At 40.1% G+C, this 57,671-nt stretch carries 40 protein-coding genes and 1 riboswitch (2 of these 41 running past the window's edge); of the genes, 19 read left to right on the top strand and 21 right to left on the bottom strand.

Annotated features, from left to right (window positions below):
* A riboswitch (SAM riboswitch) is annotated at positions 1 to 63 on the bottom strand (it extends 44 nt beyond the left edge of the window).
* 136 nt (positions 64 to 199) lie between these two features.
* Positions 200 to 1,468, top strand: coding sequence for a peroxiredoxin family protein (locus AC07VK_RS03735; protein WP_492958421.1), 1,269 nt, complete (start codon positions 200 to 202; stop codon positions 1,466 to 1,468).
* A 581-nt stretch (positions 1,469 to 2,049) separates the two neighbouring features.
* On the opposite strand, the gene AC07VK_RS03730 is transcribed toward AC07VK_RS03735, so the two are convergent.
* The 12 genes from AC07VK_RS03730 to AC07VK_RS03675 all read right to left on the bottom strand — a co-directional run bounded on the left by AC07VK_RS03730 (position 2,050) and on the right by AC07VK_RS03675 (position 18,051).
* On the bottom strand, positions 2,050 to 3,726 hold the full coding sequence (locus AC07VK_RS03730; protein ID WP_492958419.1) for a trypsin-like peptidase domain-containing protein: 1,677 nt from the start codon (positions 3,724 to 3,726) through the stop codon (positions 2,050 to 2,052).
* A gap of 3 nt (positions 3,727 to 3,729) precedes the next feature.
* Positions 3,730 to 4,314 carry a TlpA family protein disulfide reductase gene (locus AC07VK_RS03725; protein ID WP_492958417.1) on the bottom strand — a complete coding sequence of 195 codons (585 nt, stop codon included), beginning with the start codon at positions 4,312 to 4,314 and terminating at the stop codon, positions 3,730 to 3,732.
* A gap of 66 nt (positions 4,315 to 4,380) precedes the next feature.
* Positions 4,381 to 6,249: a protein-disulfide reductase DsbD domain-containing protein gene (locus tag AC07VK_RS03720; protein WP_492958415.1), complete on the bottom strand. Its 1,869-nt coding sequence runs from the start codon at positions 6,247 to 6,249 to the stop codon at positions 4,381 to 4,383.
* Positions 6,250 to 6,272: 23 nt separating this feature from the next.
* Positions 6,273 to 7,406 (bottom strand): redoxin domain-containing protein, encoded by a 1,134-nt coding sequence (locus tag AC07VK_RS03715; RefSeq protein ID WP_492958413.1) that lies wholly within the window; start codon positions 7,404 to 7,406, stop codon positions 6,273 to 6,275.
* Between the two features lie 64 nt (positions 7,407 to 7,470).
* Entirely contained in the window at positions 7,471 to 8,892 is a 1,422-nt protein-coding gene (locus AC07VK_RS03710; protein ID WP_492958411.1) for a PKD-like family lipoprotein, read from the bottom strand.
* 10 nt (positions 8,893 to 8,902) lie between these two features.
* Positions 8,903 to 9,712 carry a DUF4843 domain-containing protein gene (locus tag AC07VK_RS03705; RefSeq protein ID WP_492958409.1) on the bottom strand — a complete coding sequence of 270 codons (810 nt, stop codon included), beginning with the start codon at positions 9,710 to 9,712 and terminating at the stop codon, positions 8,903 to 8,905.
* Between the two features lie 30 nt (positions 9,713 to 9,742).
* Positions 9,743 to 11,233 (bottom strand): RagB/SusD family nutrient uptake outer membrane protein, encoded by a 1,491-nt coding sequence (locus tag AC07VK_RS03700; protein WP_492958407.1) that lies wholly within the window; start codon positions 11,231 to 11,233, stop codon positions 9,743 to 9,745.
* A 32-nt stretch (positions 11,234 to 11,265) separates the two neighbouring features.
* Positions 11,266 to 14,598 carry a SusC/RagA family TonB-linked outer membrane protein gene (locus AC07VK_RS03695; RefSeq protein ID WP_492958405.1) on the bottom strand — a complete coding sequence of 1,111 codons (3,333 nt, stop codon included), beginning with the start codon at positions 14,596 to 14,598 and terminating at the stop codon, positions 11,266 to 11,268.
* 276 nt (positions 14,599 to 14,874) lie between these two features.
* Positions 14,875 to 15,993, bottom strand: coding sequence for a FecR family protein (locus AC07VK_RS03690; RefSeq protein WP_492953320.1), 1,119 nt, complete (start codon positions 15,991 to 15,993; stop codon positions 14,875 to 14,877).
* A gap of 145 nt (positions 15,994 to 16,138) precedes the next feature.
* On the bottom strand, positions 16,139 to 16,762 hold the full coding sequence (locus tag AC07VK_RS03685) for an RNA polymerase sigma factor (protein ID WP_492953319.1): 624 nt from the start codon (positions 16,760 to 16,762) through the stop codon (positions 16,139 to 16,141).
* 264 nt (positions 16,763 to 17,026) lie between these two features.
* Positions 17,027 to 17,518, bottom strand: a complete 492-nt coding sequence (locus tag AC07VK_RS03680) for an anthrone oxygenase family protein (protein ID WP_492958403.1) — start codon at positions 17,516 to 17,518, stop codon at positions 17,027 to 17,029.
* A gap of 311 nt (positions 17,519 to 17,829) precedes the next feature.
* Complete coding sequence (locus AC07VK_RS03675; protein WP_492953317.1) at positions 17,830 to 18,051, bottom strand: cold-shock protein; 222 nt, start codon at positions 18,049 to 18,051, stop codon at positions 17,830 to 17,832.
* Between the two features lie 122 nt (positions 18,052 to 18,173).
* Here AC07VK_RS03675 and AC07VK_RS03670 point away from each other — a divergent pair, with 122 nt between their 5' ends.
* A complete protein-coding gene (locus tag AC07VK_RS03670; RefSeq protein ID WP_492953316.1) occupies positions 18,174 to 18,896 on the top strand; it encodes a LytR/AlgR family response regulator transcription factor in 723 nt (240 codons plus the stop codon).
* A 96-nt stretch (positions 18,897 to 18,992) separates the two neighbouring features.
* Here the strand turns inward: AC07VK_RS03670 and AC07VK_RS03665 are convergent, their stop codons facing one another.
* Entirely contained in the window at positions 18,993 to 19,172 is a 180-nt protein-coding gene (locus tag AC07VK_RS03665; protein WP_057933955.1) for a BF3379 family histone-like protein, read from the bottom strand.
* Positions 19,173 to 19,526: 354 nt separating this feature from the next.
* On the opposite strand from AC07VK_RS03665, the gene AC07VK_RS03660 reads away from it, so the two are divergent.
* The 3 genes from AC07VK_RS03660 (at position 19,527) to map (ending at position 22,383) form a co-directional block, all read left to right on the top strand.
* Positions 19,527 to 20,681, top strand: coding sequence for a helix-turn-helix domain-containing protein (locus tag AC07VK_RS03660; RefSeq protein WP_492958401.1), 1,155 nt, complete (start codon positions 19,527 to 19,529; stop codon positions 20,679 to 20,681).
* Positions 20,682 to 20,838: 157 nt separating this feature from the next.
* Positions 20,839 to 21,450 carry a Crp/Fnr family transcriptional regulator gene (locus AC07VK_RS03655; RefSeq protein WP_492958399.1) on the top strand — a complete coding sequence of 204 codons (612 nt, stop codon included), beginning with the start codon at positions 20,839 to 20,841 and terminating at the stop codon, positions 21,448 to 21,450.
* Positions 21,451 to 21,582: 132 nt separating this feature from the next.
* Positions 21,583 to 22,383: a type I methionyl aminopeptidase gene (gene map, locus AC07VK_RS03650; protein ID WP_492958397.1), complete on the top strand. Its 801-nt coding sequence runs from the start codon at positions 21,583 to 21,585 to the stop codon at positions 22,381 to 22,383.
* A 78-nt stretch (positions 22,384 to 22,461) separates the two neighbouring features.
* Here map and AC07VK_RS03645 read toward each other — a convergent pair whose 3' ends face one another.
* Both AC07VK_RS03645 and AC07VK_RS03640 read right to left on the bottom strand, forming a co-directional pair.
* A complete protein-coding gene (locus tag AC07VK_RS03645; RefSeq protein ID WP_492958395.1) occupies positions 22,462 to 23,466 on the bottom strand; it encodes a 2-hydroxyacid dehydrogenase in 1,005 nt (334 codons plus the stop codon).
* A gap of 63 nt (positions 23,467 to 23,529) precedes the next feature.
* The gene (locus tag AC07VK_RS03640) at positions 23,530 to 26,283 is read right to left on the bottom strand and encodes a glycoside hydrolase family 2 protein (RefSeq protein WP_492958393.1); all 2,754 of its coding nucleotides are present in this window, start codon (positions 26,281 to 26,283) and stop codon (positions 23,530 to 23,532) included.
* A 268-nt stretch (positions 26,284 to 26,551) separates the two neighbouring features.
* Between AC07VK_RS03640 and AC07VK_RS03635 the strand changes: the two genes are divergently transcribed.
* On the top strand, positions 26,552 to 26,737 hold the full coding sequence (locus tag AC07VK_RS03635; RefSeq protein WP_492958391.1) for a KOW motif-containing protein: 186 nt from the start codon (positions 26,552 to 26,554) through the stop codon (positions 26,735 to 26,737).
* Between the two features lie 607 nt (positions 26,738 to 27,344).
* The gene (locus tag AC07VK_RS03630) at positions 27,345 to 30,053 is read left to right on the top strand and encodes an outer membrane beta-barrel protein (protein ID WP_492958389.1); all 2,709 of its coding nucleotides are present in this window, start codon (positions 27,345 to 27,347) and stop codon (positions 30,051 to 30,053) included.
* A gap of 151 nt (positions 30,054 to 30,204) precedes the next feature.
* On the opposite strand, the gene AC07VK_RS03625 is transcribed toward AC07VK_RS03630, so the two are convergent.
* Positions 30,205 to 31,329: an AI-2E family transporter gene (locus AC07VK_RS03625; protein ID WP_492958387.1), complete on the bottom strand. Its 1,125-nt coding sequence runs from the start codon at positions 31,327 to 31,329 to the stop codon at positions 30,205 to 30,207.
* A 312-nt stretch (positions 31,330 to 31,641) separates the two neighbouring features.
* Between AC07VK_RS03625 and mnmE the strand changes: the two genes are divergently transcribed.
* From mnmE to AC07VK_RS03605, 4 genes are all read left to right on the top strand, one after another.
* On the top strand, positions 31,642 to 33,000 hold the full coding sequence (mnmE, locus tag AC07VK_RS03620) for a tRNA uridine-5-carboxymethylaminomethyl(34) synthesis GTPase MnmE (RefSeq protein ID WP_492953308.1): 1,359 nt from the start codon (positions 31,642 to 31,644) through the stop codon (positions 32,998 to 33,000).
* 305 nt (positions 33,001 to 33,305) lie between these two features.
* Entirely contained in the window at positions 33,306 to 33,488 is a 183-nt protein-coding gene (locus AC07VK_RS03615; protein WP_492953307.1) for a hypothetical protein, read from the top strand.
* 513 nt (positions 33,489 to 34,001) lie between these two features.
* Positions 34,002 to 34,748 (top strand): hypothetical protein, encoded by a 747-nt coding sequence (locus tag AC07VK_RS03610; RefSeq protein ID WP_492958385.1) that lies wholly within the window; start codon positions 34,002 to 34,004, stop codon positions 34,746 to 34,748.
* A 423-nt stretch (positions 34,749 to 35,171) separates the two neighbouring features.
* The gene (locus tag AC07VK_RS03605) at positions 35,172 to 36,728 is read left to right on the top strand and encodes a sensor histidine kinase (protein WP_492958383.1); all 1,557 of its coding nucleotides are present in this window, start codon (positions 35,172 to 35,174) and stop codon (positions 36,726 to 36,728) included.
* 9 nt (positions 36,729 to 36,737) lie between these two features.
* Here the strand turns inward: AC07VK_RS03605 and AC07VK_RS03600 are convergent, their stop codons facing one another.
* The gene (locus AC07VK_RS03600; RefSeq protein ID WP_492958381.1) at positions 36,738 to 37,100 is read right to left on the bottom strand and encodes a response regulator transcription factor; all 363 of its coding nucleotides are present in this window, start codon (positions 37,098 to 37,100) and stop codon (positions 36,738 to 36,740) included.
* 516 nt (positions 37,101 to 37,616) lie between these two features.
* Between AC07VK_RS03600 and AC07VK_RS03595 the strand changes: the two genes are divergently transcribed.
* The 6 genes from AC07VK_RS03595 to AC07VK_RS03570 all read left to right on the top strand — a co-directional run bounded on the left by AC07VK_RS03595 (position 37,617) and on the right by AC07VK_RS03570 (position 46,000).
* Entirely contained in the window at positions 37,617 to 38,210 is a 594-nt protein-coding gene (locus AC07VK_RS03595; RefSeq protein ID WP_492953304.1) for an RNA polymerase sigma factor, read from the top strand.
* Positions 38,211 to 38,299: 89 nt separating this feature from the next.
* Positions 38,300 to 39,454 carry a FecR family protein gene (locus tag AC07VK_RS03590; RefSeq protein WP_492958379.1) on the top strand — a complete coding sequence of 385 codons (1,155 nt, stop codon included), beginning with the start codon at positions 38,300 to 38,302 and terminating at the stop codon, positions 39,452 to 39,454.
* Positions 39,455 to 39,474: 20 nt separating this feature from the next.
* On the top strand, positions 39,475 to 39,609 hold the full coding sequence (locus AC07VK_RS03585) for a hypothetical protein (RefSeq protein ID WP_492953302.1): 135 nt from the start codon (positions 39,475 to 39,477) through the stop codon (positions 39,607 to 39,609).
* A gap of 132 nt (positions 39,610 to 39,741) precedes the next feature.
* The gene (locus tag AC07VK_RS03580; RefSeq protein ID WP_492958377.1) at positions 39,742 to 43,035 is read left to right on the top strand and encodes a SusC/RagA family TonB-linked outer membrane protein; all 3,294 of its coding nucleotides are present in this window, start codon (positions 39,742 to 39,744) and stop codon (positions 43,033 to 43,035) included.
* An 11-nt stretch (positions 43,036 to 43,046) separates the two neighbouring features.
* Entirely contained in the window at positions 43,047 to 44,435 is a 1,389-nt protein-coding gene (locus tag AC07VK_RS03575) for a RagB/SusD family nutrient uptake outer membrane protein (RefSeq protein ID WP_492958375.1), read from the top strand.
* Between the two features lie 74 nt (positions 44,436 to 44,509).
* Positions 44,510 to 46,000, top strand: a complete 1,491-nt coding sequence (locus tag AC07VK_RS03570) for a redoxin domain-containing protein (protein ID WP_492958373.1) — start codon at positions 44,510 to 44,512, stop codon at positions 45,998 to 46,000.
* A gap of 409 nt (positions 46,001 to 46,409) precedes the next feature.
* Here the strand turns inward: AC07VK_RS03570 and AC07VK_RS03565 are convergent, their stop codons facing one another.
* Both AC07VK_RS03565 and AC07VK_RS03560 read right to left on the bottom strand, forming a co-directional pair.
* Entirely contained in the window at positions 46,410 to 47,798 is a 1,389-nt protein-coding gene (locus AC07VK_RS03565) for a sigma-54-dependent transcriptional regulator (protein ID WP_492953298.1), read from the bottom strand.
* A 128-nt stretch (positions 47,799 to 47,926) separates the two neighbouring features.
* Positions 47,927 to 50,053, bottom strand: a complete 2,127-nt coding sequence (locus tag AC07VK_RS03560; RefSeq protein ID WP_492953297.1) for a sigma 54-interacting transcriptional regulator — start codon at positions 50,051 to 50,053, stop codon at positions 47,927 to 47,929.
* A gap of 485 nt (positions 50,054 to 50,538) precedes the next feature.
* On the opposite strand from AC07VK_RS03560, the gene AC07VK_RS03555 reads away from it, so the two are divergent.
* Positions 50,539 to 51,396 carry an alpha/beta fold hydrolase gene (locus tag AC07VK_RS03555; protein ID WP_492958371.1) on the top strand — a complete coding sequence of 286 codons (858 nt, stop codon included), beginning with the start codon at positions 50,539 to 50,541 and terminating at the stop codon, positions 51,394 to 51,396.
* Between the two features lie 54 nt (positions 51,397 to 51,450).
* Here AC07VK_RS03555 and AC07VK_RS03550 read toward each other — a convergent pair whose 3' ends face one another.
* Complete coding sequence (locus AC07VK_RS03550; RefSeq protein WP_492958369.1) at positions 51,451 to 52,506, bottom strand: aldo/keto reductase; 1,056 nt, start codon at positions 52,504 to 52,506, stop codon at positions 51,451 to 51,453.
* A gap of 135 nt (positions 52,507 to 52,641) precedes the next feature.
* Positions 52,642 to 55,206: a BamA/TamA family outer membrane protein gene (locus tag AC07VK_RS03545; RefSeq protein ID WP_492958367.1), complete on the bottom strand. Its 2,565-nt coding sequence runs from the start codon at positions 55,204 to 55,206 to the stop codon at positions 52,642 to 52,644.
* 535 nt (positions 55,207 to 55,741) lie between these two features.
* On the opposite strand from AC07VK_RS03545, the gene AC07VK_RS03540 reads away from it, so the two are divergent.
* Positions 55,742 to 57,671: the 5' portion of a tetratricopeptide repeat-containing sensor histidine kinase gene (locus AC07VK_RS03540; RefSeq protein ID WP_492958365.1), read on the top strand. Its footprint extends 1,004 nt past the window's final position; 1,930 of the gene's 2,934 nt are visible here — the first part of the coding sequence; it begins with the start codon at positions 55,742 to 55,744; the stop codon falls past the right edge of the window.

The raw sequence follows: 57,671 nt of genomic DNA, 5'->3' as shown, positions 1-57,671 counted from the left end.
TCTAAAAATTAGATGGTTGCTAAGGCTTCATAGGGCCATTCCCTCCGCCTTTCTTGATAAGTATTTTAAAATAACTGCTGCAAAGGTATAATTAATTCCATTTATCCTATAGTTTTTATAGATTTTTATTGAAAAATTTTTTCTTTCCCAATTACATCCATATCTTTGTCTACTAATTTAGTCGTCAATACACATCCCAATGAAACTTAAATCCCTTTCAATAGCCATATTGGCTATATCAACAACTTTTATCTATGCCCAGGAACATAATACTTTACCCAATCAGGTAGTAAAACTCAACAAAATAAAATCTAAAGCCTTTGTTGCCCTCGGCAATTGGCGTGGAATAGCCAAGGTAAAGGAAGGTCTGGAAATTCCTTTTAATTTCGAGATCAATGAAAAAAGCGGTCAGCAGAAATTATATTTCCGCAATGCTGAAGAAAGTTTCGAAGGTGGCCTTGTAAAACAAACGGCCGATTCGCTTTTTGTAAAACTTGATCAGTTTGATAATGAATTCGCATTTGCGATAGATGGAGACCAATTAACAGGTACATTAAGGAAACAGGATAAAGCTGGCAAACCTTTGGTAATTGTTGCTGAAAGGAAAAATTACCGTTTTAAAACAACAGGTAAACCTGCAACGGCAGATTATTCTGGCAGTTATGATGTAGTTTTTAAATCGCCAAATGGTAAGGAAGAAAAAACAGTAGGTTTATTTAAGCAAAGCGGAAACAAACTTACCGGCACTTTTCTACGTGTAACAGGCGATTCGCGTTATCTGGAAGGTGTAGTGGAAGGAAATGAATTTCAACTTTCGAGCTTTATTGGCTCCTCTCCTGCCTATTACAAAGGAACTTTTCAGTCAGATGGCTCATTAACAGGCGAAATTTTAGGTGCAAGGGGAAGCCAGCCTCTTACCGGAACTAAAAATAAAGATGCTGCCCTGCCCGATCCTTACAAACTTACCTACCTGAAAAAAGGATACAAAACGCTTGATTTTAGTTTTCCTGATGTAAACGGCAAAAAGATTTCGTTAAAGGATGAAAAATATAAAAACAAGGTGGTGATTTTAACCATAACCGGAAGCTGGTGCCCAAATTGTGTTGACGAAGCTACTTTTATTGCACCCTGGTATAAAGAAAACAAGAAACGTGGTGTAGAAATTATTGCTTTGCATTATGAGCGCTCAACCGAACCCGAATATGCAAAAAAGGTGATGACACGTTTCCGCGAACGTTTTGGCATTGAATACGATCAGGTTATTGCAGGTACTGCCGATAAGCAGGTGGTATCTGAATCGTTGCCTGCACTCGATTCTTTTTTATCATTCCCAACCACGATAATTATTGATAATCAGGGCAATGTAGCGCAGATCCATACGGGCTTTAACGGTCCGGCAACCGGTAAATTTTATGATGAATTTGTGAAAGAATTTAATACTGAGATTGATACGTTACTGAAGAAATAGGCATAGTACCTTAATTTCTTATCGGTTGGTGTCTCACCAACCGAAATAGAACTTCCGTGATTTCCGTGCTTCCGTGGCAAATTAAATAGTAGCACAGGCAAGCCGCTCCAAATAGTAAATAATAATTCATAATGTATCGTTTTTGTAAAGCAGGTGCAGTGCTTTTCGGTGTGGACAGTCCTTCTTTTCGCTTCTATCTTTTTGTGAATGAATCACATAAACAATTAGTCTTGCGACAAAAAGGATAGCCGCTTCAATAAGGTTTATTTAACAGGGGGCTGTTGTACAGAAGCTACGCCGAACCGAGCCTGAAGCGAACGCACCAAAGGTAATTACTTATGTATCAGGTTCTCCACAGAAAAAGAGTGCTTAGCCCCGGGCGTAGCGGCATCCCCAAAGCGCAGCGGAGGGATACAGCGAAGCACGGGAACAAACTTTAATCGTAGCACAGGCAAGCCGCTCCAAATAATACTGCATAATGTATCGTTTTTGTAAAGCAGGTTTAGGCAGTCCTTATCGGTCGGTGAGACACCGACCAATAGAACTTCCGTGATTTCTGTGTTTCCGTGGCGAAAACCAAACTACTGAATAGTCTTCAAAACAAAATCAATTATCGTTTTCTTTGGAACCACTACTGTGGTTGTTCTGCTAAACCTCGCGATGTTAATCCCATAAAAATTACCTTCCCAATCGAAAACAGGCGAACCGCAGGCATTGGCTTTAATGGCCGCATCGTGTGTAAAAACAGCATTGAAACCATCTCTCCGCTCCGACTTTCCACCTTCAAATTTCTCTGCCGGGTGATTAAATACCGACTGCCCCCTTCCCTCTAATTTTAGTGTTTTACTCATCTTACCTGAAGCATTTTCCCATTCAAAAATAACTTCGTCATCTGCCCAATACTTCAGTATTTCTGGAGCGAAATCGCCTGCTTTTTTTATCGGTTTACCATTCATACTGATCAGTTCATCGCCAACTTTTATTCCCGCTTTTTCTGCCGGGCTGCCCGCTTTAACTAACGAGAATTGAACGGGGCTGGAATTATACATCACCATTGCACCCAAATAAGGCTGACTGTTTATTTTAGGCAAATTAAATAGCGCACTACCCAAAACACTGCGCATCACTTTGCCAGCGGGATCAATGCTATAAAGAAGTTTACCCAATTCTATTTTAACGCTGTTGCTATCAGAAATATTTAAATCAATCCCACCAGTTATTCGCTGTTCAAGTTCAAATAAAACCAGGTCATTTTCCTGATTTTTTCCAATTAATTTAATTGGCACGGCAACTCCATTAATATCACATAGTGCTTGCTCACCAACCATAGTGCTTTTACTCAGTAGAAACTGTTTTTTAGCTCCATTTGCCGTGTTAACATTCAATAAAGTGGCGTAAATATCCTCGTTTTTTCCTTTTAGCATACTTTTGATGGAAAAGCAGCTATTTTTAAGCGTTGGCATATTAAAATCAGGATGTAAAGCCTTTTGTTTGCTTTCTTTCTGTAATAGCAAAGACAAGGGATCTGTTTTCACACTATCCTTCTCCTCTGGGAAAGCGGTATAAAGTCTTTCACTGTTTAGCGCTGTCCAATAACGGCGGTAAAGGTCGACTGGAATTTCGAAATTCATTTCCTCTGAGACATCAATGGCACTGTGCAATCCGATTACGCGGCCATAATAATCGAATAAAGGTCCACCAGAATCACCTGGTTCCATTTTGCAGGTTGAGCGGATAAAACCATATTCATTTTTCACTTCTGCAATATTTCCTAACCTTAATGTTGGCAGCGTTTGATTTAAGGTTTCGGGATATGAAATACTGATACAAGGCTCGTTTTTAAGCAAGCTTGCCGAATAGCCCATCTCTGCAAAGGGCCAAGTTCCCTTATCGGTAATTTTCATCATGCCCACATCCGGAATGCCTGGCGTCGCTTTGTTTTCTATTTTACCAAGGGCTAGCGCGATGCATTCGCGGCCATCAGGAAAAAAGACCTTATAATTTTTACCGGGTAAAATGGTATGTGCTGCCGTTAAGATGTAGCCATCGGCACTCACCACCACACCACTAAACTGTGCACTGGTTCTTTGGTTTTGCTGTACATCGAAACCCCACATCCTTACACTTGCAGGATAGGCTTTTTTAACAGCTTCGGCAATGGTTTTCTGAAATTTGGCAACCTGTTTTTTCTGGGCCACAGCATTTAAGCTGAGCAGCATAACTATCGTTACTGCTATTCCCTTTATAGCGTTATTCATTTGTTATTTATGATTTTTTGCCAATGTAATCCGCTCAGCAATTTCTTGGAGCGCAGCGGCATCGGTTCCGGTGAAGCCGGTTAGTTTAAATACTGTATTGCCTGCTTTATCGATGATAAATTTTGCAGGGATGGCACTTACGCCGTAATCTTCAACCGCAGCATTATGCCCAGCCCCATCTTTCAGGTCCATCAGCACCTGGAAATTAAAACCCGATTGTGCGATGTATTTTTTCACATCTTCAACTGGTGTTTTGCTGGTTTCCCAGGTATGGATAAATAAGAATTTTACAGAAGGATCGTTTTTATAGGTATTAACAGCCAGTTGCATGGCAGGAAAAGATTTTTTGCAGGGCACACACCATGTCGACCAGAAATCGAGTACAATTACTTTTCCTTTAAGGTCTTTTAACGATACTACATTTCCATCGAGATCTTTTAAGGCAAAATTAGGCGCAGGCACGGTTATCATTTCTACCAAAAGCTTGTTGTGAAGCGAATCAGTTCTGCTAGCAGCAGATTGCGCCCACAATGAAGTACAGGTTACACACAGCAAAACCAAAAGGTAAAGCCTGAAAAAAGGTTTCATATTTTAAATTAAGGAGTTAAAAAACAGCAAGGCCATTTTACCGGCCATGCTGAGCGCATAGGTAGATTAGATGAGTATCTCCAATATCTTTTCTTTCGGTGGGTAACATTTGGTTTCATCACACACCTGATAGTATAAACCACATTTAATTTTAGTGCCTGCTTTGGCCTTGCTGTAATCGACCATTATCCTAAAGTTTGCCTTTCCTTCAAAAATAAACATGCCCTCGTTGCCCGGATATGGAATAGCTGCTGTAGTTTTCCATTCATGATCCGCTACTGCGCCTTCAGGAAGTTCCAATCTGGTTTCTGTAGCCACAAATGGGTTATCTTTAGACACATAAGCATAAATATGCCAACCTTTTAAAATTTTGGCTTCGATAAGCAAACTATCTTTTTTATGGCCATTACCGGGAATAAATCTTGCAGAAACCGCAACCGGATCGGCCGTGGTAGGCTCGTCATTAACAACCGCCTTCGGCAACTGATAACTTTGCTGTTGACCGGTAGGAAGACCTTTTCCATAGGTATTGACCATGAATTTAAAGCCACCGGATTCGGTATAGAATAGATTATTGCGGTTTAGATTGAGCCAATTTCTCCATTCAGCTACTTTGCTGAATTTTTTAGTAGTGTAACGTTCGAGCAAACGCTGGGCCATTGCTACCTCTTTGTTGGCCTCCAATAAACCTACACATTTATCTAAAAGCGCCACTTTACGATTAGAAATGCCTAGTTTTTGTGCATCACGATCTAACTGAAGGGTATACACGCCAGAGGGATAGAAATACTCGTAATTTTGACGGTAATACTTGTGATAGAGACTGATGTTAGTACCATAAATGGCAAATAAACTATCTCCGGCATAACCTTTTACATAGTCTTCAAAAGATTGAGTATCGTTGGTTACCGGCATTTTCAAGAACATTTCGTTGCCATGGCCAATATCTTCGCCTTTTGCTTTTTTATCCTTTAATTCCTGTTGCATTTTAAGCATACGGAGGTTACCTTCCCGTCGCGAAACAATGGCCTGATTATAAAGATCTTTGCTTAACCGATAGATCAGTTCATCGATACCGCTACGGGTTTCGATCTGCACTTTTTTAACAATAGACGGAAGGTGATCGAATTTTTTGATGTAACAAACCGTGTTTACAAAAACATCTTTGGCCTCATCTGTCATATAATCTGGAGAGCCTGCAAAACCCCACATAAAGTAATTCCCCTGGCGACCTAATGCCACTGCTTCGGCATTTTTAAGGCAAACCCCACCTGAAATAGATTCGGCATCAGGCGAATCATTAAATCCTTCACCATGCGAAACCATACCGATCAGGTAAGGTTCTTTTGAAGAAAAGCCTTGCTTTACCACCTGCCACCTATCCATTTCTTTTGGTGTACCAACTCCCTGATGACCATTAAAAAAAGAACCTGGAGTCGGTTTTTTCACCATGGTTAGTTTCACAGCATTTGGGGTATTAAAAATGGGATGATCGGTTTTGATGTTCAAGGCTTCATCATCCAAACACTGGCAGTACCAATCGAATTTTAAACCTAAAGGTAAACCCACATTGGGTGCCATGGCATGCATCAAAACCATCGGGCGACTAAAGTTTGCGGGCATGTTAACCGGACCTGCATCCATCAGCGTTACATCTACCCCATCAGACATTTCTACCTTATAATCAGCCACATCTATCACCTTAACCTCAGTAAATCTTTGTTCCAAAAAAGCTTTAAAATCGGCCATTCTGGTTTTGTATATTTTTTCAATAATAGCTGGAGCAGTTGAATAATAAACTACATTTTTCGGCATTGGCTTATCGGGATTATAGCCCACATACAAAACCTTTAATGCAATTTTCTCCCGATATTTCGTATTCGCAAAAGTGAGTAGCGAAACCAGCATCAGACATGCCGTTAGCATCTTTTTCATGATCTATATTTATCAGCCAATAACTAATTGAATATTTCTGCAAGCTTTTTATTCAAAGGCTCGCCACGTAAGCCATTACCAATGATCTTACCCTGAGCATCTACCAGAAAACTTGCAGGTACGGCACGTACGCCATATAAACGGCCCACTTCGTTGTTCCACCCTTTTAGGTCAGAAACATGAATCCAGTCTAAACCATCTTTTTCTATCGCTTCTAACCAGCGTTCTTTTACATTATCCAATGAAACTGAGATAATTTCGAAACCTTTATCTTTATAGGTTTGATATTGCTTTACCAGGTTCGGATTTTCGGCCCTGCATGGCCCACACCAGCTTGCCCAAAACTCAACCAGAACCACCTTTCCTTTTAAGCTGGCTAACGAAACCGGTTTGCCTACCACATTGTTCTGTGTAAAAAGCGGCGCAACATTTCCAACAGCAGTAATGCCACTTGCAGCAATACGCTGCGCAAGTTCTTTACCCATGTCGGTTTCGCGATAAGCTTTGTTCAAGGCATTAAAAAGAGGCTCAACTTTGGCTACATCAACCTTACTTCCGGCAGCTTCTGATAATGCGACCAAAGCGAAGTACGAAGTTGGGTGTTCTTTAGCAAATTGAAACTGTTTGTCTGTTCTGTTCTGGATGTTCTTTCTGTAACGCAGATCTACCGCTTTCATATAAGCAGTATCTTTTTGCTGTTCGGGTGTACCGCGGTTAAAATCGATATTTACAGCTTTGGTAAGCGCCATAATGGTACCGCCAATGGCTTTATTATAGGCCTCATATTCCTGGTAAACCTTTGAACCAGCAAAAACAGCATTTTCCAAAGAATCTTTTGAAGTGATTGTTACCTGTTCCTTACCAAAATAAAAATAAATCACATCTCCGGTATACACCGCCTTACCTTTGCCACTGCCAGTATGATCTAAGGCCATGCGTGCATAAGCATTACCAGAAATATGTCCGGCAAACTTGAAACTTCCATTAACAAGCGCTACTGAATCTTCGTGACTTACACCATTATCCATGTAATCGATATAGGCTTTCGCCGGTGCACCCAATGTGCCTATTTTACCTGTTAAACTAAAATTCGGCGCTTGTGCCCAGCTTAAAACTGGTAACAAAAAGGCCAATACTGCTAATTTTATGATTTTCATTTGTATGTTTCTTTATGTTTAAATAAGTTCCACGCTCAGATTTAAGCCCAAGCGTGGAACAGCATTATTTTCTGATTGCAATATCAACCGGAGCGCCGGGAATCCCTTCGATCTTTTTAATGAGTACACCATTCATTCCGGTAGCTATATTTAGGAAAGAAACGGTTTCTTCTGTTCCTACCATCAGCGTTTCTTCGTCTTCGGTAAGTTTTAACATCGTAATCGATTTACCACTAAAGCTAGTAGCCAGCTCTCTTAGCTCCTCATTTACAGGATTATATCGATACACTTTACTGCCATTGGCAATATAGATTACCCCATTTTTAGCACCACTCCATTTTGTATTTTCGTTAATTAACTCCTGGCGTACAAAAAGACGTTTATGTTGAGGGGTAAAGGTAAACGGCCCGTTAAACTGAACATTGAACTTTAATTCATAAATCTTCCCATCGGTACCCTTACAATAGGCAAAACAATCTGCGTTATTAAGTTGCTCCAAATGAACAAGGTCCATACCCACATTTAAAGGATCGAAGGCATTTGTTGTGGTAACCGAATATTGGGTACCAAAGTAAACAGGCGCTCCATAAAGATTGATCCGGACAAATTGCTTTCTGTTTCTGTCGAAGCCAATAAAATAAGTAGCCGATTGCGTAAAGCTCATTACAAAAGATGGGGCCAATTCATAATCACCATCAGCAGGTAAGCCGAACATTCCATAAGTAGCTGCCTGATCCCATGTGCTCGTTGTTCCACCATAAAATTTACCATTTACAACGCCCATCATTACCCCTTGAGGATGCGAAATCAGTGAACCAACCTCAAGATTATCTGGTTGTGTAAAGAAGTTATCCTTAAGTGTATTCGGGTATTTTGGATCTTCCTGCATGGTATTGGGCTCCAACCTGATTCCGCCATTTTTTGTAATAATCCAATACCCTAACAATGTACCGCCCGTAAACGTATTCCTAAGCAAAAATAAATTTGTGGGGTTTGCAGGCAAATCTTTCCCTTGCATTGCCCTGTACAAACGTGCCTTTACACTGCCATCTGGTTTTACAAATGAGAACTGTGTTATTCCATTTTCGACACTCAATACCGTTGTACCACTGGCAAATTCGGTTCCGCCGTCTATGTAAAACTTATGGAAATATTTCATTCCGTTTGCTTTGTTGAAGACCGTAAGACGGGCAGCGTATCTTTTAGCCTGCAAGCCGAATATGATCCTTAATGCTGGTCCGGTATAAAGAACATCATTCCCTTCCATTACACTTATTTTCCATTGAAGTTCTATATTGGCCGCATCCACACCTTCTATTTTTGGTTTGATGATCAAACTATCACCTACACTTGCAGTGTAAACAGAATCGAGGTTAGCCAGTTTAGGCTCGATAGGCATATCAATATCATAATTGCCAAGGTCTTTATGACATGCGGCAAGAGAAACCACACCAATTATCAACAAGATTAATTTTTTAATATCCATGTTTTTATATTTAAATAACCTCATTACCGTTTTCATCTATGAAATAATACTTGCCATTTTGCATGTTTTTTCTCAACAGCGTTTTTTTGGCCGGATTTTTTTTATTGTAGAAATAATAACTATTGGTATTACCTGCAGTTACCTCTTCAATTACATAGCCTTTTGCTTCATTTTTAGTTACCCAATTAAATGGATTATTTAGCATAGTGGTTAATAATCCTATATAGTAGAGGTTTTTTGGTGCATCCAGTCCGTCGGTAGTAAGGGAGGTTTGCCCCGTAACCAGAATAAACAATTCGTGTTTGGTTCTCGAATAAGGAGGAAGCGGCCAGGTATCCCACCAGCTTGGTTTTTCCAGTTTGGAAGAAAATACTACTTTTGCCCTGATCAGATAAGGGTTTTCGATGCCCAGATCTGATGTACCGGTTAATTTGATCAATATGGAAACCGATCTGTTTTCAAGTTCCTTATCCTTATTATAAATTACTACAGGAATGTATCCTAGTCCTTTATTCGGAAGGATTGAATATTGAGTTTTCAAAGCTTCGTAATGAATTCCGGGCGTGGCCGTAGAAGAATCGGTATCTACCCGCGCACTAAATTTCCGCTCTGCATCTGTTCTGATTCCTGATAAACGTACAGGTAACCATACGGTATCCTGAGCCAGTGTCGGATTATAGGCAAAGGTTCTTACTATACTGTCTTTATCTCCATTATAAATATCGAAATAGACATTAGCACTGTGATCAAAACGCATCTCTTCTGCTTTCTTGCAAGAAACAAGACAAATGACTGCGAATATTAATATATATATTTTCATAATTTGCTATTAATAGAATTTCAAATTGTTTTATCTGCCACCATAAACAATCTCGTCGTTAGGGAGAGGTAACACGAAAATATTATCAGAAGCAGGAATGGTTACACCGGTCTGCCCTACTATAGCTCTATTAAGCCGCTTATACATATAGAACAACTGGCCTTCGGCTAACCATTCTTTACGGGCATCTTTAAGTAGCTCTTTTAATAAATCTTCTTCGTTGTTTATGGTCAATGGATCGCCTATTTGCCTTGCTTCACGAACCTGTGTAAGGTAATTCACTGCGACTGTGGGGTTGTTTGCATAAGAACACTCAGCAGCGATGTAATACAGCTCACTAAGCCTGATTGCAGGAGCCATCAGGTAATGTAGATTTGCGCCTGTTTCAGTGCTTAAGGGATTTCTCCGGTATTTAACGATATCGTAAGACCTTGATGATTGACTAGAGGTAGCAGATAACCAGTATTTATAACGGGAATCACTTGCTCCGGCTGTTGCCTTTTCATAGATATAATCTGCGGCATCCTCAATCAAATAAAAGCCTCTGGTACCACTTTGAAACCAATTGTCTTTTATTTCTTTTGCAGCACCCGGTATGTACCACCCAAAAACAAGTTCCTTATACAGGATACGATCTTTCTTCGAATCTTCGAATGCCTCAAAATCACTTTTTGCTGTCCATGGGAATTTTTTCGAGTCGATAACCTCTTTAGCATTCAGCAAGGCTTTAACTTTATCATTTTTATAAAGGTAAACCCGGGCAAGCGTTCCGCATACTGCATAATAATTTAAACGATGCCTTCTGTTCTGTAAGAAAAGACTTGGGTTTTTCTCTTCTGTATTTTTCAGTGTATCGGTAACTAAGGGATAATTTACCACATAATTGGCACTCCGAATCGGATCCACAACTAATAATTGTTTCGACTCTTCCAAATCTTTGATGATCAGATTAATGGTTTCTGAAACGTTGTTAACCGGCGTAATCTCTTTCGTGTATTTGTTAGCATAAGGAATTCCTTTTGCAGAAGGGTTTCTCAAATAAGAGGGCGCAAAAAGACGCAAAAGGTCGAAATGCAGGTAGGCTCTTAAGGCAAGTGCTTCTCCTTTGACAATGGAATAATTGGCTCCGCTAAAAATGTTCTTTTTCGCATCTACATTTTCGAGGATCAGGTTACAGTTTACAATTGCATTGTATAAACCAGCCCATATTTTATCCTTACGCTTAATAAACTCGCCATGTTTATAATTGTACAATGAGGTCTGTCTATAATCCTGTCCGTCATCGCGCATCGAAAAATTTTGGGCAAGTACCTCTGTTGTGCCAAATGTGAGTTCTTTACCGTAAAGATCTGACTCTGTACTGCGGTTATACACACCGTTTATGGCTTCCATAAAGCCATTTTCTGTACTGAATAAAATTGGAGCAGCAATCTCTGATTCCGGCTCAACTTCCAGCCATTTCTTGCAGGAACTCAATAACCCTGTTATCAAGAAGAGGCATATTAACAATCTAATTTTCATGTTTTTATATTTTAAATCTGTTCATTAATAGCTTAAAAAGCTGCCCTAACAGAAAAGGTTAAACTCCTGGTAAACGGATAATTAATTCCTCTTTCTTCTTTTACTGATGACCAACGTACCACATCATTGGCAGTTACCTGAAACATGAGACTCGACATCGATAGTTTAGATGCGATTTTTTTATTCATATCATAAGAAAGGTTTACTGATTGAAGATTGATCAGATTATCAGGCTGTATAAATCTCGAACTTACATCCGTCTCGCCATTATCTGCTATATTTTTATAAAAAGAAAGGTCGCCAGACTGCTTCCACTTTTCCTCGAATACACGCCTATCAACATTATATTTTGGATCAGCATTTTCAACACGTTCTACCAGTGTCAGGTTATATTTGTCGCCTCCGAAAAAAGTTTGAAACTGTACATACAAGCTAAATCTTTTGTAGTTAACCGTTCCACCAAAGTAACCGCTCACTTTAGGATTAGGATCGCCAATTACCACATAATCTCTCTTATCGTAGTCGTATGTAAGTGTACCATCTCTTTTGAGGTATAATTCACGTCCGTTTTCAGGATCGATGCCTAACGAACGTACACCATAAATGGCATTGAAAGGTTGTCCTTCGCTAAACCTAAGTAAGGGAATGCCCCTGTAACCACCATCTCCTGGTTTTACCGACTGCAATTCGTCTGCCCTGTCATTGTATTTTTTTAACGCATTGGAAATTCTCACCACTTTGTTTTTATTGGAAACCATACTTGCATTCAGGTTTACCGACCAGTCTTTGCTTCTTACTGCATCTATGGTTAGTCCCAGCTCTGCGCCTTTGTTCTCCATGTCGCCAAGGTTTTCCTTATAAGACAGAAAGCCTGTTGATGGCGGTAAGGTAATATCGGCCAAAATATCTTTGGTAAACTTCTTATATATTCTTGGCGTAAGCATTACACGATCTTTGAACAATCCGATATCGATACCAATATCAGTCATCCTTGTTTTTTGCCATCCAAGGTTATCATTTCCATAACTGTTTACTCCGGCACCAATACCCGATGAATACCAGTTTCCGGTATTATACTTATAAATGGTTTTTGATAAGTAAGGATCGAACTCTACCGAACCGGTGAGACCTGTGGAAGCTTTTAGTCTAAGTTGGCTAATTACAGGATTACCCTGCAGGAATTTCTCCTGATGCACATTCCATCCTAATCCGAAAGACCAAAAAGGAGCCAATTTATTGTTCACTCCGAATTTAGAAGAACCATCAATACGAACGGTTCCATCCATAAGGTAGCGGTTTTTATACGAGTAGTTCATCGTAAAGAAAGAGCCAAAAAGCCTTGCTTTTTCGAGCCTGCTTTGCGGTTTTCCGTCCTCAGCATAGCCCTTGGCAAAGCCTATGCTGGTAAAACGATCATTAGCAAATCCAATAGCCGTAAATTCTTTTTGATCGCGCAGCTCTGTACGGGCATTTACACCTACTAAAGCGTTAAAATAACTGCCACCGATCTGCTTTAGCCAGGTTAGCCTGATATTACTATCCCAATAGGTTTCTTTCATTTCCCTGTTCGTGTATTCGCCCTTTTCATCTATTTTATCTGTTGTGTACAGGTAATATTTATTTGCAAGCGGAGAAGTAAATATGTCATCAGAATTCGATTTGCTAGTTAAACTCATTTGCGCCCTTAACCGAAGGTTATTCGCCACCTCTATATCGGCAGAGAGGTTATCAATAATTTCGGTGTACTTCGATTTGTTGAAACTGCTTAAACCGGCATCAAACAGTGGATTAAAAACATATTCTCTCGATCGATCTTGTTTTTCATATATATCAGAAATCCTCATCGTCATGCCATTAGCATCTTGCAATGGGTAATAAGGATTCATGCGTACATAATTAGAAAAATCGCCATATGGAGATTCGGTAGCGCCCACTTGTGTTACGGATAATTCATTTCTGAACTGAATTTTCTTCACATTATACTGAAAACTCATTCCGCCAGAATATTGGTCCCTTTCCGATCCTTTCATTGCTCCTGGCCTGGTTTGGTAGCGAAGGTTTACATTATACCGAAATGCTTGCGAACCGCCATCCAGATTTACAGCATGTTTATGCCCTATGGTATTACGCAGGGGTTGGGATAACCAATAACTGTTCACGCCACCAACAACATTGGCTTTTTTATGATAATAGATTTCATCTAGCTGATCTTGAGACACTTGCTGTTTCGAAGAATTATATAATCCTGCCAAAACTTCATAATCTAGTTTTTCAGCCGCATTTAACACCTGGTAATCCGTTAGATCTGCAGCTGTAAGATTCAATTCGTAATTATATTCTATCCTTAATTTGCCCTCTAAGGGTGTTTTAGTGGTAATCACAATTACACCATTGGCCGCGCGTGAACCATAAATTGCCGTTGCAGCTGCATCTTTTAACGAGGTAACCGATGCGATTCTGTTCACATCCAAATCAAATACTTTCTCCACGCTTACTTCATAGCCATCTAGCATAAAAACGGGCATGTTCGCTCTACCTTGAATATCATCCCTTCTCAGCACCTGCCCATCGCCACTTGGCAGTGCAGAAGCACCTCTAACATTGATAGAAGGAATTCTGTTAGGATTAGAGCCTGCAAGATTATTATCTATCAGTTTAAATGAAGGATCGAACGTTCCGATACTTTGAAGCAAACTCTGTGGATTTACCCTTCTCAGCTGATCTCCGGATATCGTAATTGCGTTACCGGTATAGTTATCTTTTTTAATTGTTTGATAACCCGTTACTACTACATCGTTCATTTGGGTCATCTTAGAGGTGAGTTTAACGTTTAACGTTTTAGTACCTGTAACCTTGATTTCGAACAATTCGTAGCCCACATAACTAAAAACCAAAATGCTCCCTTCATCAACATTGACTTTGAATTCGCCTTTTTCGTTGGTAATGCCTACACTTGCACCATTTTTGATCGAAATGTTTACACCCGGAATGGTTTCTCCTGTAGCTTTATCAGCAACAACACCTTTTATTTCCATTTTGGCGTTGATACTTGTTGTTGGTGCCGGCAAGTCTGCTTTACCATTAATTACGACAGTTTTGTTAACAATGTTAAAACTGAGGTTCTGATCTTTTAAAGCGGCATTCAACGCCTCGGTTAACGAGGCTTTCATTAATTCTATGGTTACTTCGGGTTTATCCTGTAACAACTGACCTTTATAAAAGAAAAAATAGCCCGTTTGCTTTTTGATCTCCTTAAAAACCTGTTTAAGCGAGGTTTTTCTTTTGGATAACGTTACGGTTTGCGAAAAGGTAGCTGCCGAAACATGTAAGGCGCCAACCAGTAATAAAATTGTAGTCAATTTCATGACCAATAAAAATTTAATCTTTACCCTCCGCATGTCGCACACGGGGTTGTAAAGGGTAGTTAATTTCATACCTTTGTAATGAATGAGGTTAAAAAATAGCAGCTGGGTTTCGAAGCAAGCTGCTTGTCCAAATTTCTACCGGAAGCGTTGTCGCGCTTTCGGTTTTTTTTTAAAGGTAGGATGCTAAATTTCTGGTAGTTTTTTCATCATAAAGTTTAGTTAGTTTGTGAATTGGTTGGTTGATTTCTCGGCTGTTTAAAGAAAAGCCATTCTTGTTTAATTTCCTGATACCGTAAGTACCTTGCCCCTTACCTCAATATGCACATGGTTAAGTTCCAATATTCTAAAAACCTCGGCTAAGTTGCTGCTCCTTGGTATTTCTCCCACATATTTTTCTGGTGTAATTTTGCCCTCGTAAACTATATCTACATCATACCAGCGCGAAATCTGGCGCATAATGCTCTGCAGGTCGTCATTATCAAAAGAGAAAACATTATTCTTCCAGGCCATTTCTTTATCCATATCAATTTCCTGATCGAGAATTAATTTAGCGGTGTTTATATTTAGTCTCGATTGTTCTCCAGGGTGTAGGTTTACACTACCAGAGGCATTGCTCACTCTGACAGCACCTTCTAAAAGCGTGGTTTTAACTGCGGCTTCATCTTTATAAGCATTAATATTAAAATGAGTACCCAAAACTTCTACCGTTTGGGCATCTGTTTTTACCCGAAAAGGGCGGGTATGATCTTTCGAAACCTCAAAGTAGGCTTCGCCATTAAGTTCTACTACCCTTTCGTTTTTAGCAAAAGCATAAGGGTACTTTAAGGTTGTGGCTGCATTGAGCCAAACTTTTGTACCATCGGGCAAACTTACCTGGTATTGTCCGCCACGGGGCGTGCTAATGGTGTTGGAGCCTGTAACTGATCCATTTGGGATTTCTTTAATGATGTATTCCAGCTGGCCGTTTTTTGCCTTACGGATGATGATACCGTTCTGGCTCGCAATCTGACCATTTTTAGCATCATCCAGATTTACCACCGTTCCATTGGCGAGTGTTAACATAGCTTTATTTCCACCTGGAAGGATATATTTTAATTCTGTTTTAGCTGTTAATGGCGCAGCATTACGACCAGCCATAAAATAGAGTCCAACGCTACAGCATAAAATAATACTGGCAGCGATCGCAATGCGCTTAACCGTGACCAATTTTACAGATTTTCTTCCTGGCCTTAACCGGTTCCACACTTCTTCTTTGCTGGTTTCGATAAGTAAATGATCGGGAGCCTCTTTTTCGAAAGGCAGCTGAAGGTACCATGCTTCTACAATAGCCATTTCTTCTGGTGTACAATGGCCTGCACGGTATTTATCTAAAAGCTTCTTTGCATTTTTCTCCATTAAAAAGAAATCTAGTTTGGTTGATTATTGTATATACGGCGAAGGCATAGCCTTGGGGGTATCGAAAAATTATTTTTTTTTATAATAATTTCATTCAATACACATTTAAAAGAAAAAAAATGAATTTAACCTATATCCGAGAAGATTAGCTATAAGTTTTTAAGAAGAAAGCAACATAAACAACAACGCCTAGTCTTGATTTAAGGATTCTCAATGCTTTTTTAACCTGTGTTTTAACCGTTAACTCAGAAAGTCCTAATTCGGCTGCAATTTCTTTATGAGATTTATTCTCTTTGCGGCTTAAAACAAATATTTCGCGCATTTTTGGCGGCAAAGCATCAATTTCCTGCTCAATTAATAGAGCCATTTGCTTTTCACGCACCATATAATCAGTGGACACATGATCTTGATCTATATAATCCTGCAAAGAATCAATGTATTTACTTTCTACTTTTTGATGCGCAAACACATCCAGTACACGGTTACGAACTGCTGTATATAAATAGGCTGATAAATTACCGTCAGGTGCTACCTGTAAACGTTTAACCCAAAGCGACTCGAACAATTGGTGCAAAACATCCTTTGCTTCTTCATCATCATTTAAACGTTTATTGGCATGGATAAAAAGTAAGCCATAAAAGCGGTTGTAAATTTCGGTAAAGGCCAACTCATCACCTTGAGTTAACAAGAATGCCAATTCGCTATCAGAATATGAACCGTAAACACGCATAGAGATACACAAAGATAATATAAATACAATCGGTTTCATTGGCTTAAACCGAGTCTTATCTTACTTATTTCTTGATATTTGTAATTTTTTACATAAATCGGCACATTTTACGCCATAAAAATAAAAACAAGCAGTTTTTAAAGTCCTTGTCATTAAAAAAAGACCAAAATAGACACAATTGATGATTATTAGGGTTCAATTGACGAGATTCTGACAGCTAGATCAAGGGGTTTTAATACAGATGCACCCAGATAAACACAGATTTACAACCGTCTTTAAAGCTACAAACCCGACATATAAGCCTTAAGCATTACGGCTTAATATTGCTGCGTAAGCGACCAGCACAATACAGATAAATGAAGCAATTGTTCTGATTCGATGGAATAAATTCCATCCTGGCTCAAATTTTTCGCGCAGTGCAGTGAGGTCTGTTGCACCAAGTTTACTCAGGTTTGCCCCGTCCAAAAGGTTATTAAGGGGTACATTACCAATGATGGTAACCAGAAAAACACCGCTGAAGTATAATAAGGTTGCCGCTAAAAGCAGGTAAAATACCATAGCTTGTTCTCTAAAAAACCAAACGCTTATGGGTAATATAACTAGCGTGCCCATAAAAGAAATAAAAAATAAAGGATTTAAAATAGCCCTGTTGATTGATTGCATAGCTTGTAAAAAGGAAGCATCAGAAAGACGCGCCAAGCCCGGAATAACCGAACAGGAGTACGCATAAAAAAGACCACCTATAAGTGCAGTAGAAACTGTACTCAATAAAAGAACCAAGGTTTTGATATTCATAAACAATTGCTTTAAATGTATCCGTACCCTAAAGAATACGACGAATTTAAGCAAAAACGTTATCCGAAAAAAAATAAATCCTATCTAAAAAAGAGCGCTAATTTAGATAGGAAAGAGAGATAATCTAGAAAAGAAAAGCTAATAGGTAGATGTTAAATAAAAATTTTAATGTTTATTGCTCCCAAACAAAAAGCCGTCTAAATTAAAATTTCTACATTTTCAGTGATGGTAAACGAAGATCGTATTCTGTCCTTATTTTTAGCACCAGGTTACATAGATCGGTCTGTTTTCGTTACAGATCGGTGCAAATATTAGTCAAAACCCATATTTAGCACTACAATATTGGTAGCCTGGCATCCCACCTGCCCTTGTTCTAAATTAAAGCGAACTTTGGTTCCTACAACTAAAGAAGGACGATAAATCCCTATCAATTTCTGGTTATCTGCATAAACCATTTCCTTTCCATCATCGGGTGCAATAAATCCGAAACCTCGTACCGGATTATACCATTTAATTACTCCTGTATACATCATAAAGCACTTATTTTACCTTAAATTAGCCAATAGAAAGAAAATTCACAGCGAAACAGGATAAAGCGTTCTATTTTCGGTATGAAAAGGTGTATTTTCGTTATGTATGCAAAGAAGATTAACAAATGATTAAGTGTATAGCCATTGATGACCAACAAAACTCGATTTCGGGGCTTGAAAAATATATTGCGGACACCCCAAACATGAAGCTTCTGGCGAGTTACACCGATCCAATGGTGGCCCTGAACGAACTTAAAAAGATTGACCAGGTAGATGTGATATTTATGGATATTCAAATGCCACAGATTTCGGGCATCGAACTTTCTAAAGCAATCCGTTCTAAAACCAGGAAACTGATTTTTACCACCTCTCATGAGGAATATGCCTTTGAAGCATTCGAAGCAGAAGCAGATGCATATTTACTTAAACCCTACGGTTATGCTAAATTTGCGTTAACGGTAAACCGTGTTTTTGAGGAAGAAATAGAAAATATAGGGCAGGAAACTTATTTTTTGGTCAAAAATAAATCAGAAGACCACAAAGCGGTTTTAGTGCACTATGCTGATATAATTGCTTTTGAAAGCTTCCACAACTATATCAAAATACATACAAAAGAGAAGATAATTATTGCTTATTTAAGTCTGAAAGATGTTAAAGAACAACTAAACCTTAAAAAGGGTTTTATCCAGTTGCATAGAGGTTATATTATTTCCATCAATCATATTTTACATGTTGAGGGAACAAGGGTAACGCTTTCCAACCACACCAGCTTTACTGTAGGCGACCTTTACTACAATGATTTCCGCGATTTCTTCACCAATAAACTAATTACAAGTAAACGGAAATAAATAACTTTTAGATAGATAAAGGGCATAGACCTAGATTAGCACATAAAAATAAAGCCCACGTAAAACGCGGGCTTTATTTTTAAAAGCGAAAACAAATTATTTAGCGCTATTTTTTTTATCAGTTACTTCAGCTCTAATTTCTTGGGCTAAAACTTTTAGGTCTTGCATTGCTTTACGTACACGTGTACCTGCTGCAGCATTACCACCATCATAAAATTTAGTTACGTCTGCTTCAACAGAAGAGATTAGATCTTGCACTTTTTTAAATTTGTCCATAAGTTTTCTTTTATAAGGATGCTAAACATCCAATAATTAAATAATATTCCTTTCCGCTCACAATAAACGGGCCGCAAAACTATTGCTTTTTATAAATTAAACAAACGTTTATGCCAAATCATTATTGCGGAAGGCATAAAAAGCCAATAAACATAAAGGGCAGCAGCAGTTATAATTGCCTTATTTCTAACACAAAAGCACCTCATTTTTAACATTTTGCGAATGGTGCATTTAAGCATATTTTTTTTCAATTAGGGTAATTTAATTTAACAATTATGTTTTATCTTGCCTGGAAATATGCAATCTTTAAACCTTCTCGTTAGTACCAGTTGTCTATTCTTACTTTTATTCTCTATGCACCTTTTTTTCGCAAAAAGAGGGAATAAACTGCTTAACATTCTGCTTTCGGTTATATTTTTTGCTCGGTTTGGACAGATTTTAACCTCATTACTCTTTAAATCGGACCAACCTGATACTTTAGCCTTTTTTTATCAAACTTTTACCCCGTTTTATTATGCTGCCCCAGCATGCTTTTACCTCTACATTACAGGTTTTCTTCAAGATCGTAAAAGTTTACAAAAAATAGAATGGCTTCATTTTGTGCCAGCTTTGTTAGCTATTATCCACGTTATCCCCTGGCATTTCTCTACAACGCTCGATTGGAATGTGATAGGAAGCCAGTTAGCCGAAAACGGTTATTTCTCGCTAAAAGCAAAAAGTGGCCTGTTTCCTCCATACTTCCACTACTTATTTAGGCCAGTGCTGGTATTTGCTTATTTGTGCTTTACCTGGGTTACTGTTCTTCGCTTAAAAAACAAACCACAACAGCTACTCGAAGGTGAAGGTAGAAAATGGATCATCTTTTTTCTTCGGATTGCGACCTTTTTCCAGTTGTTCAGTTTGGTTCCCATTATTTTAAGAGGCTTACACATCCCATATGTTAACGCCTCTTTTATTGTGCTCAATTGTTTGGCCTTATTAGTCATTTTATTATATGCGCTTCACAAGCCTTATATTTTTTATGGCTATTTGTTGGTAGCTGTTGATTGGGCAAAAAAACCGGCAACCAAGAAAACAGAAACTGATTCCTCATTAATTCCTTTATCGGAAGAAAATCCAAAACGTACGCTTACCGCTGTCAAAAAAATTAATCTTCTAGACGCACAGCTATCTGATTATGCCCATGCCATGAAAGAAGTTATGGAAGGGGAACAACTTTACCTGGTTCACAATTTTCAGATTATAGATCTGGCGGCAAAACTTAACCTCCCGATCCACCACTGCTCTTTCGTAATTAACAAACACATCGGCAAAAATTTCCGCGATTGGATAAACAGTTACCGCGTTGATCATTTTTTAAAACAGTATCCCCTTAAATCGGATAAAATAACCATCGAAGCCATTGCTTCTGAAGCTGGTTTTAAAAGTCTGGCTACGTTTTACAACGCATTTAAAAAAGAAACGGGCTTAATGCCAACCACCTATTTTGCACAGGAATTAAGCCGTTAAACTGTTATTAGGCCATTTTTTACTCTAACGATCGTATCGTTAGAGGCCTCAACAACCCTATATTGCGCTAAACACTGCAATACCAGATACCTTTGGTGCTGCTCATCATATGAGTATGCTTTAATCCATTTCTCAGAAATCTAAACCAGCCTTAACTATGCCTTATTCAACATCGTTTTTACGCCCGTTTTTCGATTATATTGAGCAATTCTACCCTTTATCTGAAGGCTTTAAGGCCGAACATGAAAAATCCTGTAAGCTCATCCATGTTAAAAAGAATAAACACATTCTTTCACCAATAGACAGTAATACTTCGCTATATTTTTTGGTACACGGACTGGTTCGTGGCTTCGTACGCGATGGTAAAAAAGACATCAGCACCTGGTTTAGCTGTGGAAATGAATTAATTGGCGCCATACGTCACCCCGATCAGCAGTCCAGTCATTCTATAGAATATCTCCAGGCCCTGGAAGAATGTCAACTCATCTGCATCCCTTATACCCTAATCGATTCGATGTACGAAAACTATCCAGAGGCCAATTTAATCGGCAGAAAGCTGTTGGCGCTTCATTATTATGCCGCATCAGAAAGATCAATCCTGGCCAGGATACCGAAAGCAATGAGCAGGTACCGTAAATTCCAGGAAAGCAACCTGGATATCAACCGAATACCACAGCGTTATCTGGCCAGCTACCTTGGTATGCGTTTAGAAACCCTAAGTAGAATCAGAAATAAAATTTTAACACTCGATTACCGGCTGTGCTCTTAATGAGCTGTGAAAATTCATCCAACATGCCATTAATCAGTCATTCTATAACATTCAATCTTCTCTCATCAAGTCCTGCTATCATTCAATGCTTCGTCTTCTTTCCTTTCCGCTTCTTTTGCTAAATTTGCAGCAATGATTTTATATAAAACCAACGAAGAAGTAGAACTGATGCAAATCAGTGCGCTGCTGGTGAGCGATACCCTTGCAGAAGTAGCTAAAATATTAAAGCCAGGCATTACAACCCTCGAGATTGATAGGATAGCCAACGAATTTATTCTTGATAATGGCGCTGTACCTTCCTTTTACAACTATAATGGTTTTCCCTTTCATATTATTACCTCGGTAAACGATGTGGTTGTACATGGCTTTCCGACTAAAGATGAGCTGAAAGATGGCGATATCATCTCAGTAGATGTGGGTACTATAAAAAACGGTTTTCACGGCGATCATGCCTATACCTTTATCATCGGCGAAGTATCGCCAGCGGTACTAAACCTGGTAAAAACAACTAAAGAATCGCTTTTTCTTGGAATTAAAGAAGCAGTTGTGGGCAAACGCATTGGAGATATTGGCGCGGCTATTCAAAATCATAACGAAAAGCAGGGCTACGGCGTAGTAAGAGATCTGGTAGGCCACGGCTTGGGTAAAGATATGCACGAAGACCCCCAGGTGCCGAATTATGGTCGTAAAGGCAACGGTTTACTCTTAAGAGAAAACCTGGTGCTGGCCATAGAACCTATGATAAATATGGGCAAAAAGGATGTTTTTCTGGATGAAGACGGCTGGACAATCAGAACAACTGATGGAAGTCCATCTGTGCATTTTGAACATGATGTATGCATTAAAAAAGGGGAAGCACTTATTCTTTCTAATTATGCTCCTATCGAGGCTGCAGAAAAGCAGAACATCAACCTTAATACTTCATATTATTAAATAGTAATGCAATGGGTGCATGGAGATTTTGTGGTGATTAGCTTCTCAAAAAACTCCATGTAACCATCTCTCGGGCTACTACACCAATATTGCATCTGAAGCTACCTCCTCAGCATCATCATCTAACAATATTTTAACCGTTTTTAGGGTACAGGCTGCAATTTCTGTTAAGGCCTCTTGTGTAAAAAAAGCCTGGTGCCCGGTAAGCAAAACATTAGGAAAACTAATTAGTCGCTGAATATCATCATCACCAATAATACTTCCGGAAAGATCTTTAAAAAAGAGTTGTTCTTCCTGCTCGTACACATCAATTCCCAGTGCCGTAAGTTGACCTGTTTTTAGTGCTTCGATTACATCACGTGTATTAATCAATCCGCCTCTACTTGTATTGATCAGCGTAACACCTTTTTTCATCGTCGATAAGCTATTTGATCCAATCAGGTAATGGTTTTCTGGTGTAAGCGGGCAATGCAACGAAATAATATCGGCTTCTTTTATTACTTCATGAAAAGGCAAATATTTTACTCCCGCACTTTGTAATGATTTATTCACAAAAGGATCTGAAGCCAGTACAATACAGCCAAAACCAAGCATAATTTTACAGAAAGCAGCGCCAATTTTCCCTGTTCCGATTACCCCTACTGTTTTGCCAAAAAGATTGAACCCCATTAAACCTGAAAGCGAAAAATTCTGTTCACGTACGCGGTTATAGGCCTTATGGGTTTTACGGTTTAGCGTAAGCAACATGGCCACGGCATGTTCTGCAACGGCCTGTGGCGAATAAGCCGGAACGCGGCAAACACGAATACCATATTGTTTGGCCGCATTCAGATCTACATTGTTAAAGCCTGCACAACGCAAAGCAATAATTTTCACCCCTTTTTGGGCCAGTATGGCTATAACATCAGCCGTTAGTTTATCGTTCACAAATACACAAACAGCATCAGTACCTACTTTTATCGCATCGGCAATATGAGGCCCCAGATGAGTTTCCCAAAATTCCAATTCAAAATCATAATGTTTATTACAGCTTTCAAAAAATTCACGGTCGTATGGCTTCGCAGAAAAAAATACAATCTTCATATCGTTAAAAATACAGATTAAATAGGATTTTGCTGTCCTGTTTTAACCTAGGGATCAAAACCCTTATTTTCCAAAATCGAATAGTAGCTTCCCCTTAAAAGTTTTTCCGTCTGTTTTGTTTTTCTGGCTCTGAGGCCCCAATAATAAAGCCGACTGAAACTTGGTCCCGATGGCACTTATCCCTCTTAAGAAACCGATACTCCCTTCTGGGAAAGCGGGCTCTACATTGTTGTTGCTTAATGCCGCAGCCTCACGGGCAGGCCTGAACATTTGCAGATAAGTATCCTGATCGGGTATATAAACCGTAAATGGGGCTTCTTTATTTTCTACAGTTACCCAGTTCACTTCGGCATGATAGCCTTTAAACTCAGGATAACCCCAGGTTTCGCCGGTAATCGAATTATTGTAATCCTTATGCCAAACTCCAAACTGCTGCCCTTTTAACCTGTTCTTCCAAACCCGGTACGGGCCACGGCCAAGGTATTTCATTCCGGTAATTTTATCCTCGGGATAATTAAAAGTAATCCCCATAAAATCAGCATCGCCCTGTTGATTAAATTCGTATTCTAGTTTGACCAGCTTTCCTGTTTCAAATGTCCACTTCGCATGTAAATTACCGGCACCCTGATAATCAGATTCAATGATATACTTTACGCCTTCTGCTTTATGACTAAAATTTTTCAATTCGGCATTCACACCAGCCAACAGCGGACCTTTTGACAAAGAAATAATGGTATTCCCTTTAACCACTTTCTCCAGATAACCCGTTGCTTTTTCAAAATAATAGCTCATACCATCCTGTTTAATCAGGAGCGAGTGGTTAGTTTCTTCGGCTTTTACTCCTGAATTGGATAGCGTGGTTTCTTGCTTCTCTACAATCAAACGGGCAGTTTTTATCGGCCAGCTCCAGGTAAATATTTCCTTCTTATCAGGCCCATAAGCGGTTAAATATAAGGCATCACTTTGTGTCCACGATTTTGGCAAGGCCAGATCAAGCGTACCTTTTGCGCCAGGTTTAAGCTTAGAAACCGTTGCACCACTGGCATTTACAATAGCTTTTGTTCCTCCAGTGTTAGCCGAGGGGAAACTAAGCAATTTCCATTTAAAAGTGCATTGATCAAGATTGGTAAAATTGAAACGGTTCTCGACCGCGATTTTACCATTAAAATCTCGATCAATTTTTGGTAGATCGACAAAAACAGGAGACCATATCTCTTTTATAGTGTAAAAACTGGCTTCTTTTTCGCGATGTGGGCCAATAATTCCATCAGGCGCATGGTTTCCATCACCATCATAAATGCCATTTTTATCAGTACGGATTACGCTTTCATCCACCAAAGCCCAAATAAAACCACCGGCACCATGCGGGTGAACCAACATTTGATTCCAGAAATCATCTAAAGCTGCACCAGCACCACCATCATAAAGCGCGTGCATAAATTCAGTCGGAAAGAAAACCTCCTGTCCTGAAGTAGCCGCCTTAATCATATAATTATAATCTGGGTAATGTTTGGTATCGGTTCCGTTAAACTTCTCCCAGGGATGAATTACGGTACGTTTCTGTGGATCGTATAAGGCATAATCATTGTCGAGATCAGTATTAAAACCTCCCTCATTGCCATTGGCCCAAAAAATAATAGACGGATGGTTAACATCTCTGATTACAAGCTCTTTTACGAGCCTGTGCCCTACTGTATTATCGTATTTTGCCTGCCAGCCCGTTAATTCATTAATCACGTATAGCCCCAACGAGTCGCAAACATCCAAAAATTCTGCATCGGGTGGATAATGCGACATGCGAACGGCATTCATATTCATTTCTTTCATTAACCTCACATCCATTAAATGTACTTCGCGACTTAATGTGCGCCCGCTTTCGGGCCAAAAGCTGTGGCGGTTAACACCTTTTAAAATCATTTTCGAACCATTAACATAAAAACCGTCGCCGTTACGCAGTTCAAGTGTTCGAAAACCGAACTTTTGTTTTACCTGATGAATGATCTGCTGTTTATTTTTGATCCGCACCACCACCTGATATAAATTAGGGAATTCACTGCTCCATAATAAAGGGTTTGAGAAAGTAGCTTTCAAGGTTTGTGGGCTATTATTTAAATTCGCTTTTACAGCAAATGCTTTTCCCACATTTTCGCCAGTTAGTTTTTTCACCTGGGCTTCAAGAATATCATCGGCAGCCAAATTCTGTCCATAAACATCAAGTTGAAAGGTTCCATCGGCCTTGGCATTAACTGCAACTCTCTCTATAAATTTGTTTGGTACCGTCTCGAGGTAAACCGGACGGAAAATGCCGCCAAAAATCCAAAAATCGCTCGTTCTTTCGGCTTTATTAATCGACGCATTTGCCGATACTTTATCAACCGTAACTTCCAGTAGGTTCTTCTCTTCGGGTTTTAATAGTGTGGTAATATCATACTTAAACCGATAAAATCCGCCCTGGTGCAGGTCTCCGGCCAGCTTTCCGTTAATACTAACCTTAGTATCGGTCATAGCGCCTTCAAAAACCAGGTATACTTTTTTTCCTGTTATTTTACCCATCGGAAATTCATAACGATAAATGCCCTGTTCGCTGGCTTTAACCTTATCATGTCCATAGTTGTAAGTTCCAAAGCCCTGTAATTCCCAGTTAGATGGTACAGGTATTTTAGTCCATATGCCGCTTTTACGACCAGCAGTACAATAAAAATCCCATTGTTTGGTATGATCTTTATCCGTTCCGGAAAGATAAGTCTTGATCGTTTCTTGCGAAAAGCCCGAGAAAGAAATCAATAGCAACAATAAAGGTATTAATCTTTTGATCATGATATATTTGGTATTAGTATAGAAACAGAAGCTATTTTCATCAAAAACAAAGGGTTTTGGTTCATTAAAGCGAGCATTTCACAAGATAACAGAATTTAATCGCAGATCAGACAAAATAACCAGCATTTTACATCGTTTCATCATCTTCATTTTATGATGATCGACATCCCATTAAAATTTTATAATTTTAACACAGAAAGTAAGCGGAGCCAACCCAATGCCGAAATAATATTACACAGTTCAGAACACACTTAAGCTTGTAAATAAGATGGAAACAACGAATTTAAAAGATGGCGACCATTGCATTGTAGTTAAAGGCACCCATAAAGGTAAGGCCGGTAAGGTAAGCGATATAAACACGAGCAAAACAGGGCACATTACCATTACAGTTGAGCAAGATAATGCCGTTAGGTTTAAAACTCTTGGCCGGAATGTAGTACTGAAGGACAATTGATTTCTTAAAAATCAACATGAATCACGTATATAACTGATTATTTTTTACCCTATGGCTCCTTACCCAAATATTTATCGCTGATTTTGCAGATCACTGCAGATTAACTTTCCAGCTTTTTGTTGCCCTGGATTTGTGAACTGGTTTAGCCATTTTGTAATTGCAAATCGCGTCTATTTTTAGCTTTACGATACAAGCCATTGTTCCTAAACCCGATCGGCGTGTAAAGCCCGCAAACCCGAAGCATGAGGGTGAGGACTTGGAACAAAGAGCGGGACAGCTGGCCTCCAAAAGCATTGGGTGTTCATTTCCAAATCTTTTTGAAACGCAAAACCTAAAGCACTGTCATGCTGAGGGATAAATCACCTCCAGCTATCGTCTCTACCGAAGTGAGATCTTTTAATATCGTTCAAAGATTTCTCTATTCCACTACGTTCCAGTCGAAATGACCCCCAATTTTTAGAAATCTTTCATTAATAGAAATCACCTCCTATTATCGTCAACCGAGAGCTATCAGACGCGAGTAGGCTTTTTATTTAGCCAGATATACCAGCAAAAGAAAGCGAAGAAAACACCTCATTTACAGCGAAAACCGCCAAAAATTAGTAACATGTTGATTACGCTGAACGGGGTTAACGCGCTGCTCCGTACTTTTATGCCACACACAAATAAATTGATGAGGGCGCTAACTAAAACGATTTTTCTACTCCTGTTTTTTACAGGTATTTTCATAAACAGTAACGCACAAAATTATGCCGTAAAGGGTATAGTGTTAGATACTGCAGGCTTACCGCTACCCGGTGCGGTAGTTAGGATTAAATTTGGTGCCGACAGTATAGCCACCTCCGCCAATAATGATGGCACATTTGCACTGGATAAAATTAAATCTAAACAGTTTACCTTATCAGCAGCTTTTATCGGCTTCGATACTTTTATTAAACACTATCAGATCGAAAAGGGTAATATTTTAAATATCACCGATATCAAGCTTAAACCATCAGCGAACACCCTGGAGGGCGTAGTGATTTCGGGTGTTCCTCCTGTTAAAGTAACCGAAGATACCGTGAGTTTTAGCGCCAAGGCTTTTCCGGTTAGAGATGGTGATGCGGTTGATGAAGTGCTGAAAAAATTACCCGGTATTAAGGTAGACAAAGATGGGAATGTAACCAGTCAGGGTTCGCCAGTAACTAAAATACGTGTTAACGGTAAAGATTTCTTCGGAACAGATGTAGCTACAGCCATTAAAAATCTTCCGGCCGATATTATAAAAAATCTTCAGTTTATTGACGATTACGGTGATCAGGCTAAACTTACAGGCATTAAAACGGGCGAGCCAGAAAAGGTACTGAACCTGACTATTGAAGAAGATAAAAAGAAAGGTTATTTTGCCAGGGCCTCTGCAGGTTTGGGCAACGCCGATCGCTATAATGCCAATATACGGGGAAATAGCATGAAGGGTGAACAGCAGATTTCATTCGATGGCACCTCGGCCAATGCCAATATGCGTGGTGGTGGCGGCGATGGCATTACCACCAGAAATGTTGCCGGACTTAACTATAAAAATGAGTTTAACAGCAAACTCTCCGCAGATGCCGGGTATAATTTCAACAACAACAAAAACAACACCATCAGTTCAACCTATACACAAAGTGTTTTGCAAGATGCGGGGCAAAATCCGCTGAGCAGACTTGAAGATGCCCGCAACAACAGTAAGAGCGATAACTATAGCCATTGGTTTGGCGGTAATTTAGAGTACAAAATAGATACGATGAATTACCTAAAAATTTCTCCAAACTTTTCTTATAATACCAATAGTGGCAATAATACGGGTAGCTCGCTTATTACCCAGGATACTTTATTTACCCGAAGAGAAAGCAATAATTTCAGTAATTCGAATAACCTGAACGCCCGCACCAACATATTTTACAACCATAAATTTTCGAAAAAAGGCCGGAACCTAAGCGCATGGGGTAACATCAATTATACCAATGGCGAAAATTATGGTAATGTGTACAACAAATACATCAACATTCATGCTAACGTAGCGGATTCGGTGCTACAAAACCAACTGAACAACCAGAATAGCCGGAATTTAGGACTTAATGTTGGGGCATCATACATGGAGCCACTTTGGAAGAAAACTTTTTTAGAAGTAAACTATAGCTGGAACCGGTCATCAACAAATAATTCGAGAGATGCTTACGATGTGACTAATAATAATCCGGTATTTAATCCTAATCTCAGCAATATTTATGATTATCAGTTCATCACCAATAAAGTGGGACTGAATTATCGGTATATAGGAGAAAAACTGAATTATACAGTGGGCCTTAATGCACAGCCTGCCTTACTTCAGGGACAGAATTTAAGTAATAATATAGAAACCGTTAACCGTACTTTTAACCTCATTCCTTCTGGTCGGTTTTCTTATAAATTTTCTAATCAGCAATCGCTGGATGTAAATTATTGGGGCAGAAATAACCAACCTGGATTTTTACAATTACAACCCATAACCGACAATTCTAACTTACAGAACGTGGTTACCGGAAACCCTAACCTGAAACCCGAATTTATCCACAGCATCAATGCCCATTACAAACAAGCCGATTGGAGTGCAGGAAAAGTAATCATGGCCAATTTCAAGTACGAACGCACTAACGACAGGATTGTAACCACTAAAGAGCGTGTACCTGGTACCGTTAATCAGCTGACCAGTTACGTTAACACAGACGGGTACTACACTTTACATGGCGATTACGACATTAGTAAACCGCTCTCGCCAGAGCGAAAGTTTACCATTGGTTATTCTGGTTCGGGACAGTTGAACAACAATATTACTTTTACCGATGATAGCAGAATAGAAGCGCGTAATATGGCCTGGCGCCAGGAACTCGAGTTTAGGGTAGACTTGAAAGATATTGCCAATTTTGAGGTAGAAACCTCTTATTCACAAAACCTGACCAAGTATTCAAATGATACTTTTACCGACCGCCAATCTAACCGTTTTGAATGTGGGATAGAAGGCCGTAATTATTTCTTTAAAGATCTTACCCTGGGCTACGATTTCACCAAACAGATTAACTCAGGTTTTGATAACGGTGCCGTGCGTAATCCAACGCTGCTTCGTTTATCAATGGAATATAAGTTTATGAAGAACGACATGGCTGCTATCCGTGTAGAAGGATTCGATCTTTTTGATCAGAACTCAGGGATAACGAGAGATGTATTCGATAACGTAATTGTGGATAAGCAAGTTAACCGTTTAGGCAGGTATTTTATGTTATCACTCATTTATAGGGTGCGTAAATTTGGCGGTTAAGATTAGCTTACATTTTTTTACGCCGAAGAGAGATTACAATCTCATCTGCGCTTATCTTCTTAAATCTGTGGGAAACCTAGGCACAAACTGTTCCCGCAGTACACTGATTACATCTCACATCATCAATCTTACATTTCCCATCCTCAAAACCTTATCCCTTTTCTATTCCCGTTTTAGTAGCCACTGGTTTTTTCTTCCTAAAGTTGGGAAAAGTCATCGGACTTTTAGCGGGCCGTTCATCTCCTAGCAATACACCCCATTGTTTGAATGATTCTGTACGATCGAAGACAATTTTGAGTACAGCCACAATAGGCAGTGCGAGGAACATTCCTGAAATCCCGGCTATACTGCCACCGATAAATACCCCTAGGATGGCAAATAAAGCATTGATTTTTACCTTAGAGCCCACAATTCGTGGCATAAGTATGTTGTTATCTAAAAATTGAACAAATGCAATTACGCCTAAAACGGTAATTACAGGCCATAATTCTTGCGATGAAGTAAGCGTAAGCAGTACGCCTATCAAGTTCCCAATTAAAGCACCCACGTAAGGGATCAGGTTTAAGATGGCAAAAATCACCCCGATTAATAAGGCGTGTTTTATACCGATTAACATCAATATTCCGCCTAATAAAATGGTCATATAAGTGATCTGAATTAACAGCCCGATCAGGTAGCTTTTAATGATCGATTCGGTTTCATAAATGGCTTCTTTCACTTTTGGATGATCATCTGTTTTAAACCACATGAAGATAAAGCGTAATAAAATGTCTTTATAAAAAAGCATCAGGTAAATATAAATTGGCAATAAACCGATAAACACAAAAATCCCACTCAAGGTAACAGCAGCACCACCTGCAAGCGAGGTACCCATGTTCATCAGATCATCGCTTTTGGTTTGTATGAAGGCTTTTTGCTCCTTATCGTCGTAGTGGGTAATGCGACTGATCCAATCACTTAACGAATTGATATGCTGTGTTACGTTTGCTTTTATCTGCGGAAAATCCTTAACCAAAATACCAATCTGGTTCGAAAAAAACCAAATGATCAAAGCTACAAATAAGGCTACGAGTAAAATGGATAGGATAATGGCTAACGATTCGGGTATTTTTTTTCTTTTTAGAAAGCGATACACTGGTAGCAACATAATGCTGATGAAAAAAGCCATCAACATCGGCATGATAATGTCTCTTCCGATCACCATAACGGCAACAATGGCCATCAGACCCAATAATTCTATCGATCGTTTAACGGTCAGGGGTAAATTGTTCGTCATAAAAAGCTTATTCTGATTTGAGGTTTAAACACAATCGGGGTTGAAATGTTTTAAGATAAGCTTTAATATTGAGAAGCGAAAGGAGTTTATAGTCCGAAGTCGGCAGTCTGGAGTCGGAAGCCAATTAACCAATTCCCCCTCTATATGTCACCCTGAGCGGAGTCGAAGGGCCGATAGTTGATTTGGAGTTGAGCATTTGGCTTCAGTTAATCTATTTCAGCGGTTAACCGATTAACCAATGCTTAAAAAAATTACTTCCCTTACACGATATACCCATAGATTAGCCTTATTTTTGCAGCTTTAATACCGCACATGAACAATCAAGATACCATTATTGCTTTATCTACTCCCTCAGGTTCTGGCGCCATTGGCGTAATCCGCTTATCTGGTCCGGAGGCTATTTCACTTACCAATACCGTATTTGCAGGAAGAGATTTAGAAAAGCAGGCCTCGCATACTTTACATTTTGGCCTGGTTAAAGATGGCGATCATATTGTTGATGAAGTGGTGGCAGGATTATTTGTTGCCCCAAAATCGTATACCAAAGAAAATGTGGTAGAAATTTCCTGCCATGGCTCTAACTATATTATCCAACAGATTATTAACCTGTTAATCAGCAAAGGTGCCCGTGCTGCCAAACCTGGCGAATTTACCCTGCGTGCCTTTTTAAACGGTGCTTTCGATCTAAGTCAGGCAGAGGCAGTAGCCGATTTAATTGCCTCCAATTCGAAGGCTTCGCATGATGTGGCTATGCAACAGATGCGCGGCGGCTTTGCCAACGAATTAAAGGGTTTACGCGAACAATTGATCCATTTCGCTTCGATGATTGAGCTCGAACTCGATTTTGCAGAAGAGGATGTAGAGTTTGCCAACCGTGAGCAGCTAAAAAATCTGGTTAATAAAATCAATTACGTTCTGCAACGTTTAATCTCCTCTTTCGAAATGGGAAATGTGATTAAAAATGGAGTTCCGATTGTTATTGCGGGTAAACCTAATGTGGGTAAATCTACCCTACTAAACGCCCTGCTGAACGAAGAGCGCGCTATTGTTTCGGATATTGCCGGAACCACACGCGATACCATTGAAGATGAACTCACTATTGGCGGCATTGTTTTCCGTTTTATCGATACGGCCGGAATCCGCGATACAGCCGATATTATTGAAGCTTTAGGCGTAGAACGCACCTTAGAAAAAATGAAACAGGCCAAACTGATCATTTATATGGCCGATGCTGCTCAAAGTATTTCAGAAATTGAAGAGCAAATTCGGGGTTTAGCGCAATTGGCCATCCCCTATTTGATTTTAGTCAATAAAGCCGACCTCATGGCAGATGCACAGCGCAAAGCCTTCGAAGCTTTAGATGTTGTTTTTATTTCTGCTAAAGAGAAACAGGGTATCGATGAATTAAAAACCACCTTACTGGAGCAGGTTAACCTGCACCATATTAATACCAGCGAAACCCTGGTGACGAATATTCGCCATGTAGAAGCTTTAAAACAAACCGAACATGCGCTGCAAAGGGTTTTGGCCAATGTAGACAATCCGGTTACCTCAGATTTTTTAGCAATGGACATTAAACAGGCATTGCATTATCTTGGTGAAATTACAGGTACAGTGACTACCGATGATTTGTTGGAGAATATATTTACGAAGTTTTGTATCGGTAAATAATCCCCTAAAACAACCACTAATTTCGACAACTTACAACAATTAAACACTTGATTGTTAGTGATTTACACTAATATTTCTTCATCAACTCCTTGGAGGTTTACCACTATTTTTCGCATTTTTGTTGCTCATTTGTTCCTCGAGCGACTGAAAGCACAGGCTTTCTGTGCGCAATGCCAGATAGAAATATAAGCTTTAGCATCACACAGATGGCCACAGTTATCCATTAACAGATTGGTCATGTTGTTCATTCCAAATGACTCAAGAACTAATTTGATTTGTATGTGTTAATTCATAAATAAACGGCTATGAAAAAGGTGACACAAAAAACGTCAAAGCAAGAACTTGAAGATATTAAAAAAGGCGATATTATTCAAGACAGCACAGGAAAAGGTGGAGAGGTTGAAGATGTCGACAAACTATCTTACAATAACGGAGAGCATTACTATTATAAGATAAAACATGACGGAACTATCCTCATTGTAAAATAGAACTACACAATAACGAGTAAGAGGCTTTTTGCTGTCAATTTAAGTTGTGAGCATTTCAAAAGAAATTAGCAACTATTATCCGACCCGTCGTGACTTGACTTGTCGTTTTTGAGTTATAATACTAAAATTAGTTGAAAGTAAATACTTGCATTATTAAACCCAAAGGTGAGTTTTTGGCCTTTAAAAGATTTGACCAAGTCACAGCATACTGAAACCCAGCAATTGATAACGAAAGATTCGACACCCTTTTGATCTAAAACTCGGAGAAACTTTCAAATACCATTTTAGACTTTTAGATCCTATATCAAACTTAACCTGTCAGAGACAGACGTGGAATACTTTTGGAACAAAAGATACAGCAAAGTCAGCAGCAAAATGGGAATCTATCAGATCATAGAACATCATCCACGAGACATCCCTGCATCTTACGGAAGCCCCTCTCCCCGACATTTGCAGTAGGCTCGGGAACCCATCCATCCCGTATTTACTGGAGAAAAAAGTAGCTTTGTGAACATGAAAAAAATATATCTGACCTTATTTTTATCAGTAATCCTTCAGGGCCTGGCCTATAGCCAGGTCCTGAAGGATCAGCTTGATACCGATATCCGGGAACTCATTACGCTAAAGATAACCTATGAAAGCTCCAGGGGAAACGATATCAAAAGGGATGCTGCGTTAAAACAGTACAGATCAGCGGTCGAAAAGATAAAAGATCCAGCCAAGGGATACCTCAAAGCGCTAAAAAAAGCCATAAAAGAGGACAGGGATAGCCTATCCGCACATTCTCTTCCCTACAAGCATTTAACGGTTACAGAAGCCAATATCAGCCTGCGCCAGCACCTGATCAAAAAAATCGACCTTTACCGCGTAATCAGGTACAGCCTGTTCAGAAGGAAAGACAGTATTTTGCCGGAGAATTTCAGGAACCTTCCTGTTGTAGACCCAAAAAACTATAATAAATATGATAAAGCCAAAAAGGGTGATTTTAAAATTGCATCCAGGTTTCTCTTGAACAACCTCAGCCTTACCCCTGCGGAAAGAAAATTTATCAAAAACGGTGATAACCAGGCCCACGTACTCCATATGAAAAAATACCTGGACAACGACGGCCTGACAGTGGAGAACACCGGTTTTATCAAATGGGCGATCGGTTACCTGGCCACGTCACCGGAACTTTCGCTGGCATACCTTGAGAATGTTTACCAGGCGGTAAAATATCGTGAATATGTACCCAGGGACAAACCCAAAAACCAGCTGTAGAATAGGCATCCAGGTGGTTAGTCATTATTCTCAATAGTTAAAGGATACTTTACCATCAGCAACCTGCTCTGTTGTTTTCCCAGCAAACATCCTGCACTTTTTTAATTGGAACAGTGCAATGGGGCAACAACACAATTGAAGCTGAATAGTAAATGGTGAATTCTCCACCATAGAAAACCTGTAAAGCCAAACGGCATTTCACCGCAAACTTTAATTTAAAATGAAAGCAATCTACAGGACATCAGATCCCGGGAAGAAGAAATTATTGTTCATTTTTCACAGTGGCTTAAAATTTTGATGTGATGATATTTTTTTGAATAAACCTTGTTTTTACATAACTTATCCTAAATTTAAGAAGTGAACACTTACAAGCACACCATAGAGCACCTTTTGCCTGATAATGACGAACAGCGGGTTGCAGCATTGAGGAGATATCAGGTTTTTAACGATGAACGTGAACCGGTATTCGATAGCATTTGCGAACTGGCCTGTAATATGTTTAATGTCCCGATTGCGCACATTTCGTTCCTTAATGAGGACAGTGAACTGGTTAAATCCAGCGTGGGGCTGGGCGAACAGTTGATTGTAGTTGACCGATCGATGAGCCTTTGCGCCATCACCGTATTAAATGGCGCGTCGACGGTTATTCCCAATGCCCTGCTGGATGAAAGGCTTGCAGGACACCCGTATGTTTACGGAGAATTTGGGCTGAGGGCTTATGCCGGGGCACCTATCTTAACTAATGATGGCTACATCGTTGGAACGATGTGCCTGGTGAGCCGTGAGGTACGCGATTTTTCGGAGCATGAGGTAGGTTTGTTGGAAGGATTAGCGAACATTGTGGCAGAGCAGCTGGAACTTAGATTGGAAAATCTCGAATACAATGCGCAGCAAAAGTCTATCCAAAACAGGCTCATGGCCAGTGAAGCCCGCCTGCGTTGTATTTTAGATACCATGGCCGATGGTGTATGCATTGTTGATGCAAAAGGGACGGCCACCTACATCAACCACATGGCCGAGCAGATTTTCGGGGTTAATTTATTGCAAATGCAAAGCCGGTCGTATAACGACGCGCTTTGGATCAATCTTCGTCTTGACGGATCGGTACTCCCGCCAGAGGAGCACCCCATGTATATTATGCTTAAAACAGGCGCACCGGTTTACGACAGGGAAATTGGCATTTCCAGACCACAAAAGGACACTTTTTACATCTCGGTCAACGCCGTACCTTTATTCAGCGAGGAGCATGAACTTACGGGCGGAATCTGCACCTTCATCGACGTGACTGCCCAGCGGAAGCTCATGAAAGAAAAAGATGATTTCATCAGTATTGCCAGCCACGAACTAAAAACCCCTATTACCAGTCTTGGCGCATCGCTCCAGTTAATGCAGCAAATGAAAGACAATCTTGCCTCGCCAATGCTGCCCAGGCTTATTGAGCAGGCCAATAGCAGTATGGAGCGGCTCAATGGTCTGGTCGGAAACCTGCTCGATGCGAACAGTATTAATATTGGAGCGCTAAGACTGAACAATAAGGTTTTCAATATTTATGAAATGACGGACGAATGCTGCCAGCAGTTGCGGTTGGCTGGCGAATACCGACTGATGATAACAGGTGATCGCAGCCTGCAGATGTATGCTGACCAGGAAAGGATAAGCCAGGTAGTGGTTAACCTGATCAATAATGCCGTTAAATATGCACCGGAATCCAAGCTGATCGAAATTAATATTTCTACACAGGACGAAATGGCAAAAATTTCTGTAGCGGACCAGGGAAAGGGGATCGACGCCGAAAAGATCCCACACCTTTTTGACCGGTATTACCGCGCAGATTACAAAAGCCTTCATTATTCCGGCCTGGGGCTGGGCCTATACATCAGTGCAGACATTATACGAAGACATGGGGGCGAGATTGGTGTAGACTCGGTACAGGGTCAGGGCGCCTGCTTTTGGTTTACTGCTCCTTTATTTAATCAATAAACAGATTCGTTACCCTTTAAGCAGCGTTGTGATCTTTCCGGTAAGCTCGTAGATATCGAAGGGTTTTGCAATAAAATGCTTTGCGCCGGGCCAGTCTGAGCCTTCAGAAAAACTGGTATGCGCGCTCATGATCAAAACCGGAATGTGTGCAGTTGCCGGGTTAGCGGCTAATGCAGCCCTCACCTCGAGTCCATTGCCATCGGGTAACATGATATCGATCAAGTAAAGATCTGGCAACAGGCCTGCCTGATCTGCATTAAATCTGCTTACATCGGTGAAGCCTGTTACCTGGTAACCTGCTACTTCAAGCACCATCTGCACAGTTTCGCGAATACCTTTATCATCTTCCAGGACGTATATTCTTTTTGCCATACGGTTAATCCTTATTTTACCCCAGCCAGGTTGTTTTTTTAAAAAAAATAATTTCTTGCTGATAAAATTATGATTATAATTTAAATGACCAAACTAAATTTTTCGTTACAGGAACAAGACCAGCTTCATTTTAATGAATATCAGTGAATGTTATAGGCGGAATTTCTCAAACGCAGTATAGGTGCGATCCAACAGGCGACCAATGCCATGACAATCAGGTAAACTGCTGCAATTATTATGGGTTTTGCGGTACTGGGCCTGCCTACTGTTTGCGTGTGCCTGAGCGTTTCAAACCTGATTGTGGCTGTCAAATGGGACCTTGTCAGCCATTTTGCTAAAAAATAATTGGTACCTCAGGATAAGCCTGGGGTTACTTTTACAAAAGATGGCAAAAGTTTACTGTAAGTTACACTTAGCCAATTTCTTCGAGCTGCTTCCAAAGTGGGACAATTTAGCGGCTTGAGTTTATTACAGCAGATTATTTTATATTTTTCTTCTATATTCGTTTTATAAACTATGCCATCCCTAAGCCACGTACCGGATCTTGAACTGATCTTACTGATAAACCAGGAAGAAGAGCAGGCCTTTACGGAAATTTACAACCGCTACTGGGAAAAGATGATATCTTATGCGGTGAGGTTAACCAAATCGGAGGAGGAAGCTGCAGATATAGTTCAGGAAATCTTTGTATCGATCTGGAACAGAAGGACTACGCTAAGGGTTAAAAGTACTTTAGGGGCTTATCTTATCCGCAGTACCCGCAATTTATGCTTAAGATATATTGAAAGAAATATCCATACTAGTGATTTTTTAGACAAAATAACCGAACAAGCGGTTGATAATAGTCTGAACATCGAAGAAAGTATCTCGTTAAAAGAATTACAGGAAAACATCGATATTGGGATCGCCAAATTACCAAAAAAAATGCGCGAAGTTTATCTTTTAAGTCGAGATGAACAGTTATCGTACCGCGAAATAGCCGAAAAACTAAATATTGCTGAAGGGACGGTTAAAAAACAGGTAAGCAATGCACTCAAAATAATAGCTAATTCTTTAAAAGGCAAACTTTCGGCTACTATGATGGCCATATTTCTGCACATTTTGAAGTGATCATATTTTTTTTAAAAATAAATCTACCACCAAAATAGCTTTTTCGGAATATACACTTGTAAGGCAAGCTTAATGCGCTTCAAAAACTTATGAAGACCGAACAGGCAAAACAACTAATACAACATTATTTGGATGGAACAGCTTCAGCGAAAGAAGTATACCTTGTTGATTCTTTTGTGGAGCAGCGATTATTGGAAAACGCCTGGACTCTCGATGAAGCTCAAAAAGCGGCTTTTGGCGAAAAGTTGAAAGCACGCATTGATGCACAAAGGCTAAAAGGAAAAGATAAAGAACAAAATCTGACAGTAAAACCTAAAACCATCACCCGACAGCTGCGCATCATTACCGCTTCGGCAGCGGTGTTGGCTTTATGCTTAATTGGTGGCCTGTTTGCAATAAAAAGTAGGACTGAAGACCGGTCTGATCGCTATGCCAATGATGTAGCTCCTGGTGGTAACCGTGCCATTTTAACACTTGCCGATGACCGCAAGATAGATTTATCGGACAGTAGAACAGGACAACTGACCATCATAGACGGGCTCAACGTTAAAAAGGCTGCAGATGGCTTGCTGGTTTTTTCCATTATTGATAATGGAGGAGCAAAAGAAGAAGGAAGAAACAATACTATAACAACCCCGTCAGGCGGACAGTATCAGATAAACCTGCCCGACGGCACCCGGGTTTGGTTAAATGCAGAAACTAAATTCGCTTTTCCGAGCCATTTTAAGGGGAAAAACAGGTGGGTAGAATTGGATGGAGAAGCCTATTTTGAAGTGAGCAAAGATAAAAACCACCCTTTTATTGTTAAAAGCAAAAAACAGGAGGTAGAAGTTTTAGGCACGCATTTCAACATTAATAGCTACCCAAACAGTTTAGATACCAAAACGACACTTTTAGAAGGCTCTATAAAAGTAAAAGGAACAGTGGGCGAAAAAATACTTTCCCCAGGCGAGCAATCGGTCTTGTACGGCAACAACATTGACGTAAATGCGGTTGATCCGAGATTTGCCGTCGATTGGAAAAACGGCGAGTTCAGGTTTAAAAACGAGCCTTTATCTGGTGTTATGCAGAAACTATCGCGGTGGTATGGAGTTCAGTTCGTAATGAATCTTCGTTCTGAGCAAATGCCTTCTTTTTCGGGTTCGGTATCGCGTTTCGATAACATTTCTGAAGTACTTAAAATGCTCGAAGAAACAGGAAATATTAAATTTTACATCAACGGTAAGCTAATAACCGTAAAGTAATACTGCCAACAGCCTTAACCATGCTGTTTAAAATAAATCAATATCAACTAAAACCAAAAAACAATGAAGAAACCACTACAGAAACAGCGTTAGATAGCACACCAGGTTTAGAAGAAAAAACCATGGAAGTGTTGGAAGCACAACCATGGCCATGATCTGAGTTAACCCTTTAAAAACGAATTTCAAGGTCCATTTACGCATTAACCCAAACAAACGAAAGTATGAATATTTATCCTTTTTATCAAGGAAGGCATTTGGCGTGCATTCCTAAAAAAATCATGTTAACCATGAAACTCACCATCATCATCATGACGACCTTACTCATGCATGTTAGTGCCAGTAGTTTCTCGCAAAAACTGACCTATACGGCTAAAAATATAACCATAGATCAGGTTTTTAAAGAAATAGAAAAGCAAACCAACTACAGGGTATTGTATGCCACCAACACGCTTAACGATGCGGCTAAGGTGAGCGTAAGCTTTAAAAACACATCAGTTAAAGAGGTTGTTGAGTATCTGTTAAAAGATAAACAACTAACCTACGACATTGAGCTAAACACTGTATTAATCAAGAGAAAAGAGCGCTCATTTATCGATAAAATAGCTTCAGTTTTTACATCTTCGCGCTTTAACGGCCGGATTGTAGATGAAAACAATAGCCCGCTTGTGGGTGCAACCATTACCGTTAAGGGGAGTAAAAAGTATGCGGTAAGCGGATCAACCGGTGCATTCGTACTTGATCTGGAAGAAAATGATGTTTTGATCATTTCTTATATCGGCTACGAAACCAAAGAACTGAAAGTAACACGCGGCTTATTACAAAGTGGTGTAGCCAGTTTACTGGACATTAAATTAAGTCTGGCTGCTTCTTCATTAGATCAGGTGCAGATAATTGGCTATGGCAGCACCACCAAGCGCAATAATACAGGTGCTGTAAGCTCAATTACTGCCGAAGAAATTGGTAAACAAACGGTAGACAATCCCCTACTGGCGCTGCAAGGCCGCATTGCCGGGGTTCAGATTACGCAAGATAACGGTTTACCAGGTGCTGGCGCCAGGATGAACATTCGCGGTGCCTATACCGGCGTTTCAGGTGCAGGGTATATCCCATTGTACATTATTGATGGTGTACCTTTTACTTTATTTAATGGGGCACAACCTGCCACCGATAACCTGAATGCAAACGGAGTAAGCGCTGCAAACGGTGGCGTAAGCCCTTTTAGTATAATTGCACCCGAAGATATTGAGCGGATCGATATCTTGAAAGATGCCGATGCAACCGCTATTTATGGCTCACGCGGATCGAATGGTGTGGTATTGATTACCACTAAAAAAGGAAGTAAGGGTAAAACGGCTTTTAATTTTAACGTGAATTCGGGCGTAAGCAATGTGGCCAACTACATTCCGATGATGAATACGCAGGAATACCTGGCTACACGCAGGGCTGCCTTTGCGCGTTCAGGCGTTACGCCTACAGCAGCAAATGCGTTGGATTTAACAGTTTGGGATCAAAATGCCTATACCGATTGGCAAAAATATTTTATTGGTCAGACCGGTCATACCACTAACGCTACCGGATCAGTTTCAGGTGGAAATGCACAGAATTCTTTCTTGTTTTCTTCAACTTACCGCAAGCAAAGCACCGTTTTTGATGGCGATTTTGGTGCAACTACTTTTTCGAGCAGGTTAAATGCTGGTCATAAAAGCAGCGATGGCCGTTTTAATATAGATGGTTCGGTAAATTATACCTACATGAAAAACCTTTTGCCATCTACCGATTTAAGTACCATTTATAACCTAGCACCCAATTATCCCCTGTACAATGCCAATGGTAGTGTAAACTGGACGACCACAAGCCCGCTTTCGTACAACGCGAAAACAACCAATGCACAAACTACCAATTTGTTCACCAACGTAAACCTATCTTATCGAATTATGGACGGGCTGGTAGTTAAAACCAATTTGGGTTATACTTCAACCCGTTTAAAACAGCAGCAAATTAATCCGGCCAGTTCGCAAAACCCGGCTAGCGCACAGGTAAGCTTGTTAAGATACACTGATAACGACAACAACAATTACATTATCGAGCCACAAGCGGTATACACCACCAAAATTGGCGAAGGTAATCTGGAAGCTTTAATTGGTACCACTTTTCAGCAAACTAAAGCAACCGGAATCTTTTTAACAGGTACGGGTTATAACAACGAAAACCTGATCAACTCATTGGCCAGTGCTTCGTCGGTGGTTACCTCTTATAGTGCAGATGCGATATACAGTTACACTGCAGTATTTGGACGTTTAAACTACAACTGGCAAGGTAAATACATTGTAGATGGTACGTACAGAAGAGATGGTTCATCACGTTTTGGCGGTAACAACAAATTTGGGAATTTCGGTGCAGTAGGAGCTTCATGGATTTTTACTCAGGAAGATTTCATGAAAAACCTTAGCTTTTTGAGCTTTGGTAAATTAAGGGCCAGTTATGGTATTACGGGTAATGATCAAATCCCAAATTACGGTTATCTTGCGCTTTATTCGTCAGCCGGTTCAAGTAACAACTACGATGGGACCAGTACTTATATCCCTTCTAATATTCAAAATCCCGATCTAAAGTGGGAAACTAATAAGAAACTGGATGTTGCAGTAGAATTGGGTTTCTTAAACGACAGGATTTTATTAAAAGCAGATTATTACCGCAACCGTGTTTCCAACCTGTTAAACTTCATTACCATTCCATCTCAAACAGGTTCAACCGGTTATACTGCCAATCTGAACGCAACAGTACAAACCAAAGGTTTTGAATTTGAATTGAACACCATTAACGTAAGCGCCGGCGATTTTAAATGGAGTACCAATCTGAATTTAACCATCAGCCGCAATAAATTATTGGCTTTCGATAATCTTGAAAATACTTTTTATGCCAATTCTTACATTATCGGACAGCCAACAGATATCAGGAAATTTTACAAATATACTGGGGTTAATACGGCAACGGGCTTAGCAACCTACCAGGATTTAAACGGCGATGGGAGCATTAGCTTTTCCGGCGACAGGTATGTGGGCTACTATGGTCACCCTTACTATGCGGGCATGAACAACAGCCTGAGCTATAAAGGTTTTGCACTCGATTTTATGTTCCAGTACAATCACCGTTATGGCGTATTAAATTCGACTTTGAGCTCTAGCCCAGCGGGCATTAATTATACCAACATGAGTACCGCCTTGCTAGATCGCTGGGGAGCTGTTGGCGACACGGCACTTTTTCCTGCGGCATCTACCGTTAACGATCCATCTTATGGAAACTTATCTTCTTCGGATGTGAACTGGGGCGATGCTTCTTACTTAAAACTGAAAACGGTAAGCTTAAACTATACTTTTCCCAAAGCTATAGCCAGTAAGTTAAAGCTTTCTAATCTGGGTGTCTACGTACAGGGACAAAACATTTACACCTGGGCCAAGCAGAAATTCACTTACGATCCTGAAACCACCTTACCGGGTACAGGACCAGGCTTGGGCACAGGTCAGTACATTGCTTTCCCGCAGGTGCGTACCATTGTATTCGGTTTAAATTGTTCATTTTAATCAAGGAAATCATGAAAATTAAATATATTTTTCTCAAAAAAATAATGACATTGGGCTTGGTTTTAATAACAATGTCGTCATGCAAAAAATTTGTTGAAGCCGATTTGGCAAATAATCTTATCGCCAAAGAAGATGCGTTTAACTCCGATAATTCGGCTATCAGTGCTACCTTATCACTTTACTCTTATTATTCAACAGTAGATCACCTAAGATACAGTACCTGGTTTGGCGGTTTATTGGCCGATGAGCTTCAGAATACCACCTCGAATGCTGATTTAATCCAGTTCTCGCAGAATGTGGTGGCACCAACCAATACCAATACAACCAGTTACCTATGGACCTATCCTTATCAAACCATTCGCTATTGCAACCTGATTTTGGATGGAATTAGTCATTCTACCGGAATGACCACGCCGATGAAAAACCAATTAAGCGGTGAAGCTAAATTTTTCAGGGCTTTAACGTACTTTAACCTGGTAAACTTTTATGGAGGTGTACCCATTACTTCAGAAATAAACGAACTGGATAATGCTTTTAAACCAAGGGCTACAATTACGGAAGTTTACGCACAGATTTTTAGCGATTTAAAAGATGCGCAAAACCTGTTACCCACTACTTATGTAGGTAGTGCCGCATTAAAGGTCAGGGTAAATAAATGGGCAGCAACTGCGTTATTGGCTAAGGTCTACTTATATAATAAAGATTATGTAAATGCCGAGGCAGAAGCTACTAAAGTAATTGGTTCAGGCACTTACAGCATGGCTACATTGTCTAATACTTTCGTTAATACCAGTAGCGAAACCATTTTGCAGTTATCTACTTTATTTGGTGCATCGGCCTTTAGCAGGTACCGCACAACCAGTTCGGCAGCTAACGTAGCGCCACCGGATTATGTATTATATAACAATTTTACTAAAGATTTTGAACTGAACGATAACCGTAAAACTTCATGGATTGATTCGACCACTTTTAACGCCATTAAATACTACCGGATTAATAAGTACAAGGTACAAACTGCTACAGCAGCTACTTTGGGTAACGAATACACGGTGGTGTTGCGCTTAGGTGAACAATATTTGATCAGAGCAGAGGCAAGGGCGCAGCAATCTAATATTGGTGGAGCACAAGATGACATCAACGTAATTCGCTTGCGGGCAGGTTTGGGCAATACCACTGCTGCAACCCAAAGTGCACTGTTAACAGCTATTGCCAAAGAACGCAAACTCGAACTTTTTGGAGAATATGGTAACCGCTGGTTTGATTTAAAACGCACTGGGACTGCCGACGCAGTTTTAGGTACGCTAAAACCGACCTGGAAAACAACTGCTCAATTGTTGCCGATTGGTGCAGATCAGATTTTGCTAAATAACAAACTAACCCAAAATCCTGGTTATAACTAAAGATTTAATATTAGTCTGCCTGAAACTAAATTCTGGCAGACTAATGATTCGAAAAAAATAAAATATAAAGCCATATGAAATTATTAAAAACAGCCAGCTCGATACTTTTTTTGGTAGTTGCCCTCCAGGCAGCACAGGCACAAAACACCAAACCAGCCGATACCCTGATTCAATACCTGAATAAACTGGTAGCCTCGAAAGATTCGGCCGATAAGCGTTTGCTGAGAGCCAAATTAGTTGACTTATCTGGTGCTAAAACCGAAAAAGATGTGCTAACGGCAGCGAATTATTATTATCGCATAGGTGATGCTAAAAAATCGGAAGCGATTTATGGTGATATCGCAACGCGTTTCCCTTTGGGTACACAGGCCAGAAATGCCGCTTCTAAAGATTTTTATTTGTTTAAAACCGCTGCAGAAGCTGAAGCCGCTTACAAAGCATGGGTCAAAAAATTTCCACCAACGATGTATGAGAATACAAAGGTAGACGACCGTTTGGCGTACGATTACATCAGGGCATTGATTGCCGGAAAATTTGCAGCAGAAAAAAACGTAACCAAAGCCAATGAATATGCCAATATGCTTGAAGTTGATTTCTGGAAAGGCAACGCTTACTACGGCATAACCAATGCTTTTTACAAAAACGGCGATTTGGCCAACGCCGAAATTTATGCCAAAAAAGGAATGGATAATGCCTTTTCTTATATCGACGGTAAAAAAGGAAATGAGAACTGGGCCAAGTTTTCGGCTTCAGGCTACCCAGGTTCAACCAGTACCTATGCCAATATTTTATTCGATAGAAAAAAGTATGCAGAGGCATTAAAATATTCAGAACTTGCTTATAAAAAATCTACGAGCTTAAGTCCCGGATTAAACTATCGTTATGCACAAATTTTAATGGGCCTGAACAGAAACCAGGAAGCTTACGATAAGCTGGAAGAAGTGGTTAAGGCAGGTAAAGCCTCACCGGAAATGGCTGTCGATTTTAAAAAACTTTATGTAAAAGTAAAAGGCAGCGAAAATGGTTTCGATGCTTATGCCGCTGCCATTAGAAAAGCTTATCTGGAAAACCTGGACAAACAATTAACCAAAGATATGGTGAATGACCAAGCTCCGGCTTTTACTTTAACCGACTTAAACGGCAAACAGGTTTCACTGGCCGATTATAAAGGTAAAATTGTAATCCTCGATTTTTGGGCAACATGGTGCGGTCCGTGCAAGGCCTCTTTTCCGGCAATGCAAATGGCAGTAAACAAATATAAAGACGATGAAAACGTGAAATTCCTTTTTATCCATACCTGGGAGAAAGTAGCCGATCCGGTTAAAGATGCTTCTGATTACATTAAAGGCATGAAATACTCATTTGAAGTTTTAATGGATGTTAAAGATGCCGAAACCAAGGTAAATAAAGTGGTAAGCAGCTACAAAGTAAATGGTATCCCGGCCAAATTTGTAATTGATGCCGCTGGCAACATCAGGTTTAAATTAACTGGTTTTGATGGCAGCAATGAAGCCGCTGTAGATGAGTTGAGTATGATGATTGAGAGGGCAAAAGCCAAATCATAAATTTTAAGAAGTCAGTCAACCACAATTTTACAGCTAAAATTTTGCTAGTAAGCCTTTTAAATAATTATGTTAAGCATAAGTCAATATGTATAGATATTATTTAAGATTGAAAAAGACTTAGATGTCTTAGTAATGACCTTTTGTAAAGGCTAAGAGGCGCAGTCTGCAAAACTGCGCCTCTTTACAGACCAAAAATTCTTTTTGTATACCAGACCTACTTCGTGTCTAACAATTTCAGTGTAAGGGTTAAACCTTTGATTTTGATGATTTTCGGAAGCTCGCTTCTGAAATGAAAGCTTAAAAATTTACACTTTTTAACCTTGCTATAATGATACTATTGCCTTAATGGTGTTCTGTAGATTTTTTTCAAGAACAGAAATAACCACTTTAAAATCAGGTAGATAAATAATTATCTTAGGATATTTTCCTTTTTTACACCGAGCTTTTTCATTTTCGAAACCAAGGTTGAATATGGGAGATTAAGTAATTCTGCAGCACCGCCTGCACCCGCAATTTTACCTTTGCAGATTTTCAGCACCTTCATGATGTGCTCGATCTCGTTTTGTTCCATTGTTTTAACGGAAGCAAAAATTTCAGTTGATTTTTTCTCCCCGCTGTCTTCGAAAATTGGCAGCAGCACATTGGTAATAATTTTTCCTGGAGAAAGTAAAATACTCCTTTCAATTAAGTGCTCCAGCTCCCGTATATTTCCAGGCCAGTTGTAGGCCACTAGTGTTTGCAGCGCTTCATCAGAAATTTTTTCAATCTCTTTACCCAGCAATTTTGAATAATGCTGTATAAAATGCGTGACCAAAACCGGGATATCATCTTTACGTGCCCGCAATGGCGGTACAGAAATGGGAAAAACATTTAGCCGATAATACAAATCCATCCGAAACCTACCCTTTGCCACTTCTGCTTCCAGATTGCGGTTGGTGGCTGCTACAATCCGAATGTCTACTTTAATTGTTTCCTTTCCTCCAACCCTTTCGATTTCTTTTTCCTGAAGTACACGCAACAGTTTAACCTGCAAATCGACCGGCAACTCTCCTATTTCATCCAAAAAAATGGTCCCGGTATTGGCCAGTTCAAATTTCCCGATACGCCTGTCGTGTGCACCGGTAAAGGCACCCTTTTCATGTCCAAAGAGTTCAGATTCTATTAAAGAAGCTGGTAAGGCAGCACAATTTACCTTGATCAGCGGTTTATTTTTTCGTAGCGATTGAAAATGAAGGCTATCCACCAACCGTTCTTTTCCAGTTCCGCTTTCACCCAATATCAGTACTGATGTATCGGTTGGCGCAACCAGCTTAATGTGATTAAATACTGTTCGTAAACTTTCGCTCTGGCCAATAATACCTTCAAAATCTTTATGCTGTACAAAGGCATCTTTGGAAACGTGTTCATTTCTAAATTTAAGTTTCAGCTTTTGTTCATGTAGATAATTAGCAATATCAATTGTAACCAAAACATCTTTTTCCCTAAAAGGCTTGACCAAAAAACCATAAGGTTCGGTTTTCTTGGCTTCGGCAAGAATATCTTTGTTTGAATTGGCCGAAAGGTAAACAAAGGCAATATTTTTTTCTCTCAACGTTTTAGCCAAATCGATCCCCGTTAGCTTGCCTTTCAGATAGATATCCAATAGCACCAGATCAGGCTTTTCCCTTTCTATAATTTCCAGCGCTTTGGTAACATAACTCGCAATGTTACAGACGTAATAGCCTGCCCGGTGAAGAATCATTTCCAGGTTATTTGCCTCAACAAACTCATCCTCAACAATAAGTATTCGTTTCTTCATGATTGGTTATTTTAAGCCAGTACAATATATTGTTTCCGGAACGATGGTTAAATTTACAACAAATAACTATTCTTTTTAAAAATTTCAAGCACCTCATATCCAATAAATTACAAAAAAAGCTTAATACATTAAGTATTAACATGTGATAGAACCTTTTCCTTTACAATTCCTAGTTTAGCGATTTTAGAATTTAAGGTAGAAACCGGTACACCCAATTTACATGCAGCACCATGTGGACCAAATACCTTGCCTCCGCAAAGCCGGAGCACTTTCAAAATATGATCGCGTTCATTCTCATCAATGGTTTTGATATAATCGCTATTGATCTCTTTGCCCGCCTCGTTGTATTGGCCCAGCGACAGATGTAACTCCTTAATGGTATTACCTTGCGTTAGCAATACACTCCTTTCCATTAGGTGTTCTAATTCCCTTACATTTCCGGGCCAAGGGTAAGTCAGCAAATCCTGTGTTGCCTTATGCGAGATATTGAAGACGTTTTTACCTGTATTACGCGAAAATTTGGCCATAAAATGCATGGCCAGCATGTATATATCTTCTTTTCTGTTTCTCAGCGGTGGCAGGGTAATCGGGAACACGTTTAAGCGGTAATATAAATCACTTCTAAATTTTCCACTCTCTACCTCCTGCAGTAAATTGCGGTTGGTTGCCGCAATAATCCGTACATTAATCTTTATCGGGCCTTTGCCGCCCACCCGCTCTATTTCCCGTTCTTGCAAAACACGTAATAGCTTTACCTGAAGGTCGACAGGCATTTCGCCAATTTCATCTAAAAAAAGGGTGCCGTTATCGGCCAGTTCAAATTTGCCAATCCGCCTTTCCGTCGCACCGGTAAAACTTCCCTTTTCGTGCCCGAAAAGCTCACTTTCAATTAGGCTGGCGGGCAGGGTTGCACAGTTCAATTTAACCATCAACTTATCTTTCCTGTGGGAATTGTTATGGATAGCCCGGGCAATCAGCTCCTTTCCGGTACCCGTTTCGCCCAGCAACAAAACAGTACTGTTGGTGAAAGAAACCTGGGCCATCATCCTGAAAACTGCTGACATTTCTGCACCCGAGCCAATTATTTCACTGTGGTTGTAACTTTTTTCAATTTCTTTGAGTAAATAGGCATTTTCTTCTTCAAGCCGCTGTTTATAGCTGTTAATTTCAAGCATCTGGTTTTCTACCCTCTCATTGGCAAGAATATTCGAAAGTGCCACGGATAGCTGTGCGATAATCCCCTTGAATAAGCCATTGTAAAAAACTGTTAATTGTCTGGCATCGGCAGGCTCGATCCAGAGCACACCAATGGGTGTTTTGCCAAAGGTTAATGCAACGCCTACCACTATTTCGATCCCGATAGATTTCCAGAACTTAATATATTCAGGTGTGCCCTGAGTGCTTAAAAGTTCATTGATATTATACACAACCGGATGTGGGGAAACCATTACCCGGTTAAAAACACCATCCTGCACTTTATACCTGGTGTTTAAGGCCTGCCTAAATCCGGGCATTTCTACATAGGGAGCTTCTTTATTGTAAATAAATCTGCCGTGCAATTCGCCACCTTCATGAATCACAGAAATTACATAATCTTTTATCGCACAGAGCCTTTTCAGCCGGTCGCTCATCATCACGTTTAAATCATGTGTGGTTCTAATAGTCGCCATGCTATCGCTAAACGAAAGCAAAATGGTTTTTTCCTCTTCCCTACGGTTAATCTCGTCAAGGTAGAGGATGTTAGAAACTGTAATGCCAATCAGATTTGCAATACCCAGAATCAGATTGCGTGTAGCGGCAGTTAACTCGGTTTTGTTTTCCAGGTAAAAAGTAATCATTCCGAAATATTCTTCTGCCTTTTTTAATACAATACAGATTACCTGTCTGATGCCAGATTCGACCAGTACCTTCAAAGATAAGTCGCTACCCGGGCCGATAGTTGTTTCGAGGTTGTGTACTATGGGCTGTGGCAACAATAAAAAATTGGAAATAGGCATCTCGCTTGAGGAGTAGCAGGAACTAATGTATTGCTTGTAATCGGGATGTTTTTGAAGTACGGAAGCCGGATCGAGCAAAAAAATCTTACAGAGCGGTTCTTCCTGGCTAAAGGTACAGATAGCCACATCTGAAAAATGGAATATAGGCTTAAGTTTACCATTAATCAGCTCGAGCAGCTCTCTTTTGCTTTTAATATCCGCAATATCCATACTGATATCCAGCAGCACGTCGCTCACAGAATCAGAAAAAGCAGCCATAATTTTAAATTTTAGGTGGTTTTTAAGTTAATCCCAGCATTAATATCCTTTACCTGATCTTGATAAAAGATCGTTAAATTTAGCTTGTAAGTCCGGCAAAACAAAGTCTGTTAATAGGTAGGTTATCCAACATTTCGGAATCGATGGCCTTTCTTATGCATTCGAAAAGATATTTTGTTAACCGGCGGTTCATGTTTAACTTCCATTTACCTCACTTTCATAAACATCGTACCAACTAGTTAAACCACTGCAATACAAACAATTGACTTTTATCCACAAAAGTAAAATTAGCGACATTTCGACATTTATCGATCAACATCTAAAAAAAAATCACTTTAATGCCATAGCGCAATATCGCCTAAAGTTAAATTGAATTAACGAAATACCGATATTGCTTAGGCCTATAAAAACACCTAAACAACTGATTAACAACAACTCGCACAACGGCATCAATATTGTTTTCGGGCATAAAAAATACTACGGCAATGAAAAAATTAAATTCAGGCTCAGCCACAGCAGTTGAAACACCAACACTTTTTATTGATGCGGGCGGTAATAAAATTGCTTATAGAACCATTGGGCAGGGCAAACCAATTGTGCTCTGCAACAGGTTCAGAGGCATACTCGATACCTGGGATCCCTTATTTCTGGATCAGCTGGCCAGAAAACATCAGGTAATCATATTCGATTATCCCGGTATAGGCCTTTCTACCGGAGAACTTCCCACCACAAGTTTGGGAGTAGCCGAAGAAGTTAAGCTTTTTACGGAAGCATTAAAACTCAGTTCATTTATTCTGGGCGGCTGGTCGTACGGTGGTACGGTAGCACAAACTTTTGCATCGCACTTCCCTAAAATGATTTCCCACCTGCTATTAATCGGAACAAATCCTCCGGGAAATAATGCCACCCCACCCGAACAGGTATTTTTCGATTCGGCATTGAAACCGGTAAACGACCTGAATGACGAAATTATTCTTTTTTTCGAACCAGCATCCAAATCGAGTGTTAAGGCAGCAAAAGAATCAAATAGGAGGATTGCTCAAAGAACAAAAGATTTGAGCGTAATGGTTACGCCCGATTTATTTGAGCGTTATTTTAAAGGGGGGGCTGATTTTAAGGCAGACAGCTATAACTCACGGGAAAAACTGAGTAACACTAAAATTCCGATCTTAATTTTAATGGGCGACCACGATCCCAGTTTCCCTGTAGAAAACTGGTTTCCGATGGTAAAGCAATGGAAAACTGCACAACTGATTATACTGCCGAGCTCCGGTCATGGCCCGCAGCACGAACACCCAAAATTAGTTGCCAAATATATCGCAGCTTTCCTTAAATGGAGCTAGGTATATTAATACTGACGGATTCCGCATCATATGCAGGAATCTGTCGATAGGTTTTTAACCTGCTTTATGTTTAATTTCAATACCCGACCCGGCACCAAATATGCTTTTCTGCTGCTCAGCAATGGTTTCGTGCGGCGAACCCAAGGCAACCTTACTACAGGCATTTAATCCCTGCATTTCATCATCCGATAAAGAAAAAGCAAGTGCATGCAGGTAATCATCCAGTTGTTGTAGCGTGCGCGGACCAATAATGGTGCAAGCCGAAAGCAGATTGGCAGCATCTTTCTGCCTGAGCCAGGTAAGGGCTACATCAGCTATTTTCATATTTTTTTCCCAGGCAATTTTGGCCACGGCATCGAGGATTAATCCAGCCTGTTCATCATCAGCGCCTTTTACCAAAATACCACCCCAGGCTTTTTGCCTTGAATCTTCGGCCAGATTAACCTCGCGGTATTTTCCGGTTAAGGTGCCTCCAGCCAAGGGCGACCAATATGCTACACCTAAGCCCAATGCTTCGGCCATGGGTAAAAGCTCCCTGTCGGCTGTGCGCTCCAGCAGGTTGTACTCCGTCTGGATGGCAATAATTGGCGACCAGCCTCTTAAATCGGCCATTAGGGTAGCCGTTGCAATGCGCCAGGCCGGAAAATTGGAAAATCCAGCATATAATATTTTGCCTGATTGTACCAAATCATCAAAAGTTCTTACTATTTCTTCAACAGGGGTCTGGTTATCGGTAAAATGGGCCCAGTATACATCGATTCTATCAGTTTTAAGCCTTTTCAGACTGGCTTCAACAGCACGTAGCATACTTTTACGGCTGTTACCCGTAGTTTGGATACTCGAACCTCCTGTGGTAAACTTAGAAGCGATCACCAGCTCCTCCCTTCTCCCCTTTATAAATTCCCCAATCAATTCTTCCGATTCACCATATTGATAACCATCGGCGGTATCAATAAAGTTACCCCCTGCTTCAATATATTTATCGAATATTTTTCTGGCCTCGTCTGCCTGCGTGCCATATCCCCATCGGGTTCCGAAATTACCCGTTCCTAAAACCATTTCAGAAACCCTTAATCCGCATTTTTGTCCAAAAATTTTATTGTTCATCATATAAAGGATTTGTAAAACAGAATAGTCTATTCCAATAGCTATACCAACATACAAACACCTAACAAACAATACGTTATGAACCGGTTTAAAATAACCGCTTATCGAAATAAAAACAATTTGCTAAAAGATTAGCGATCAATAGCGGAATTTTAAAGAAATGTATGGATACCATCCTTCCTTAGAATAAGCTGCTACAACCCTAAACACGGTTAATGATGCCGGCGCAAAGTACAATCCGGCACCTACACCATGGTGCCACTCATCCGATACTTCATCACGTTTCCAAACCCTCCCCACATCGTACATACCCATAAAACCGATCTGACCGGGCAAAACATAGTTTACAAAATCGCCCAGTTTAAGGCGCATTTCGAGGTTGTTAAAAAGGCTATGCTCGCCGGCAAACCTGTATTGGCGGTAACCCAATAAATTGCCCTGTCCACCTAAAAACTGCGCCTGGTAAAAAGCAGGTTTCCCAACCGTAATGCCACCTCCAATTCTCTCGGCAATCACCAGATTGCCTTTTGCATCCAGTTTCTGGTAAACGGCAAAACTCGGATTAAACTGCCCGAAGGAATTGGAAAAACTATTAAAACCCTTATAACCTGTCAGCTTCATATCAAGCAATACACCTTTGGTTGGCAAGAGGTTATTATCGCGTGTATTTAAACTGTATTTTAGAATAAAACCGCCAAACATTTTGCTTTCGGCCACCGTGCTGCTATCTGAGGCATGTAACTGTGAGGCATTATTGATAAAGCGCCCGGTATTTTCATCTTCATCAAAAGTATAATACTGAAAGGTCGGGCCAATACTAAAAATCATTTTTTTGGTGTGCCAGCGCAATGCGGGGCTCAGTTCGTAAAGGTTAAACCTGGCGCGGTAATAACTGATATTATTTTGCGATTCATCAAAAAAGGTTTCGTTGCCCAAGCCAAAAAAGTTTTGGGTATTGCTGGGTGCATAAATATTGCTCTCTATCAAAAAACCGGCTTTGCCAAGGGCCTGAATCCATTCGCCGGTATAATTAAACTTAAATGCGCCGGTTGCAAAGGAATAGAGGAACGAGAAAGATTGTGCATTGCCGTAAGGCAGCTTTCTGAAGCCCGGATTGGTAAATTTAAAAGCCAGGCCCACTGCCAAACCATCATCGTTGTTAAAGCCCAGATTAGGAAAGATAAGATGCCTGCTATACAGATCTTTCGGCTGGTAAGCAACATTTAACGAATCGTTTGCCAGATGCTGCGCCAGTTTAGCAGTATCGTTACCGCTGTATTTAGCAGCCTTTAGATTATAAAACGGAATGCTGTTTCTGGCATTGGCAATCGCATAATTCTTGTCTCCTTCACCGCCAATCAACCTTATTTTTATGCGCGATGTTTTATTATCCATCACCAAGCTATCGCTGCCCTTATGCTGGTACAAGCGGATTTCTTTCGTTACCCCCGGATCAAATTTTCGGCGGTAAATTTCAGCGCCCTTACTGCCATTCCGGGTTATTTTTGTTGCCACCACCAGCAAACCTTTATCGGCCGTACCCGTAATTTCGACCAATTCATTCTTATCGCTCATTTCGATATCTACAATCCGGTTAAAGAAATGGTAATAGGTATTCATCATTTTGGGTAATTCTGCCCTTCTAAGTTTCAACTGTGCTAAAAGCTCGTTGTGCCTGATGCGATAAGCCGGTCCGGGCAATCTTTTTAATGCGGTTTCGAAAAGATCATCTGTCATCAGGGTACAAAATTCGGCAACCACCTGGTTCCAATGGTTTTCGTCTATTTCGTTAAACCAGCGGCTGTTAATTTCCCGGCCTTCCCATAAAAACCAGTTTATGCGTTGTATATTCCGTTCGTAACCTTGCATCATAGGCAAAAGCCATGAGGATTGCGCGTAGCGCTGCACTTTACCATCCGAGCGGTAAAAAACCTGATCACGGTCTCGCGGTACAGGTACATAGTTAATCCCTTTCGGAGATTTGAGCGCATGCCAACGCCACTGATCATCGTGCCGATCCCAATCGCCCAATAATACATCGAGGCATTTTAGCCTGAGCAGCAAATCGGCATTAATGGTATTGTCGTTATCCTCAACCAGTTTGCGGTACATTTTGGCGGTATTATCCGATTTACCTATTGGTTCGCGTTCTTCGAGCAATGCTACTTTTCCGGCAAAGTCGGCAGAAAAATCGCCCAATCCAGGATCCGGAGCTACATAGCCGATAATCGGATTACTGTGCGCCGCACCGATGGCTTTTGCAAAAACCGGAACAACCAACGCCGAAAACGGATGCTGAGCAGACATATTATCTTTTATAATATCGCGCGCAAAAGTTTGTTGCAGACTGGGCGGTAGCAACACTTCAGGATATTTTTCTACACTCCGCAATACCCACTCATTGCCATTTTTATCTTCCAGCCTGATGGATTTAGACTGATTGCCCCCACCTCGCTGCGTGGCTTTTAACCCACCGGCAATAGCCGATAAATGAATAACCGGCAACTTGGTTTCCAGGGCATATTCTTTACGGTAGTTTTCGCCAAAAATTTTGCGGTGGAAATTGCCCACACTGTCATATCGCGGAATCAGTTTGACGAAAACCGAATCGGGCGTATTATTTTTTTGCTGTGCTACTGCACTTACACTGCAAAAAGCGAATGCCAGTAGTGCCACACAGTGGGCAGGTTTTATATTTCTCATGTTTATGGGATGATTGGTTAAAGTTGATTTTAAAACTGTAAAAAGCCAAATAGCAAAGGCCGTGCCCACATATAAAACACTGAAAAACTTACACTTACAAGCAAAAAACACTAAAATCATCAGCGATATATCGAAAACAGAGCGAGCCTTAACGATATATCGCTAATTTAATTACAAAAAATAAATACTGAATAGCCATTTGGCTGGGATTTTTATTCTTTTAAAAAAAGTTTGAGTATTTTTATGGGGTAACCAAACTAAAACAACTTTTAAAGACTGGAAAAATGCCAGCACCTGCAAATCCTTTTAATCGTTCCCCTGTAAACATTTACGGACATTTTCAGGCATGCGGGCAGCTACCGGTTACTGATTAAAATTTAACAATGCAGCGGACTGGCTTTACAGGTAAAAGCAATGTTATTAAACCAGCCTTTTCCTGGCTTTTATGGCATAAAAAATGTAATGCAGCTTGCCAAAAGCAATTTCCTGATCGGGAGAAAAACCGGTACCTGAAATAACCATTTATGAAACAAGCATGAAAGCAATAAAAACAGCCTGTATTTTTATCCTTTTCTTAATAAGCAGCAATTTTAAAACTGTTGCATTACCGCTGTATGTTCCAATTTCAGACATAGAAGCGAAGAATATTCTGCTATCTATCCATAAAATCCCTGAGAATAAACAAAAGGTAGAGATCTTGCTGGATCTGGCTTACTATTACTTGAGCAGAGCTGAAGAGTCCAGACCAGATTTGGATTCGGCAAGCGCCTACATTTCGCAAGCTACCGAACTGGCCGAAAAATTAAACTTCACCAAAGGAAAATTAACAGGTATCCTGTTTACAGGAATATGGAACCGTGAGAAAAAGAATGAGGCGAAGGCCGTTGTAATTTACAAAAAGGTGCTCGCGGCAGCACAAAAAGAAAAATTATATGAGCTGGAAGGCAGAACCTGGTATGAATTTGCCATTCTGCAGGATAAGCCAGCGCGTTTAAGCTGTTACCAAAAAGCCAGATTATGTTATCAGAAGGCAGGTGATAAACTACGGGTTAATTATATGGATATCCTCAGGGACTGGGCTGGCGAAATCTCTGTTAAAAACCAGTATTTCCCTGGAAACCTCCAAATTAGCCCCGCTAACATCCCCGCTATAAAACAAAGCCTGGCGCAAACCAAATCAGAAAAAGAGCGGCTTGATTTACTCCTTAAACTGGCCAGCATTTACATTTATCGCCCCGGAGAAGAAAAGATACATATCGACAGTGCCGTTTTTTTACTGGAACAAGCCAAACAGTTAAGTTTAAAATTAAAGGATAAGCACAGCTACAACGAATACTTATTACTCTGGGCTTCGGCTTATCAGGATCGAAATGATACTAACGGTAGCCGGGCGATCCTTAAAATGTTAACGGATTCTTCGCGCATTAAACTTCTGGTTAACCTTAGCGATCACTATTGGTTTTCGGCCTATAAAACCCCGGGCAAAATTAATGTCAGCTATATAGATTCGTCTTACCTGCTTAATCAACAGGGTTTAAAAGAAAGTATGCGGCTAAAGAAGCCCTTATACATTAAACAAAACATGGACCGCTTGTTACGGATATGCGATTACCGCAAAAGGGACAGTAAAACAGCGCCTGAAACTATTTACACCTTTATTACCGATAACCAACAGGCTGCAGGATACCCTTCGAAAGCTAAAATTTACAGCATCTTTTGCGGTGATTACAACAACAGGGGGAATTTTTACAAGGCACTTTATTATGCTCAACTTGCTGAACAAAACCTGAACAGCCGGCTTAGCGATGATGATAAGCTTTCAGTTTACACCAACTTGTTACTGCTTTACAAACGAAGGGAGAATTACAAAAAGAGCCTGGTATTTCACGAGAAAATAATGGATGATGCGCCAGTTATGCGCAAAAAGATCCTCATATATTCGATTGTTTCGAGTTATGCCGAGTGTTTAATCGCTATGAAGCAACCCAAAGCTGCATTAAACTACATCCAGCAAACGTACATTAAAATGCCACCCGACCGGGAAGAGGCTTTTGTATACTATCACGTAGCACTTGGCCACTGCTACAAGGCACTTAACCAATTCGATCTGGCTGAAAAAAACTATAAAGAAGCGATCAAATTCCGTGAGCGCCAGAGAGGTTACACCACTTTATTATATAATGACCTTGCAGCTTTGTACGCTTCAAAAAAAATGTTTAAAGAAGCCAGCGAAACCTTTAAAAATTATGAGGGTAAAATTAACGCCTCCCCGACCCTGATCCCTTTTTTAAGCCTCAAATCGCAGATTGATTCGGCCATGGGCGATTATAAATCGGCCTATAGTTTATTGTCGATTAGCAAAAAACTGAGTGATTCTGTGTATGCGGTGAGTAAAGATAAGCATACCCAAGAGCTGGAATTTCAATACCAGACTCAAAAGAAAGAAGCTGATCTCAGGTTAAAGG

It is taken from the genome of Pedobacter sp. GW821-FHT01D05, from assembly GCF_059422505.1.
Note: the sequence above shows the minus strand (reverse complement) of the source record. Positions and strands in the feature narration are given on the sequence as shown.

Excerpts from the sequence above, each read along its gene's own strand:
- AC07VK_RS03735 (WP_492958421.1), top strand. The coding sequence starts at position 200 with ATGAAACTTAAATCCCTTTCAATAGCCATATTGGCTATATCAACAACT.
- AC07VK_RS03730 (WP_492958419.1), bottom strand. The coding sequence starts at position 3,726 with ATGAATAACGCTATAAAGGGAATAGCAGTAACGATAGTTATGCTGCTC.
- AC07VK_RS03725 (WP_492958417.1), bottom strand. The coding sequence starts at position 4,314 with ATGAAACCTTTTTTCAGGCTTTACCTTTTGGTTTTGCTGTGTGTAACC.
- AC07VK_RS03720 (WP_492958415.1), bottom strand. The coding sequence starts at position 6,249 with ATGAAAAAGATGCTAACGGCATGTCTGATGCTGGTTTCGCTACTCACT.
- AC07VK_RS03715 (WP_492958413.1), bottom strand. The coding sequence starts at position 7,406 with ATGAAAATCATAAAATTAGCAGTATTGGCCTTTTTGTTACCAGTTTTA.
- AC07VK_RS03710 (WP_492958411.1), bottom strand. The coding sequence starts at position 8,892 with ATGGATATTAAAAAATTAATCTTGTTGATAATTGGTGTGGTTTCTCTT.
- AC07VK_RS03705 (WP_492958409.1), bottom strand. The coding sequence starts at position 9,712 with ATGAAAATATATATATTAATATTCGCAGTCATTTGTCTTGTTTCTTGC.
- AC07VK_RS03700 (WP_492958407.1), bottom strand. The coding sequence starts at position 11,233 with ATGAAAATTAGATTGTTAATATGCCTCTTCTTGATAACAGGGTTATTG.
- AC07VK_RS03695 (WP_492958405.1), bottom strand. The coding sequence starts at position 14,598 with ATGAAATTGACTACAATTTTATTACTGGTTGGCGCCTTACATGTTTCG.
- AC07VK_RS03690 (WP_492953320.1), bottom strand. The coding sequence starts at position 15,993 with ATGGAGAAAAATGCAAAGAAGCTTTTAGATAAATACCGTGCAGGCCAT.
- AC07VK_RS03685 (WP_492953319.1), bottom strand. The coding sequence starts at position 16,762 with ATGAAACCGATTGTATTTATATTATCTTTGTGTATCTCTATGCGTGTT.
- AC07VK_RS03680 (WP_492958403.1), bottom strand. The coding sequence starts at position 17,518 with ATGAATATCAAAACCTTGGTTCTTTTATTGAGTACAGTTTCTACTGCA.
- AC07VK_RS03675 (WP_492953317.1), bottom strand. The coding sequence starts at position 18,051 with ATGATGTATACAGGAGTAATTAAATGGTATAATCCGGTACGAGGTTTC.
- AC07VK_RS03670 (WP_492953316.1), top strand. The coding sequence starts at position 18,174 with ATGATTAAGTGTATAGCCATTGATGACCAACAAAACTCGATTTCGGGG.
- AC07VK_RS03665 (WP_057933955.1), bottom strand. The coding sequence starts at position 19,172 with ATGGACAAATTTAAAAAAGTGCAAGATCTAATCTCTTCTGTTGAAGCA.
- AC07VK_RS03660 (WP_492958401.1), top strand. The coding sequence starts at position 19,527 with ATGCACCTTTTTTTCGCAAAAAGAGGGAATAAACTGCTTAACATTCTG.
- AC07VK_RS03655 (WP_492958399.1), top strand. The coding sequence starts at position 20,839 with ATGCCTTATTCAACATCGTTTTTACGCCCGTTTTTCGATTATATTGAG.
- map (WP_492958397.1), top strand. The coding sequence starts at position 21,583 with ATGATTTTATATAAAACCAACGAAGAAGTAGAACTGATGCAAATCAGT.
- AC07VK_RS03645 (WP_492958395.1), bottom strand. The coding sequence starts at position 23,466 with ATGAAGATTGTATTTTTTTCTGCGAAGCCATACGACCGTGAATTTTTT.
- AC07VK_RS03640 (WP_492958393.1), bottom strand. The coding sequence starts at position 26,283 with ATGATCAAAAGATTAATACCTTTATTGTTGCTATTGATTTCTTTCTCG.
- AC07VK_RS03635 (WP_492958391.1), top strand. The coding sequence starts at position 26,552 with ATGGAAACAACGAATTTAAAAGATGGCGACCATTGCATTGTAGTTAAA.
- AC07VK_RS03630 (WP_492958389.1), top strand. The coding sequence starts at position 27,345 with ATGTTGATTACGCTGAACGGGGTTAACGCGCTGCTCCGTACTTTTATG.
- AC07VK_RS03625 (WP_492958387.1), bottom strand. The coding sequence starts at position 31,329 with ATGACGAACAATTTACCCCTGACCGTTAAACGATCGATAGAATTATTG.
- mnmE (WP_492953308.1), top strand. The coding sequence starts at position 31,642 with ATGAACAATCAAGATACCATTATTGCTTTATCTACTCCCTCAGGTTCT.
- AC07VK_RS03615 (WP_492953307.1), top strand. The coding sequence starts at position 33,306 with ATGAAAAAGGTGACACAAAAAACGTCAAAGCAAGAACTTGAAGATATT.
- AC07VK_RS03610 (WP_492958385.1), top strand. The coding sequence starts at position 34,002 with ATGAAAAAAATATATCTGACCTTATTTTTATCAGTAATCCTTCAGGGC.
- AC07VK_RS03600 (WP_492958381.1), bottom strand. The coding sequence starts at position 37,100 with ATGGCAAAAAGAATATACGTCCTGGAAGATGATAAAGGTATTCGCGAA.
- AC07VK_RS03595 (WP_492953304.1), top strand. The coding sequence starts at position 37,617 with ATGCCATCCCTAAGCCACGTACCGGATCTTGAACTGATCTTACTGATA.
- AC07VK_RS03590 (WP_492958379.1), top strand. The coding sequence starts at position 38,300 with ATGAAGACCGAACAGGCAAAACAACTAATACAACATTATTTGGATGGA.
- AC07VK_RS03585 (WP_492953302.1), top strand. The coding sequence starts at position 39,475 with ATGCTGTTTAAAATAAATCAATATCAACTAAAACCAAAAAACAATGAA.
- AC07VK_RS03580 (WP_492958377.1), top strand. The coding sequence starts at position 39,742 with ATGAAACTCACCATCATCATCATGACGACCTTACTCATGCATGTTAGT.
- AC07VK_RS03575 (WP_492958375.1), top strand. The coding sequence starts at position 43,047 with ATGAAAATTAAATATATTTTTCTCAAAAAAATAATGACATTGGGCTTG.
- AC07VK_RS03570 (WP_492958373.1), top strand. The coding sequence starts at position 44,510 with ATGAAATTATTAAAAACAGCCAGCTCGATACTTTTTTTGGTAGTTGCC.
- AC07VK_RS03565 (WP_492953298.1), bottom strand. The coding sequence starts at position 47,798 with ATGAAGAAACGAATACTTATTGTTGAGGATGAGTTTGTTGAGGCAAAT.
- AC07VK_RS03560 (WP_492953297.1), bottom strand. The coding sequence starts at position 50,053 with ATGGCTGCTTTTTCTGATTCTGTGAGCGACGTGCTGCTGGATATCAGT.
- AC07VK_RS03555 (WP_492958371.1), top strand. The coding sequence starts at position 50,539 with ATGAAAAAATTAAATTCAGGCTCAGCCACAGCAGTTGAAACACCAACA.
- AC07VK_RS03550 (WP_492958369.1), bottom strand. The coding sequence starts at position 52,506 with ATGATGAACAATAAAATTTTTGGACAAAAATGCGGATTAAGGGTTTCT.
- AC07VK_RS03545 (WP_492958367.1), bottom strand. The coding sequence starts at position 55,206 with ATGAGAAATATAAAACCTGCCCACTGTGTGGCACTACTGGCATTCGCT.